The sequence below is a fragment of the Streptomyces sp. TSRI0107 genome (assembly GCF_001905845.1).
Lineage (GTDB): Bacteria > Actinomycetota > Actinomycetes > Streptomycetales > Streptomycetaceae > Streptomyces.
This window is the reverse complement of sequence record NZ_LIVZ01000008.1, coordinates 114576-171861: the sequence shown is the minus strand read 5'-3', so window position 1 is coordinate 171861 and position 57286 is coordinate 114576. Positions and strand designations below refer to the sequence as shown.

The 57286-nt window shown below is 72.4% G+C and carries 47 protein-coding genes and 1 pseudogene (2 of these 48 only partly in view); 20 read left to right on the top strand and 28 right to left on the bottom strand.

Annotated features, from left to right (window positions below):
- The 9 genes from AMK31_RS23335 to pssA all read left to right on the top strand — a co-directional run.
- On the top strand, nucleotides 1–1294 hold the 3' portion of the coding sequence (locus AMK31_RS23335; RefSeq protein ID WP_073942566.1) for a 3-hydroxyacyl-CoA dehydrogenase family protein. The gene continues 515 nt to the left of window position 1, outside the view; the window shows 1294 of its 1809 coding nt (coding positions 516–1809); its start codon lies off the left edge, out of view; the stop codon is at nucleotides 1292–1294.
- A gap of 160 nt (nucleotides 1295–1454) precedes the next feature.
- Entirely contained in the window at nucleotides 1455–2264 is an 810-nt protein-coding gene (locus tag AMK31_RS23330) for a TetR family transcriptional regulator (RefSeq protein WP_198948556.1), read from the top strand.
- Between the two features lie 432 nt (nucleotides 2265–2696).
- Nucleotides 2697–4034: a crotonyl-CoA carboxylase/reductase gene (gene ccrA, locus AMK31_RS23325; RefSeq protein ID WP_198948562.1), complete on the top strand. Its 1338-nt coding sequence runs from the start codon at nucleotides 2697–2699 to the stop codon at nucleotides 4032–4034.
- Between the two features lie 18 nt (nucleotides 4035–4052).
- Nucleotides 4053–6080 (top strand): protein meaA, encoded by a 2028-nt coding sequence (locus tag AMK31_RS23320; protein ID WP_073942563.1) that lies wholly within the window; start codon nucleotides 4053–4055, stop codon nucleotides 6078–6080.
- Nucleotides 6077–7036, top strand: a complete 960-nt coding sequence (locus AMK31_RS23315; RefSeq protein ID WP_073942562.1) for an HpcH/HpaI aldolase/citrate lyase family protein — start codon at nucleotides 6077–6079, stop codon at nucleotides 7034–7036. The genes AMK31_RS23320 and AMK31_RS23315 overlap by 4 nt, the downstream gene beginning before the upstream one ends.
- Nucleotides 7037–7041: 5 nt before the next feature.
- A complete protein-coding gene (locus AMK31_RS23310; RefSeq protein WP_019757884.1) occupies nucleotides 7042–7554 on the top strand; it encodes a MaoC family dehydratase in 513 nt (170 codons plus the stop codon).
- 2 nt (nucleotides 7555–7556) lie between these two features.
- Nucleotides 7557–8762: an acyl-CoA dehydrogenase family protein gene (locus tag AMK31_RS23305; protein ID WP_073942561.1), complete on the top strand. Its 1206-nt coding sequence runs from the start codon at nucleotides 7557–7559 to the stop codon at nucleotides 8760–8762.
- A 171-nt stretch (nucleotides 8763–8933) separates the two neighbouring features.
- The gene (locus tag AMK31_RS23300) at nucleotides 8934–9590 is read left to right on the top strand and encodes a phosphatidylserine decarboxylase (protein WP_073942560.1); all 657 of its coding nucleotides are present in this window, start codon (nucleotides 8934–8936) and stop codon (nucleotides 9588–9590) included.
- Nucleotides 9577–10428, top strand: coding sequence for a CDP-diacylglycerol--serine O-phosphatidyltransferase (gene pssA, locus AMK31_RS23295; RefSeq protein ID WP_073942559.1), 852 nt, complete (start codon nucleotides 9577–9579; stop codon nucleotides 10426–10428). Before AMK31_RS23300 ends, pssA begins: the two co-directional genes overlap by 14 nt.
- 429 nt (nucleotides 10429–10857) lie before the next feature.
- Here pssA and AMK31_RS23290 read toward each other — a convergent pair whose 3' ends face one another.
- Nucleotides 10858–12000, bottom strand: coding sequence for a glycerate kinase (locus AMK31_RS23290; RefSeq protein ID WP_073942741.1), 1143 nt, complete (start codon nucleotides 11998–12000; stop codon nucleotides 10858–10860).
- Nucleotides 12001–12175: 175 nt separating this feature from the next.
- Between AMK31_RS23290 and AMK31_RS23285 the strand changes: the two genes are divergently transcribed.
- A complete protein-coding gene (locus AMK31_RS23285; protein ID WP_073942558.1) occupies nucleotides 12176–13279 on the top strand; it encodes an ADP-ribosylglycohydrolase family protein in 1104 nt (367 codons plus the stop codon).
- Between the two features lie 283 nt (nucleotides 13280–13562).
- Entirely contained in the window at nucleotides 13563–14057 is a 495-nt protein-coding gene (locus AMK31_RS23275) for an NUDIX domain-containing protein (protein ID WP_073942556.1), read from the top strand.
- Nucleotides 14058–14094: 37 nt separating this feature from the next.
- On the opposite strand, the pseudogene AMK31_RS23270 reads toward AMK31_RS23275, so the two are convergent.
- A pseudogene (locus AMK31_RS23270) lies at nucleotides 14095–14291 on the bottom strand (type II toxin-antitoxin system VapB family antitoxin).
- 76 nt (nucleotides 14292–14367) lie between these two features.
- On the opposite strand from AMK31_RS23270, the gene AMK31_RS23265 reads away from it, so the two are divergent.
- Nucleotides 14368–15114 (top strand): SIR2 family NAD-dependent protein deacylase, encoded by a 747-nt coding sequence (locus AMK31_RS23265; protein WP_073942555.1) that lies wholly within the window; start codon nucleotides 14368–14370, stop codon nucleotides 15112–15114.
- On the top strand, nucleotides 15111–15428 hold the full coding sequence (locus AMK31_RS23260; protein ID WP_241842705.1) for a hypothetical protein: 318 nt from the start codon (nucleotides 15111–15113) through the stop codon (nucleotides 15426–15428). Before AMK31_RS23265 ends, AMK31_RS23260 begins: the two co-directional genes overlap by 4 nt.
- Before the next feature lie 39 nt (nucleotides 15429–15467).
- Here the strand turns inward: AMK31_RS23260 and AMK31_RS23255 are convergent, their stop codons facing one another.
- From AMK31_RS23255 to AMK31_RS23245, 3 genes are read right to left on the bottom strand one after another with little or no spacing between them, the layout of a single operon-like run.
- Nucleotides 15468–15974 carry a methylated-DNA--[protein]-cysteine S-methyltransferase gene (locus AMK31_RS23255; RefSeq protein WP_073942554.1) on the bottom strand — a complete coding sequence of 169 codons (507 nt, stop codon included), beginning with the start codon at nucleotides 15972–15974 and terminating at the stop codon, nucleotides 15468–15470.
- Between the two features lie 9 nt (nucleotides 15975–15983).
- Nucleotides 15984–17516, bottom strand: a complete 1533-nt coding sequence (locus AMK31_RS23250; protein WP_274535972.1) for a DNA-3-methyladenine glycosylase 2 family protein — start codon at nucleotides 17514–17516, stop codon at nucleotides 15984–15986.
- Nucleotides 17517–17565: 49 nt separating this feature from the next.
- On the bottom strand, nucleotides 17566–19665 hold the full coding sequence (locus AMK31_RS23245; protein WP_198948561.1) for a heavy metal translocating P-type ATPase: 2100 nt from the start codon (nucleotides 19663–19665) through the stop codon (nucleotides 17566–17568).
- Between the two features lie 57 nt (nucleotides 19666–19722).
- Between AMK31_RS23245 and AMK31_RS23240 the strand changes: the two genes are divergently transcribed.
- Complete coding sequence (locus tag AMK31_RS23240; protein WP_073942737.1) at nucleotides 19723–20085, top strand: ArsR/SmtB family transcription factor; 363 nt, start codon at nucleotides 19723–19725, stop codon at nucleotides 20083–20085.
- Here AMK31_RS23240 and AMK31_RS23235 read toward each other — a convergent pair.
- From AMK31_RS23235 to AMK31_RS23220, 4 genes are all read right to left on the bottom strand, one after another.
- Nucleotides 20066–20551: a DUF7144 family membrane protein gene (locus AMK31_RS23235; RefSeq protein WP_198948555.1), complete on the bottom strand. Its 486-nt coding sequence runs from the start codon at nucleotides 20549–20551 to the stop codon at nucleotides 20066–20068. The genes AMK31_RS23240 and AMK31_RS23235 overlap by 20 nt on opposite strands.
- Before the next feature lie 104 nt (nucleotides 20552–20655).
- A complete protein-coding gene (lpdA, locus tag AMK31_RS23230) occupies nucleotides 20656–22068 on the bottom strand; it encodes a dihydrolipoyl dehydrogenase (RefSeq protein ID WP_073942553.1) in 1413 nt (470 codons plus the stop codon).
- Nucleotides 22069–22154: 86 nt separating this feature from the next.
- Nucleotides 22155–22580 (bottom strand): CBS domain-containing protein, encoded by a 426-nt coding sequence (locus tag AMK31_RS23225; protein ID WP_073942552.1) that lies wholly within the window; start codon nucleotides 22578–22580, stop codon nucleotides 22155–22157.
- Nucleotides 22581–22590: 10 nt separating this feature from the next.
- On the bottom strand, nucleotides 22591–23238 hold the full coding sequence (locus AMK31_RS23220) for a phosphoribosyltransferase (protein WP_073942551.1): 648 nt from the start codon (nucleotides 23236–23238) through the stop codon (nucleotides 22591–22593).
- Between the two features lie 102 nt (nucleotides 23239–23340).
- Here AMK31_RS23220 and AMK31_RS23215 point away from each other — a divergent pair, with 102 nt between their 5' ends.
- Nucleotides 23341–24468: a CapA family protein gene (locus tag AMK31_RS23215; protein ID WP_073942550.1), complete on the top strand. Its 1128-nt coding sequence runs from the start codon at nucleotides 23341–23343 to the stop codon at nucleotides 24466–24468.
- Nucleotides 24469–24648: 180 nt separating this feature from the next.
- Here AMK31_RS23215 and AMK31_RS23210 read toward each other — a convergent pair whose 3' ends face one another.
- Entirely contained in the window at nucleotides 24649–28560 is a 3912-nt protein-coding gene (locus AMK31_RS23210) for a glycoside hydrolase family 2 TIM barrel-domain containing protein (RefSeq protein WP_073942549.1), read from the bottom strand.
- Between the two features lie 256 nt (nucleotides 28561–28816).
- On the opposite strand from AMK31_RS23210, the gene AMK31_RS23205 reads away from it, so the two are divergent.
- Both AMK31_RS23205 and AMK31_RS23200 read left to right on the top strand, forming a co-directional pair.
- On the top strand, nucleotides 28817–29563 hold the full coding sequence (locus AMK31_RS23205) for a DUF4142 domain-containing protein (protein ID WP_073942548.1): 747 nt from the start codon (nucleotides 28817–28819) through the stop codon (nucleotides 29561–29563).
- 127 nt (nucleotides 29564–29690) lie between these two features.
- A complete protein-coding gene (locus tag AMK31_RS23200) occupies nucleotides 29691–30386 on the top strand; it encodes a type 1 glutamine amidotransferase domain-containing protein (protein ID WP_073942547.1) in 696 nt (231 codons plus the stop codon).
- A 26-nt stretch (nucleotides 30387–30412) separates the two neighbouring features.
- Here AMK31_RS23200 and AMK31_RS23195 read toward each other — a convergent pair whose 3' ends face one another.
- A complete protein-coding gene (locus AMK31_RS23195; protein WP_073942546.1) occupies nucleotides 30413–30808 on the bottom strand; it encodes a nuclear transport factor 2 family protein in 396 nt (131 codons plus the stop codon).
- 174 nt (nucleotides 30809–30982) lie between these two features.
- On the opposite strand from AMK31_RS23195, the gene AMK31_RS23190 reads away from it, so the two are divergent.
- Nucleotides 30983–31942: a LysR family transcriptional regulator gene (locus AMK31_RS23190; protein ID WP_079186916.1), complete on the top strand. Its 960-nt coding sequence runs from the start codon at nucleotides 30983–30985 to the stop codon at nucleotides 31940–31942.
- A 25-nt stretch (nucleotides 31943–31967) separates the two neighbouring features.
- Here the strand turns inward: AMK31_RS23190 and AMK31_RS23185 are convergent, their stop codons facing one another.
- A complete protein-coding gene (locus AMK31_RS23185; protein WP_073942544.1) occupies nucleotides 31968–33365 on the bottom strand; it encodes an SMI1/KNR4 family protein in 1398 nt (465 codons plus the stop codon).
- 101 nt (nucleotides 33366–33466) lie between these two features.
- Here AMK31_RS23185 and AMK31_RS23180 point away from each other — a divergent pair, with 101 nt between their 5' ends.
- The gene (locus tag AMK31_RS23180) at nucleotides 33467–34255 is read left to right on the top strand and encodes a hypothetical protein (RefSeq protein ID WP_241842704.1); all 789 of its coding nucleotides are present in this window, start codon (nucleotides 33467–33469) and stop codon (nucleotides 34253–34255) included.
- A gap of 51 nt (nucleotides 34256–34306) precedes the next feature.
- On the opposite strand, the gene AMK31_RS23175 is transcribed toward AMK31_RS23180, so the two are convergent.
- The 8 genes from AMK31_RS23175 to AMK31_RS23140 form a co-directional block, all read right to left on the bottom strand.
- Nucleotides 34307–34816 (bottom strand): O-acetyl-ADP-ribose deacetylase, encoded by a 510-nt coding sequence (locus AMK31_RS23175; protein ID WP_073942542.1) that lies wholly within the window; start codon nucleotides 34814–34816, stop codon nucleotides 34307–34309.
- Entirely contained in the window at nucleotides 34813–36225 is a 1413-nt protein-coding gene (locus AMK31_RS23170; RefSeq protein ID WP_073942541.1) for a phytoene desaturase family protein, read from the bottom strand. Before AMK31_RS23170 ends, AMK31_RS23175 begins: the two co-directional genes overlap by 4 nt.
- Nucleotides 36226–36379: 154 nt before the next feature.
- Complete coding sequence (locus AMK31_RS23165) at nucleotides 36380–37225, bottom strand: inositol monophosphatase family protein (protein ID WP_073942540.1); 846 nt, start codon at nucleotides 37223–37225, stop codon at nucleotides 36380–36382.
- A 100-nt stretch (nucleotides 37226–37325) separates the two neighbouring features.
- Complete coding sequence (locus AMK31_RS23160; RefSeq protein ID WP_073942539.1) at nucleotides 37326–39152, bottom strand: gamma-glutamyltransferase family protein; 1827 nt, start codon at nucleotides 39150–39152, stop codon at nucleotides 37326–37328.
- Between the two features lie 61 nt (nucleotides 39153–39213).
- Complete coding sequence (locus AMK31_RS23155) at nucleotides 39214–40305, bottom strand: fatty acid desaturase family protein (protein WP_073942538.1); 1092 nt, start codon at nucleotides 40303–40305, stop codon at nucleotides 39214–39216.
- A 161-nt stretch (nucleotides 40306–40466) separates the two neighbouring features.
- A complete protein-coding gene (locus tag AMK31_RS23150; protein WP_073942537.1) occupies nucleotides 40467–42650 on the bottom strand; it encodes a protein kinase domain-containing protein in 2184 nt (727 codons plus the stop codon).
- A 54-nt stretch (nucleotides 42651–42704) separates the two neighbouring features.
- Nucleotides 42705–44996 (bottom strand): outer membrane protein assembly factor BamB family protein, encoded by a 2292-nt coding sequence (locus AMK31_RS23145; protein ID WP_073942536.1) that lies wholly within the window; start codon nucleotides 44994–44996, stop codon nucleotides 42705–42707.
- 57 nt (nucleotides 44997–45053) lie between these two features.
- A complete protein-coding gene (locus AMK31_RS23140; RefSeq protein WP_073942535.1) occupies nucleotides 45054–47069 on the bottom strand; it encodes a serine/threonine-protein kinase in 2016 nt (671 codons plus the stop codon).
- Between the two features lie 236 nt (nucleotides 47070–47305).
- On the opposite strand from AMK31_RS23140, the gene AMK31_RS23135 reads away from it, so the two are divergent.
- Nucleotides 47306–47971, top strand: a complete 666-nt coding sequence (locus tag AMK31_RS23135) for a hypothetical protein (RefSeq protein WP_073942735.1) — start codon at nucleotides 47306–47308, stop codon at nucleotides 47969–47971.
- Between the two features lie 27 nt (nucleotides 47972–47998).
- Here AMK31_RS23135 and AMK31_RS23130 read toward each other — a convergent pair whose 3' ends face one another.
- The 8 genes from AMK31_RS23130 to AMK31_RS23095 form a co-directional block, all read right to left on the bottom strand.
- Entirely contained in the window at nucleotides 47999–49546 is a 1548-nt protein-coding gene (locus AMK31_RS23130; protein ID WP_073942534.1) for an NCS1 family nucleobase:cation symporter-1, read from the bottom strand.
- 126 nt (nucleotides 49547–49672) lie between these two features.
- Nucleotides 49673–50695 (bottom strand): TIGR03842 family LLM class F420-dependent oxidoreductase, encoded by a 1023-nt coding sequence (locus AMK31_RS23125; RefSeq protein WP_073942533.1) that lies wholly within the window; start codon nucleotides 50693–50695, stop codon nucleotides 49673–49675.
- An 11-nt stretch (nucleotides 50696–50706) separates the two neighbouring features.
- A complete protein-coding gene (gene hydA, locus AMK31_RS23120) occupies nucleotides 50707–52107 on the bottom strand; it encodes a dihydropyrimidinase (protein ID WP_073942532.1) in 1401 nt (466 codons plus the stop codon).
- 76 nt (nucleotides 52108–52183) lie between these two features.
- Nucleotides 52184–53026 (bottom strand): nitrilase-related carbon-nitrogen hydrolase, encoded by an 843-nt coding sequence (locus tag AMK31_RS23115; RefSeq protein ID WP_073942531.1) that lies wholly within the window; start codon nucleotides 53024–53026, stop codon nucleotides 52184–52186.
- A 164-nt stretch (nucleotides 53027–53190) separates the two neighbouring features.
- On the bottom strand, nucleotides 53191–54756 hold the full coding sequence (locus AMK31_RS23110; protein ID WP_073942530.1) for a PucR family transcriptional regulator: 1566 nt from the start codon (nucleotides 54754–54756) through the stop codon (nucleotides 53191–53193).
- A gap of 23 nt (nucleotides 54757–54779) precedes the next feature.
- Nucleotides 54780–56066, bottom strand: a complete 1287-nt coding sequence (locus AMK31_RS23105) for an aspartate aminotransferase family protein (RefSeq protein WP_073942529.1) — start codon at nucleotides 56064–56066, stop codon at nucleotides 54780–54782.
- Complete coding sequence (locus tag AMK31_RS23100; RefSeq protein WP_073942528.1) at nucleotides 56063–56905, bottom strand: nitrilase-related carbon-nitrogen hydrolase; 843 nt, start codon at nucleotides 56903–56905, stop codon at nucleotides 56063–56065. Before AMK31_RS23100 ends, AMK31_RS23105 begins: the two co-directional genes overlap by 4 nt.
- A 158-nt stretch (nucleotides 56906–57063) precedes the next feature.
- On the bottom strand, nucleotides 57064–57286 hold the 3' end of the coding sequence (locus tag AMK31_RS23095) for a hypothetical protein (RefSeq protein WP_073942527.1). It continues 1817 nt past the right edge of the window; the window shows 223 of its 2040 coding nt (coding positions 1818–2040); the start codon falls outside the window, past its right edge; its stop codon occupies nucleotides 57064–57066.

The following is a 57286-nucleotide window of genomic DNA, read 5'->3' as shown; positions in this document are numbered from 1 at the left end:
GACGGTCGTCACCGCGGTCACCCAGCTCGCGTACGAGCTCGGCAAGGAGCCCGTCGCGGTCGGCGACCGTCCCGGCTTCGTCGCCGACGGCCTGCTGTTCGGCTACCTGAACCAGGCCGCCGCGATGTACGAGGCGAAGTACGCCTCCCGCGAGGACATCGACGCCGCGATGCGGCTGGGCTGCGGCCTGCCCATGGGCCCGCTCGCGCTGCTCGACCTGATCGGCATCGACACCGCCCGCACGGTCCTGGACGCGATGTACACCGAGTCCGGCGACCGTCTGCACGCCCCTGCGCCGATCCTGAAGCAGCTCAGCGAGGCGGGCCTGACCGGCCGCAAGGCGGGCCGCGGCTTCTACACCTACGAGGCGCCGGGCAGCGCCGACGTCGTGCGGGACGCGCTGACCCCGCTCTCCGGCGACCTGCGGACCCCCGGCCGCCCGGTCCGCTCGGTCGGTGTGGCCGGCTCCGGCACGATGGCGTCCGGCATCGCCGAGGTGTTCGCCAAGGCCGGCTACGAGGTGGTCCTCGCCGCCCGCAGCGAGGAGAAGGCCGAGACCGCCAAGGCCCGCATCGGCAAGTCGCTGGCGCGGTCCGTCGACAAGGGCCGGATGACCGCGGAGGCGGCCGCCGAGACCCTGGGGCGGATCACCCCGGCGGGCTCCTACGACGCCTTCGCGGACGTCGACCTGGCCGTCGAGGCGGTCGCGGAGGACCTGGAGATCAAGCGGCAGCTGTTCGCCACGCTGGACAAGGTCTGCAAGCCGGGCGCGGTCCTCGCCACCACCACCTCCTCGCTGCCCGTCGTCGCCTGCGCCCGCGCCACCTCGCGCCCGCAGGACGTGATCGGCATGCACTTCTTCAACCCGGCGCCGGCGATGAAGCTGGTCGAGGTCGTCCGCACGGTGCTGACCTCCGACGACGTGCACGCGACGGTCCGCGAGGTCTGCGGGAAGATCCGCAAGCACGCCGTGGACTGCGGCGACCGCGCCGGGTTCATCGTGAACGCGCTGCTCTTCCCGTACCTGAACAACGCGATCAAGATGGTCCAGGACCACTACGCCTCGCTGGACGACATCGACGCCGCGATGAAGCTGGGCGGCGGCTACCCGATGGGCCCCTTCGAGCTGCTGGACGTCGTCGGACTGGACGTCTCGCTGGCCATCGAGCGGGTCCTGCACCGCGAGTTCCGCGACCCGGGGCTCGCGCCCGCACCGCTCCTCGAGCACCTGGTGGCCGCGGGCTGCCTCGGCCGCAAGACCGGCCGCGGCTTCCGCGAATATGCCCGGCGCTGAGCGGCCCGGCGACTGGTTCCGGGCGGGCACCGAGTGGGGCGGACTGCTCGAGCCGGGGCGGCTCGTCCACCCCGGCGCCTCCCGGACTCCCCCACCCTCCGAGGGCGGGGGAAACCCCGGACCTGCGCAAAAGGCCGCGCGGATGCAGTACGTTCGGGTCATGTCCCAGCCCGCCAAGTCCTCCCGTACACCAGCCACGCCCGACGCGCCGGAAAGTGCCGCAGGCGGTCGCGCCGCCGCCCAGCGGCTGAAAATGCGCCGAGAACTGGCGGCCGCGGCGATGGAGCTGTTCGCGACCAAGGGGTACGAGGCGACCACCGTCGACGAGATCGCGGCCGCGGCCGGGGTCGCCCGCCGCACCTTCTTCCGCCACTTCCGCTCCAAGGAAGAGGCGATCTTCCCGGACCACGACGACACCCTGATCCGCGCCGAGGCCGTGCTCAACGCGGCCCCCGCGCACGAGCATCCGCTCGACACGGTGTGCCGCGGCATCAAGGAAGTGATGAAGATGTACGCGGCCCGGCCGGAGATCTCGGTCGCCCGCTACAAGCTCACGCGCGAGGTGCCCACCCTGCGCGAGGCGGAGATCGCGTCGGTGGCCCGCTACGAACGCCTCTTCACCCGTTATCTCCTCGGCCACTTCGACGAGCACGCGCACGACGACGACGCCAACGACGACCCGCTGCTGGCGGAGGTCGCCGCGTCCGCCGTGGTCACCGCCCACAACCACGTGCTGCGGCGCTGGCTGCGGGCCGGCGGCCAGGGCGACGTGGAGTCCCAGCTCGACCACGCCTTCGCGATCGTCCGCAAGACCTTCGGCTCCGGGATCATGGCGGGCCGCACCACCGCCCCGAGGCCGCCCGCGGCGACGGCGTCCGCGCAGGGCGAGGTGCTGGTGACGGTGGCCCGCACGGACGCCCCGCTGGACGAGGTCATGCGCACCATCGAGGAGGCGCTGAAGGAGCGCTGACCGCCCCGCGCAGATGTGACAACGGCCACCCCGCGGCCACCCCACGGGGTGGCCGTTTTGGCATGTCAGAGGCCCTTTTCCACCGGCTTTCAAGCGGCATTCGATCGATCATCGCTCATTTGTAACGTAAAGATTTCATCTGGGCGCAAGTTCTGGCACCCAGTGCCTTGTCACGTGACACGGCGTGCCATACGTTGATGTTGTCCGGGCGGTCCGGAGCACACCGATCCACCGTGCGACGACTGTCCCCGCGAGCCCCGAGGCCCGCGCGCCCGGACGCCTGCGTCACAGGCACCCTCCCGCGCCACAAAGCGCTGCCGAAGCACCATCACCGCCGAACCGACGGCACCCACCCTCACCCCTCAGCAGCACCGACGTAACCCTCAGCGCCCCTCCCTCAGGGCGCTCATCGCCGGAGGCAACACCGTGACCGTGAAGGACATCCTGGACGCGATCCAGTCGCCCGAATCCACCTCGGCCGACTTCGCCGCTCTGCCGCTGCCCGAGTCGTACCGGGCCATCACCGTCCACAAGGACGAGACGGAGATGTTCGCGGGCCTCGCCACCCGCGACAAGGACCCCCGCAAGTCGCTGCACCTGGACGAGGTGCCGCTGCCCGAGCTGGGCCCGGGCGAGGCCCTGGTGGCCGTCATGGCCTCCTCGGTCAACTACAACTCCGTGTGGACCTCGATCTTCGAGCCGCTGTCCACCTTCGGGTTCCTGGAGCGCTACGGCCGCACCAACGAGCTGGCCAAGCGCCACGACCTGCCGTACCACATCATCGGCTCCGACCTCGCGGGCGTCGTGCTGCGCACCGGCCCGGGCGTCAACGCCTGGCAGCCGGGCGACGAGGTCGTCGCGCACTGCCTGTCCGTCGAGCTGGAGTCCAGCGACGGCCACAACGACACCATGCTCGACCCCGAGCAGCGCATCTGGGGCTTCGAGACCAACTTCGGCGGCCTCGCCGAGATCGCCCTGGTCAAGTCCAACCAGCTGATGCCGAAGCCCGGCCACCTCAGCTGGGAGGAGGCCGCGGCCCCCGGCCTGGTGAACTCCACCGCCTACCGCCAGCTGGTCTCCCGCAACGGCGCCGGAATGAAGCAGGGCGACAACGTCCTGATCTGGGGCGCGAGCGGCGGCCTCGGCTCGTACGCCACCCAGTTCGCCCTGGCCGGCGGCGCCAACCCGATCTGTGTCGTCTCCAGCGAGCAGAAGGCGGACATCTGCCGCTCGATGGGCGCCGAGGCGATCATCGACCGCAGCGCCGAGGGCTACAAGTTCTGGAAGGACGAGCGCACCCAGGACCCGAAGGAGTGGAAGCGCTTCGGCAAGCGCATCCGCGAACTCACCGGCGGCGAGGACATCGACATCGTCTTCGAGCACCCGGGCCGCGAGACCTTCGGCGCGTCCGTCTACGTCACCCGCAAGGGCGGCACCATCACCACCTGCGCCTCGACCTCGGGCTACATGCACGAGTACGACAACCGCTACCTGTGGATGTCGCTGAAGCGGATCATCGGCTCGCACTTCGCGAACTACCGCGAGGCCTGGGAGGCCAACCGCCTCATCGCCAAGGGCAAGATCCACCCGACGCTGTCGAAGGTGTACTCCCTGGAGGAGACCGGCCAGGCCGCCCACGACGTCCACCGCAACGCGCACCAGGGCAAGGTCGGCGTGCTGTGCCTGGCCCCCGAGGAGGGCCTGGGCGTGCGCGACCCGGAGATGCGCGCCAAGCACATCGACGCCATCAACCGCTTCCGCAACATCTGAGGACACCCGAGGTCATAGATGACTGAGCGTCAGAAGGACCGGCCGTGGCTCATGCGCACGTACGCCGGTCACTCCACGGCCGAGGCGTCCAACGAGCTGTACCGGCGCAACCTCGCCAAGGGCCAGACCGGCCTGTCGGTGGCGTTCGACCTGCCGACCCAGACCGGCTACGACTCCGACCACATCCTCGCCCGCGGCGAGGTCGGCCGGGTCGGGGTTCCGGTCGCGCACCTCGGTGACATGCGCCGGCTGTTCCAGGACATCCCCCTGGAGCAGATGAACACCTCGATGACCATCAACGCCACGGCCATGTGGCTGCTGGCGCTCTACCAGGTCGTCGCGGAGGAGCAGGGCGCGGACATCACCAAGCTCCAGGGCACGACCCAGAACGACATCGTCAAGGAGTACCTGTCCCGGGGGACGCACGTCTTCCCGCCGGGGCCCTCGCTCCGCCTGACGACGGACATGATCGCGTACACGGTGTCCCACATGCCGAAGTGGAACCCGATCAACATCTGCAGCTACCACCTGCAGGAGGCGGGCGCCACACCGGTGCAGGAGATCGCGTACGCGATGTCCACCGCGATCGCCGTCCTGGACGCGGTGCGCGACTCCGGCCAGGTGCCGCAGGAGCGCATGGGCGACGTCGTCGCGCGCATCTCCTTCTTCGTCAACGCGGGTGTCCGCTTCATCGAGGAGATGTGCAAGATGCGGGCGTTCGGCCGCATCTGGGACAAGATCACACGTGAGCGGTACGGCATCGAGAACCCCAAGCAGCGCCGCTTCCGCTACGGCGTCCAGGTCAACTCCCTCGGCCTGACCGAGGCGCAGCCGGAGAACAACGTCCAGCGCATCGTGCTGGAGATGCTGGCGGTGACGCTGTCCAAGGACGCCCGCGCCCGCGCCGTCCAGCTCCCCGCCTGGAACGAGGCGCTGGGCCTGCCCCGCCCCTGGGACCAGCAGTGGTCGCTGCGCATCCAGCAGGTGCTCGCCTACGAGAGCGACCTGCTGGAGTACGAGGACATCTTCGAGGGCTCGAAGGTGATCGAGGCGAAGGTGGAGGAGCTGGTCGCCGCCTCCCTCGCGGAGATCGACCGCATCCAGGAGATGGGCGGCGCGATGGCCGCCGTCGAGTCCGGCTACCTCAAGTCGCAGCTCGTCTCCTCGCACGCCGAGCGGCGCGCGCGGATCGAGTCCGGCCAGGAGAAGATCGTCGGCGTCAACGCCTTCGAGTCGACCGAGCCGAACCCGCTGACCGCCGACCTCGACACGGCGATCCAGACGGTCGACCCGGCCGTCGAGGCCCGCGTCATCGCGTCCCTGCAGCACTGGCGGGACACGCGGTACCAGCCGCCGTTCAACCACCCGCGCCCCTGCAAGGCGCTGGAGCGGCTGAAGGAGGCCGCGAAGGGCACCGACAACCTCATGGAGGCCACCCTGGAGTGCGCCCGCGCCGGCGTCACGACCGGCGAGTGGGCCGGGGCCCTGCGCGAGGTGTTCGGCGAGTTCCGGGCGCCCACGGGCGTGTCGTCGGCGCCGGTGGCCATCCCCGCCGAGGAGGGCTCCAAGCTGGCCGAGGTGCGCCGCAACGTGGAGCTGACCGCCCAGGAGATGGGCGTCGGCAAGCTGCGCTTCCTGGTCGGCAAGCCGGGCCTGGACGGCCACTCCAACGGCGCCGAGCAGATCGCGGTGCGGGCCCGTGACGCGGGCTTCGAGGTGGTCTACCAGGGCATCCGGCTCACGCCGGAGCAGATCGTGGACGCCGCCCTCGCCGAGGACGTGCACGCGGTCGGCCTGTCGATCCTCTCCGGGTCCCACGCGCAGCTGGTGCCGGACGTGCTGGACCGGCTCCGTGTGGCCGGTGCCACAGATATACCCGTGATCGCAGGTGGCATCATCCCGAACGGTGACGCCGAACAGCTGCGTGCCGCCGGAGTCGCCGCGGTCTTCACCCCGAAGGACTTCGACATCACCGGGATCATCGGCCGCATCGTCGACGAGATCCGGAAAGCGAACAAGCTCGACCCCCTGGAGGTCCCCGCATGACCGTCAACCGTCTGCGTCCCCGCCGTTCCTGCCTGGCGGTGCCGGGAAGCAACCCGCGCTTCCTGGAGAAGGCGCAGGGCCTCCCGGCGGACCAGGTCTTCCTCGACCTGGAGGACGCGTGCGCGCCGCTCGCCAAGCCCGAGGCGCGGCACACCATCGTGAAGTTCCTGAACGAGGGCGACTGGACCGGCAAGACACGCGTGGTGCGCGTCAACGACTGGACGACCGAGTGGACGTACCGTGACGTCGTCACGGTCGTCGAGGGCGCCGGCCAGAACCTCGACTGCATCATGCTGCCGAAGGTCCAGGACGCCCAGCAGATCGTCGCGCTGGACCTGCTGCTGACGCAGATCGAGAAGACGATGGGCTTCGAGGTCGGCAAGATCGGCATCGAGGCGCAGATCGAGAACGCGCAGGGCCTGAACAACGTCAACGAGATCGCGCAGGCCTCGCAGCGCGTCGAGACGATCATCTTCGGCCCGGCCGACTTCATGGCGTCGATCAACATGAAGTCGCTGGTCGTGGGCGAGCAGCCGCCCGGCTACCCGGCGGACGCCTACCACTACATCCTGATGAAGATCCTGATGGCCGCCCGCGCCAACAACCTCCAGGCGATCGACGGCCCCTACCTGCAGATCCGCAACGTCGAGGGCTACCGCGAGGTCGCGCAGCGCGCCGCCGCGCTCGGCTTCGACGGCAAGTGGGTGCTGCACCCGGGCCAGGTCGAGGCGTCCAACGAGATCTTCTCGCCGTCGCAGGAGGACTTCGACCACGCCGAGCTGATCCTGGACGCGTACGACTACTACACGTCCGAGGCGGGCGGCAAGAAGGGCTCCGCGATGCTCGGCGACGAGATGATCGACGAGGCCAGCCGCAAGATGGCCCTGGTCATCTCCGGCAAGGGACGCGCCGCCGGCATGCAGCGCACCAGCAAGTTCGAGATCCCGGAGGCGTGACGGCGATGCAGTTCGGACGCACCTACGAGGAGTTCGAGGTCGGGGCGACGTACAAGCACTGGCCGGGCAAGACGGTCACCGAGTACGACGACCACCTGTTCTGTCTCCTCACCATGAACCACCACCCGCTCCACATGGACACGAACTATGCGGAGAAGACGACGGACTTCGGCAAGAACGTCGTCGTCGGGAACTACATCTACTCGCTGCTGCTCGGCATGAGCGTGCCGGACATCTCCGGCAAGGCGATCGCCAACCTGGAGATCGAGTCGCTCAAGCACGTGGCGCCGACCTTCCACGGCGACACGATCTACGGCGAGACGACCGTGCTCGACAAGTGGCCGTCGAAGTCGAAGAACGACCGTGGCATCGTCTACGTCGAGACCAAGGGCTACAAGCAGGACGGCACCCTGGTCTGCGTCTTCCGCCGCAAGGTGATGGTGCCCACCGAGACGTACATCAAGGAGCGCGGCGGCGAGCAGCCGGGCCGCCCGGAGCTGAAGCAGCAGGAGAAGTAGAGATGGCCCGTCTCGCCCAGACCGCCGGTCTGACCGACGTCCAGCAGGAGATCCTCGCCACCGTCCGCGACTTCGTGGACAAGGAGATCATCCCGGTCGCGACCGAGCTGGAGCACCGCGACGAGTACCCGCAGCAGATCGTGGACGGCCTGAAGGAACTGGGCCTCTTCGGCCTGATGATCCCCGAGGAGTACGGCGGTCTGGGCGAGTCCCTCCTGACGTACGCCCTCTGCGTCGAGGAGATCGCCCGCGGCTGGATGTCGGTCTCCGGCATCATCAACACGCACTTCATCGTGGCGTACATGCTCAAGCAGCACGGCACGCAGGAGCAGAAGGACCACTTCCTGCCGAGGATGGCGGCCGGCGACATCCGCGGCGCCTTCTCGATGTCCGAGCCCGCCCTGGGCTCCGATGTGTCGGCCATCACGTCCAAGGCGGTCAAGGACGGCGACGAGTACGTCCTCAACGGCCAGAAGATGTGGCTGACGAACGGCGGCACGTCGTCCCTGGTGGCCGTGCTGGTGCGAAGTGACGAAGGACACCCCGAGGGCACCGCGCCGCACAAGTCCATGACCACCTTCCTGGTCGAGAAGGAGCCCGGCTTCGGCGAGGTCCGCCCCGGCCTCACCATCCCGGGCAAGATCGACAAGATGGGCTACAAGGGGGTCGACACCACCGAGCTCATCATGGACGGCCTGCGGATTCCCGCCGACCGGGTGCTCGGCGGGGTCACCGGACGAGGTTTTTACCAGATGATGGACGGCGTCGAGGTCGGCCGCGTCAATGTCGCGGCCCGTGGTTGCGGCGTCGCGCAGCGTGCGTTCGAACTCGGTGTCCGGTACGCCCAGCAGCGTCACACTTTCGGCAAGCCGATCGCCCAGCACCAGGCCATCCAGTTCAAGCTGGCGGAGATGGCTACCAAGGTGGAGGCCGCTCATGCCATGATGGTGAACGCAGCGCGCAAAAAGGACTCCGGGGAGCGAAACGACCTCGAAGCAGGCATGGCGAAGTACCTCGCCTCCGAGTACTGCAAGGAGGTCGTGGAAGATGCCTTCCGGATCCACGGCGGCTACGGCTTCTCCAAGGAGTACGAGATCGAGCGCCTCTACCGCGAGGCACCGATGCTGCTCATCGGTGAAGGTACCGCCGAGATCCAGAAAATGATCATCGGACGCAGGCTGCTCGAAGAGTATCGGTTCCAGGGCTGATTGTCCGGAGACGGGGTGTTTTCTTCGAGAAGAAGATCACACCCCGTAGGCACTCTTCGGCCGCCGACTCGGCTTCCTGACTTACCCAGTTGTGGCGGTTAGCCGCTACGATCGCCGGAAAGCCGCCGTCCCCCGTCAGAAGCGCGGCATCATCCGCTACGAAGGTCATCCATGCCCCACAGCCAAACCTCTGCACCTCGCGACAGCCGGGCCGGCGTACGCCTCGCGCGCGGAGCATCGCCGTGGCTTCTCCCGACCGTCGCCACCGCAGCACTCAGCCTGGCCAAGGCCCGCCGCTCCGGCGTGGCCAAGGCCGTCGCCGTTCCCGCCACCGCGCTCGCGGCGGGGATGCTGTGGTTCTTCCGCGACCCCGAGCGCGAGATCACCCAGGGCCGGGTCATCTCGCCCGCCGACGGTGTGGTGCAGAGCATCATGCCGTGGAAGGACGGGCGCACCCGCGTCGCGATCTTCATGAGCCCGCTCAACGTCCACGTCAACCGCGCGCCGCTGGCCGGCACGGTGACGTCCGTGGAGCACGTCCCCGGTGGCTTCGTTCCCGCTTTCAACAAGGAGAGCGAGAACAACGAGCGGGTCGTGTGGCACTTCGACACCGAGCTGGGCGACATCGAGATGATCCAGATCGCCGGCGCGGTGGCCCGCCGTATCGTCCCCTACATCCCGCAGGGCACCAAGGTCGAGCAGGGCGAGCGGATCGGCCTGATCCGCTTCGGCTCCCGCGTCGACCTGTACCTGCCCGAGGGCGTCGAGGTCGCGGTGGAGGTCGGCCAGAAGACAGTGGCTGGGGTGACTCGCATTGACCGTGACTGATCCGGAGGCGCAGCCGGGCTGGGTCCCGGAGGCGGTCGAGGACGACGAGGAGGAGATGCCGCTCTCGCTCCGCCTGTCGATAGCGGACACGCTCACCCTCGGCAACGCCACCTGCGGCTTCATGGCGGTGTACTTCACCACCACCGGCATCCTGATCCCGCACCTCACCGGCAGCGAGGAGACCGGCATGGCCCGCCACAGCGCGGCCACGGCGGTCATCCTGATGCTGTGCGCGGCGGTCTTCGACCTGTTCGACGGCCTGGTGGCGCGCAAGCTGCGGTCGTCGCCGATGGGCGCGGAGCTGGACAACCTCTCCGACCTGATCAGCTTCGGCCTGGCCCCGGCGTACTTCGTCCTGGTCTACGGCATGGTCGCGAACGACGCGCACCAGCGGGTGGCGGCGGTCGGCGCGATCGTCGTGCTGCTGGCGGTGGTGCTCAGGCTCGCGAGATTCTCCTGCGTGACGATGAAGGACGGCATGTTCCAGGGCATGCCGAGCCCCTTCGGCGCGCTCACGGTGGTCTCCATCGTGCTGCTGGAGCTGCCCTTCGAGGCGACGCTGCTGGCGGTCCTCGGCACGGCGTGGCTGATGGTCAGCCGGGTCGAGTACCCGAAGCCGCGCGGCCCGCTGGCGGTGGCGATGCTGGCCTGGATCGTCTCCGCGATGGGTCTGCTCGCCGCCTGGGCCTTCGACGCCCCCGGCGGCCAGCTGCTGCTCCAGGCCGGCTGCGCGCTGCAGCTGGTCCTCGGCGCGGTGATCCCGCTGTTCGCCACGGCCCGCCGGGTGAACAACATCCGCGACAACCGGCGGGAGGCGCGGGCGGCGCAGCTGCCGTAGCGCTCCGCTGAGTGGGCCCCGGACCAGGTTCTGGTTCGGGGCCCTTTGTCGTGCCGTACCCGGCATCGGTGCGGGCCTCGCCGGGGGCTCCGCCCCCAGACCCCCGTTCGGCCCCGGACGGGCCTCGTCCTCAAGCGCCGGACGGACTGGATCTTCCCAAACCCGGCGCCGTGGCCGTCCCCGGCGTGTATGCGGGTGCCGGACCGGGGGTCGCCGACCCCGGGCCCCCGCTTCGGCCCCGGACGGGCCTCGTCCTCAAGCGCCGGACGGACTGGATCTTCCCAAACCCGGCGCCGTGGCCGTCCCCGGCGTGTATGCGGGTGCCGGACCGGGGGTCGCCGACCCCGGGCCCCCGCTTCGGCTCCGGACGGGCCTCGTCCTCAAGCGCCGGACGGGCTGGGATTCCCGACCGGCGCCGAGGAGGGCGGGTCAGCTCAGGAAGTCGCGGGCGATGTGCTCCGCCACCCGCTCCAGGATCGGGCCGGCGTCGACGATGCACTTCGCGACGTCCGGCTCCTCGTCCGTCAGCGGGTAGGCGCGGCGGATGCCGGCGGTGCCCAGCGTCTCGGGCGGCAGCGCGAGACGTCCGCACACCGCGACGACCTCCTTGCCCGCCATCCGCGCGGCGGCGGCGACACCCGCCGGCGCCTTGCCGTGCAGGGTCTGCTCGTCGAGCGAGCCCTCACCGGTGATCACCAGGTCGGCCCGCTCCAGCGCCGGGGCGAAGCCGAGCACGTCCAGCATGACCTCGATGCCGGGCCGGAACCGGGCGCCGACGAGCAGCACGCCGTAGCCGATGCCCCCGGCCGCGCCCGCGCCCGGCGAGGCGGCGTACTCGGCGGCCCGCGGGCCGACACCGGGCGTCCGTGCCAGCACCTCCGCGAAGTGCGCGAGCGCCGCGTCCAGTGCCGCCACGTCGTCCGGGGAGGCACCCTTCTGCGGGCCGTACACCGCGGGGGCGCCCTTCGGCCCGGTCAGCGGGTTGTCGACGTCGCTGGCGAGCACCAGCTCGACCTCCGCGAGCCGCGGGTCAAGCCCGGACAGATCGGCCGTGGCGAGCCCGGCCAGTCCCCCGCCGCCCGGCGCCACCGGCTCACCGTCGGCGTCCAGGAAGCGCGCGCCGAGCGCCGCCAGCATGCCCGCGCCGCCGTCCGTGGTCGCGCTCCCGCCGACGCCGAACACGATCGTGCGGGCCCCGGCGTCCAGCGCGGCCCGCAGCAGCTCGCCGGAGCCGCGGGTGCAGGCGGTGAGCGGCGCGAAGACGCCGGCGGGCAGCCGCTGCAGTCCGCTGGCCTCGGCCATCTCCACGACCGCGGTGTCGCCGCGCAGGGCGTACGCGGCCGTCACCTCGTCGCCGAGCGGGCCCGCGACCCGGACCTCCCGGCGTTCGAACCCGGCGGCGACCGCCGCGGCCACGGTGCCGTCGCCGCCGTCGGCCACGGGCAGCGCCTCGACCCGGACGTCCGGGACGATACGGCGCAGTCCCGCGGTCACCCGCTCGGCGACCTCCACGGCCGTGAGCGAACCCTTGAACTTGTCCGCGGCGATGAGCACCCTGCGGGCGCCGTCCAGTGCAGCGTCAGCCACCTTGCTTTTCCCCTTGCTCTCCGAGCCTTGCCCACGTCAAGGCAGTCGCGCCGCTGCGACCTTAACCTCAGGACGCCTCCGCCGTCATGCCCCTGCCCGCACCGTGGAACGCCCCGCGCGGGGCCGGTGCACGAAAGCGGAAACGGGTAACCCGGTACCCATGACCCCTGTGGGCACCGAAGCGCCGGCCTCCGCGACCGCCGCCGGGCCGGACCTCGCCGACCGCGTCCTCGGCGGCTGGCTGGGCCGGATCGCGGGCAACATGCTCGGCAAACCGGTCGAGCAGGGCGAGGTGTGGACGCGTGAGCGCATCGACCGCTATCTGCGCCTGACCGACGCCCTGCCGCTGACCGACTACCTCCCGGAGCCGCCCGCCGACCGGGACGGCCTCCCCGAACTGCGGCCGGAGTGGCGGCAGTGCGTGCGCGGCCGCGTCCACGGCAGCTGCCGCGACGACGACGTCGACTACGCGATCCTCGGCCTGCACCTGCTGGAGGCCCACGGCTTCGGCTTCAGCACCGAGCAGGTCGGCGACCTGTGGCTGCTGCGGCTGCCGTATCTGCAGACGTTCACGGCGGAACGCGCGGCGTACCGCAATCTCGCGAACGGGCTGCGACCGCCGCTGACCGCGACGTACGACAACCCCTACCAGGAGTGGATCGGCGCCCTGATCCGTGCCGACATCCACGGCTGGACGTGCCCCGGCGATCCCGTCCGGGCCGCCTCGCTGGCCCGCCGGGACGCGGTGCTCTCCCACAGCGGCAACGGCGTGTACGGCGCGATGTGGGCGGCGGCGCTGGTCTCCGGCGCGTTCACCGCGCCCACCGTCCGGCACGCCCTCGACACGGCGCTGTCCGTCGTCCCGGCGAGCAGCCGCCTGGCCCGCGCGGTCCGCCGGGTGATCTCGCTCCACGACGCCGGGATGACCTGGGAGGGCACCCTGGCGACGGTGTCGGAGGAGACCGCCCGGCTGCACTGGATCCATGTCGTGCCGAACGCCGCCGTGCTCACCGCGGGCCTGCTGTACGGCGACGGCGACTTCACCCGCACCATCGCCCTCACCGTCCGCGGCGGCCTCGACACCGACTCCAACGGGGCCACCGCGGGCTCGGTGGCCGGGGTGCTCAACGGCGCCCGGGCCGTGCCGCCGCAGTGGACCGAGCCGCTGCGGGACACGGTGCGCAGCGCGGTCTTCGGCTTCGACGGGGTGCGCGTCAGCGAACTGGCGGAGCGGACGGTGCGGTTGGCCGAGGCCCCGCACTGACGCCGCGCGGGGGTGGTGGAGCAGTCGGCCCGGCGCAGTGGTGCGCGGCGCCTGTCCGGGCCGCCTAGGCTCTGTCGTTTGGATCAGCCCGGCTGTGAGGGACGGTGCGTCCTGGCCGAGTCGAGCGGGGTCTGGTGCGTGCAGCTGCAAGGCGGAGGAGAGAGTCGACGCGGCGCGTCGGCGACTGACGACAACGCGGCAGATGTGCGTGCCAGACCCCGCGACGCCGGGATGATCCAAACGACAGGGCCTAGCAGCCGGTCACCCTGGTTACCCTTCCAGGATGACGAACTCCGATGACTTCGCCGCCTACATCGCCGGTCTGCCCCGCGTGCTCGCCGGGGCCGCCGCGCTCTTCCGGGACTCCGAGGGGCGGGTGCTGCTCGTCGAGCCCAACTACCGGGAGGGCTGGGCGCTGCCCGGCGGCACCGTCGAGTCCGACGACGGCGAGACCCCGCGCCAGGGCGCCCGCCGGGAGACCGCCGAGGAGATCGGCCTGGACCGCCCGCTCGGCCGGCTGCTCGCGGTGGACTGGGTGCACGGCACGGCCCGGCCGCCGCTGGTGGCGTACCTGTACGACGGCGGGGTGCTCGGCGAGGACGACCTCAAGGCGATCCGGCTCCAGGAGGAGGAGCTGCTGTCCTGGCGGCTCGTCCCGCGCGAGGAGCTCACCGACCACCTGCCGGACGCCCTGGGCCGCCGGGTGCTGGCCGCCCTGGACGTGCTGGCGGACGGCTCGGGCACGGCGGAGCTGGAGAACGGCCGGCGCGTGGAGTGAGCCCGGCGGCGCCGGAATGGGGTGCCGTTCGGTGCTCTCAGCCCTCTTCGCGGGGCTTGATGTCGACCTCGCGCAACGCCTCGTCGCGGGTGACGGTCCTGGCCTCGGTGCGGTGCCCGCGCTCGATGTAGTCGCGCAGGACCAGCTCCACGACATCCTGGGGCTGCCGACACCGGCGAGCACCATTGCTTCCACGACGAGTTCGGCGTCGAGCGAGACGGTGACCTGGGCCATGCGCGGACCTTAACACCCCCGCCCCGCGCTCGGATATCCGTTCGCGACCACGCTCCGGCCGCCCTACGCTCACAGCATGAGCAAGCCCCTCGTCGCCCTCCTGACCGGCGCCGGCATCTCCACCGACTCCGGCATTCCCGACTACCGCGGCCCCAACGGGCTGTGGCGGCAGGACCCGGAGGCCGAGAAGCTGGTGACGTACGAGTACTACATGGGCGACCCGGAGATCCGCCGCCGCTCCTGGCAGATGCGGCGCCGCAACGAGGCGCTGCGGCCCGAGCCGAACGCCGCGCACCGCGCGGTGGCCGAGCTGGAACGGTCCGGGGTGCCGGTGCGGGTGATCACCCAGAACGTGGACGGGCTGCACCAGCTCGCCGGGATGCCCGACCGCAAGGTGCTCGAACTGCACGGCACCGCGCGGAGTTACGTCTGTACGAAGTGTCATGCCCGCGGTGCCATGACGGACGCGCTGGTCCGGCTGGACGCCGGTGAGGCGGACCCGCCCTGCCTGGAATGCGGCGGCATCCTCAAGTCGGCGACGGTGATGTTCGGCGAACGGCTCGACCCGGTGGTCCTCGCCGACGCGGTCGCCATCACCAAGGCCTGCCAGGTGTTCATCGCCGTCGGCAGCAGCCTCCAGGTGCAGCCCGCCGCGGGCCTGGCCGGCATCGCCGCGGACCACGGCGCCCGCCTGATCATCGTCAACGCCGAACCGACGCCGTACGACGAGCTGGCCGACGAGGTGATCCGCGAACCCATCGGCACCGCCCTGCCGGAGCTGCTGCGCGGACTCGCCGGTGAGGAGCGGGAACCCCAGCCGTGACCGATCTCCCTCACCTCCCGGACGACGACCGCGGCGGGCTCCGCATGGTCCTTGCCGTTCCGCTGGTCCTGCTCACCCTGATCGCCGGGTTCTTCTGCTGGTGCGCGCTGACCGTGCGGCCGAACGGCCCCTGGGACGACGGCGCGTACGCCGCGATCGTGCTGTCGTGCCTGCTCAGCGTGTCGGCCGCCGCCGCGGCGGCGGCGCTGTGGCTGCTTCCGTGGGTGCGGCGGGTCGCGGGATGGGCGTGGTTGACGCCGGCGTTGGTGGTGGGTGGTGTGGCGGCGGTGCGCTGGGCGGTGCTGGACGGTTGACGCACCGCCGCCGGTGCGGTGGAGCGGACGCCGGTGCCGTCAGAAGAGCGCCGTTCCGCGTTCGAAGTCCAGCAGGCGGCGTTTGCGGTCCAGGCCGCCGCCGTAGCCGGTGAGGCTGCCGTCGGCGCCTACGACGCGGTGGCAGGGGACGATGATGCCGACGGGGTTCCTGCCGTTGGCGAGGCCGACCGCGCGGGAGGCCTTCGGGTTGCCGAGGGCGTCGGCGAGCTGGCCGTACGTGCGGGTCTCGCCGTAGGGGATGGTGCGCAGGTGTTCCCAGACGGTGCGCTGGAACGGGGTGCCGTGCAGGCGCAGCGGGAGGGTGAACTCGGTCCGCTCGCCCGCGAAGTAGGCCTCCAGCTGCTCCTCCGCCTCGGCGAAGGGTCCGGTGGAGAGCCCGCTGGACGGCCCGGTTGCGGGCTCGCCGAAGGTGTCCTCGGGTGGTCGGTGGCGCTGGTTCTCCATGTAGACGCCGCAGAGGACGCCGTCGTCGGCGACGAGGGTCAAAGGCCCGTAGGGGCTGTCGATGACGGTGTGCTGTCTCATGGAACGTCCCTAGACCGGAAGGAAGTTGATGGGGTGGCTGTCCGTCGCCCACAGGTACTGGACCGCGTAGGCCCGCCAGGGGCGCCAGGCCGCCGCGCGGGCGGTGAGCGCCGCCGGGGTGCCGGGCAGGCCCAGCTCGGCGGCGGCGCGGCGGATGCCGAGGTCGGTGGGGAGGAAGGCGTCGGGGTCGCCGAGGGCGCGCATCGCGATGACGTCGACCGTCCACGGGCCGAAGCCGGGCAGCGCGAGGAGACGGGCGCGGGCTTCCGTCCAGTCGCTCTCCACTCCCAGGTGGAGCTTTCCCGACGCCAGTTCACCGACGAGGGTGGTGAACGTGGTGCGGCGGGTGCGGGGCATCGCCAGCGACTCGGGGTCGACGGCCGCGAGTGCGTCCGGCGACGGGAACAGATGGGTGAGGCCGCCCTCGGGGTCGTCCACGGTCTCGCCGTGCGCGGTGACCAGGCGGGCCGCGTGGGTGCGGGCGGCGGCCGTGGACACCTGCTGGCCGAGCACGGCCCGTACGGCGAACTCGGCCTCGTCGACCGTACGCGGGACGCGCCGCCCCGGTGCCTTGTCGACCAGCGGGGCGAGGGCCGGGTCCGTGCGCAGCTGGTCGTCGATGGCGACCGGGTCGGCGTCCAGGTCGAGCAGGCGGCGGCAGCGGCTGATCGCGACCGGCAGGTCCCGCAGGTCGCTGAGGGTGAGACGGCAGGCGATGTGATCCGGCTTGGGGGTCAGCGCGGCGATGCCGTGGCCGTACGGGAGGCGCAGGGTGCGGCGGTAGGCGCCGTCCCGCCACTCCTCGACGCCGGGGACGGCGGTCGCGGCCAGGTGGCCGAAGAGGTTGTCCGGGTTGAGGGGGGCGCGGAAGGGGAGGCGGAGGGAGAGTGCTCCGGGGGCACCGGTGGGAGTCCCGGTGGTTCCGGGCGTCCCGGGGGTTCCGGGAGCGGTCCCGGCGGGGCTCTTCCCGGCGGTGCGGGTGCGCAGTTCGCTCGGGGTGAGGGCGAAGACCTCGCGGACGGTGTCGTTGAAGGTGCGGATGGAGGCGAAGCCGGCGGCGAACGCGATGTCCGCCATCGGCAGCTCCGTCGTCTCGACGAGCAGGCGGGCCGTCTGGGCGCGCTGGGCGCGGGCGAGGGCGAGCGGGCCGGCGCCCAGCTCGGCGAGCAGCTGGCGTTCGATCTGCCGGGTGCTGTAGCCGAGCCGGGCGGCGAGGCCGGGGACGCCGTCGCGGTCCACGACCCCGTCGGCGATCAGCCGCATGGCGCGGGCGACGAGGTCGGCGCGCTGGTTCCACTCAGGGGAGCCGGGACTGGTGTCCGGGCGGCAGCGTTTGCAGGCCCGGAAACCGGCCTGCTGGCAGGCGGCCGCGCTCGGGTGGAACACCATGTTCTGCGGCTTGGGCGGCACGACCGGGCAACTGGGCCGGCAGTAGATCCCGGTGGTCAGGACGGCGGTGAAGAACCAGCCGTCGAAACGGGCGTCCTTGGACTGAACGGCGCGGACACAGCGCTCGGTGTCGGTGTGCATCCCCATCTGCATGCGTCCAGCATCCGGCACCGGACGCATGCGGGCTGGCGAGAATCCGACATCAACCTCGGCTGTCCTGGGCCGTCCCGGATCGCCACGCGGACTCGCGCAGCAGCCGCAGTCCGTTGAGGCCGACCAGCACGGTCGAACCCTCGTGACCGGCGACGCCGAGCGGCAGCGGGAGGTGGCCGACCAGGTCCCAGACGACGAGGACGGTGATGAACGTGCCGGCGATGACCAGGTTCTGCTTGACCAGGCGACGGGCGGTGCGGGAGAGACGGACGACCGCGGGGACGGCGGCCAGCTCGTCGCGGACGACGACCGCGTCAGCGGTCTCCAGGGCGAGATCGGAGCCCGCGCGGCCCATGGCGACGCCTGAGTGGGCGGCGGCGAGGGCGGGTGCGTCGTTGACACCGTCGCCGACGAACAGCACCTTGCGGCCGGTCTGCTGGATTTCGTATACCGCCTTCACCTTGTCCTCGGGCAGCAGCTCCGCGCGGACGTCGCTGAGCCCGGTGGCCTCGGCGACGCGGGCGGCGGCGTCCGCGTTGTCCCCGGTCAGCAGGACGGGGGCGGTGCCGGTGAGGGCGGTGAGGGCGGCGGTGGTGGCCGGCGCGTCGGGGCGCAGGCGGTCGGTGAGGGCGAGGGTGCCGAGGGGGATGCCGTCGCGGGTGATGGTTACGACGGTGGCGCCGCGGGGGTGTTCACCGGATGCGGCGTCCTGACTACTGGATACACCATCCTGACTACCGGATACGACAGCCCGAGTAGTGCCGGATGCAGCATCCTGGCTACCGGATACAGCATCCCGACTGCTGCATACAGAATCCCGGTCGCCGTGTACGAAATCCCGGTCGCCGTGTACGAAATCTCGCACACGACCGACCGTCACCCGTCGACCGTCCACCGTCGCCGCAACCCCCTCCCCCGGCCTAGCCAGGAAGTCCTCCGCCACCGCCACCGGCAGCTCCCGAGCCCGCGCCGCCGCCACGATCGCCCGCGCCAGCGGATGCTCGCTGGGGTTCTCGGCCGCCGCGGCGAGGGCGAGCAGCCGGTCCTCGTCGAGCCCGGAGTCCGGCAGTGGCCGTACGGCGGTGACCTCCGGGGTGCCTTCGGTGAGGGTGCCGGTCTTGTCGAGGGCGGCGGTGTCGATCTCACCGAGGCGTTCCATCGCGACCGCCGACTTGACGAGGACGCCGTGGCGGCCGGCGTTGGCGATGGCGGACAGCAGCGGCGGCATGGTGGCGAGGACGACCGCGCACGGCGAGGCGACGATCATGAAGGTCATCGCGCGGAGCAGGGCGTCGGTGAGGGCCTCGCCGAGCAGCAGCGGGATACCGAAGACGGCGAGCGTGGCGGCGACCACGCCGACCGCGTAGCGCTGTTCGATCTTCTCGATGAACAGCTGGGTGGGCGCCTTGGTCCGGGAGGCCTCCTCTACGAGGGTGACGATCCGGGCGATGACGGAGTCGGCGGGGTCGCGTTCGACGCGGACGCGCAGCGAGCCGGTGCCGTTGAGGGTGCCGGCGTAGACCTCGTCGCCGGGGCGCTTGACGACCGGGAGGGGTTCGCCGGTGATGGTGGCCTGGTCGGCCTCGCTGACGCCGTCCAGGACCGTGCCGTCGGCGCCGATGCGCTCTCCGGGGCGGATCAGCAGTACGTCGCCGACGGCGAGGTCGGCGGTCGGGACGGTGTCCTCGGTGCCGTCGTCGCGGATCCGGGTCGCGGTGGTGGGGGCGAGGTCGAGCAGGCCGCGTACGGAGTCGGCGGTGCGGGCGGTGGCCAGGGCCTCCAGGGCGCCGGACGTGGCGAAGATGACGATGAGCAGGGCGCCGTCGAGGACCTGGCCGATGGCGGCCGCGCCCAGCGCGGCGACGATCATCAGCAGGTCGACGTCGAGGGTCTTCTCACGCAGGGCGCGCAGCCCTTCGAGGGCGGGCTCCCAGCCGCCGGCGACGTAGGCGACGGTATACGGGATCCCGTAGACCCAGCCGGGCGCGCCGCCCAGGTCCAGGGCGAGTCCCAGGAGGAAGGCGATCAGCGCCGCGAGCGCCCAGCGGGCCTCGGGGAGGGCGAGGACGCGGGTGCGGCGGCGGGGTGCCCGCGGGGTGCGGGCAGGGGTCGGTTGGGGAGCAAGAGTCGCTGACACGCGGCACACCATACAGGAACACATGAAGACTCGTTCATGCGTTCATATGCGGTCGGTAAGATGTCCGCCATGGGTCATGGAGCCGTCACCACCGCGCAGAACGCCCCCGAGCGCGTCCGTATCGACGCGGACAACGTCGCGAAGGTGGCCACCACGCTCCAGGCCCTGTCCACCCCCTCCCGGCTGCTGATCCTCGCCCGGTTGCGCGAAGGGCCACTGCCGGCGACCGAGTTGGCCGCCGAGGTCGGCATGGAGCAGTCGGCGTGCTCGCACCAGCTGCGGCTGCTGCGCAATCTGGGCCTGGTCGTGGGCGAGCGCCGGGGCCGGTCGGTGGTGTACGCGCTGCACGACCACCATGTCGCCGAGCTCCTCGACCAGGCCGTGTACCACGTGGAGCATCTGCGGCTGGGGATCAGCGACGCCGCGGAGTAGGCGCCGCCGTCCGGGACGCCAGTGCCCAGAGGACGAACACGTCGATCACCATCAGGACGAGCGACCACAGGGGCGCGTACGGCAGGAAGAGGAACTGCGCCACCAGGCCGACCGCCGTGAGGACGATGCCGGCGAGGCGGGCCCAGGCCGCGCCCATGAGCACCCCGCAGCCGGTGGCGGCGACGAGGGCGCCCAGGATCAGATGGATCCAGCCCCAGCCGGTGAGGTCGAGTCCGTAGAGGTAGGCGCCGATCCGGCCGTAGACGTCGTCCTGGGCGATCGCGGCGATGCCCTGGAGCGCGGCGAGAACTCCGGTGCACCCCAGCAGCACCCCGGCGAGGACGGCGCCGCCGGAGGCCCAGCCGTCGTCGTCCTCGTGCGGGGCCGGGCTCCCGGCAGGGCGCCGACGCCGTTCGGCGGTCCAGGCGGTGCCGATCTCGCCCTGCGGCGGGTTCTCCTGACTCATGCGGGCTTCCTTTCGGTGTCCCCCGGATACGCGACGCCCCCCGGTGAGATGCGGCAGGGCGTGGGCGAGGACCGTGTCCGCCCGCGACGAGGACCCGGCCGGCGTCAGAAGTTGATCATGTGTCCGGCGAGCCCGTGCACGGCCTCCTTCACGGCCTCGCCCAGCGTCGGGTGGGCGTGGACGTTGCGGGCCACCTCGTGGACGGTGAGGTCCCACTGCTGGGCCAGGGTCAGCTCGGGCAGCAGTTCGGTGACGTCCGGGCCGATGAGGTGGCCGCCGATCAGCTCGCCGTACTTCGCGTCGCTGATGAGTTTCACGAAGCCGGTGCTGTCGCCGAGGCCGTGGGCCTTGCCGTTGGCGGTGAAGGGGAACTTCGCGACCTCGACGTCGTGGCCGAGGTCGCGGGCCTGAGCCTCGGTGTAGCCGAAGCTGGCGATCTGCGGCTGGCAGTAGGTGGCACGCGGGATCATCGCGTAGTCGAGTTCCATGGTCTCGGCGCCTGCGATGGTCTCCGCGGCGACCACGCCCATCGCCTCGGCGGCGTGCGCGAGCATCAGCTTCGCGGTGACGTCGCCGATGGCGTAGATGTGCGGGACGGAGGTGCGGCAGCGGGCGTCGACGCCGATGGCGCCGCGCTCGGTGACCTCGACGCCGGTGTTCTCCAGGCCGTAGCCCTCGATGTTCGGGGCGAAGCCGATGGCCTGGAGGACCTTGTCGGCCTCCAGCACCTGCTGGGAGCCGTCCTTGGCGGTGACGGTGACGCGGACCCGCGGGCCGGACTCGTCGATGGCGTCGACGCGGGTGGAGGTGAGCACGTCGATGCCGAGGCGGCGGTACTGCTTGGCGAGTTCGGCGGAGACGTCGGCGTCCTCGGTGGGCGCGACGCGGTCCAGGAACTCGACGACGGTGACCTGCACGCCGTAGTTGTGCAGGACGTAGGCGAACTCGATGCCGATGGCCCCGGCGCCCGCGACGATGATCGACCCGGGCAGGTCCTCGGCGAGGATCTGCTCCTCGTACGTCACCACGCGGGCGCTGCGTTTGGTGCCGGGCAGCAGTTTCGGCGTGGCGCCGGTGGCGATGACGCAGTCGTCGAAGCCGATGGTGCGGGTGGTGCCCTCGTAGTCGGTGACCTGGAGGGTGTTCGCGTCGAGGAAGGTGCCGCGGCCGTCGAACTCGGTGATCTTGTTCTTCTTCATCAGGTAGTGGACGCCCTTGACGCGGCCGTCGGCGACCTTGCGGCTGCGGCGGTAGGCCTCGCCGTAGTCGAAGGTGATCGGCGCGTCCGACCGGATGCCGAAGGTCTTCGCCTCGCGGGTGACGATGTGCGCGAGTTCGGCGTTGCGCAGCAGGGCCTTGGTGGGGATGCAGCCGACGTTCAGGCAGACGCCGCCCCAGTACTTCTCCTCGACGACGGCGACGCGTCGGCCCAGCTGGGCGGCGCGGATGGCGGCGACGTACCCGCCGGGGCCGGCGCCGAGTACGACGACGTCGAAGCGTTCGTCCTGCTCGACCATGCGCAAGGTCCCTTTCGGTGCGGTGCGAGCGGTTCCAGTCGGATTGTTCCGTCCCGCACCGCTGCCCGCCACCGGCCGCCGCGCGGTCAGCGGCTCGGGTCGGCCCGGCTGATGTCGGCGAGCGCGGAGTGCGGGTCCTCGGTGGTGGCGAGATCGCCGAGGCTGATCATGCCGATGGGGCAGCCGCCGTGTTCGACGACGGGCAGCCGGCGTACCGCGTACCGGCGCATCAGCTCGACGGCGTGGTCGGTGGTGTCCTCGGGGGCGAGGGTCACCACGGGCGGCCGGGTGCACAGCGAGCCGACGGTGGTGACCTTGGGGTCGCGGCCCTCGGCGACGGCCCGGACGGTGATGTCCCGGTCGGTGAGGACGCCGAACAGGTCGCAGTCGTACGCCACGAGGACGTCGCCGATGTTCTGCTCGCGCATCACCACGGCGGCCTCGGTGAGCGTCGTCATCGGTTCGACGGCTGCCGCGCCGGGCGACATCACGTCACGTACGTACCTGGTCATGGGGTGCCTCCTAGCCGCCGTGCAGTGCTTTCAGGACGTCGTCGTCGGTGAGCTGGTCGAAGTCCTCGTACCAGAGGCCGACCGCGTGGAAGGGGCTGGGCCTCAGCAGGCACACCACGTCGTCGGCGTCGCCGCGCAGCAGTTCGGCCGCCTCCGCGGAGCACACCGGCGCGGCCACGACGATCCGCTCCGGCTGCGCTCCGCGCACGGCGTGCACGGCGGCCCGGGCGGTGGCGCCGGTGGCGAGTCCGTCGTCGACGAGGATGGCGGTGCAGCCGGCCAGTTCGGGGGCGGGCCGGCCCTGCCGGTAGCGTTCCTCGCGGCGGCGCAGCTCGGCGCGTTCCCGGGCGACCACGGGGGCGAGGTCCTCCTCGGTGAGCCCGGTCTGGTCCAGGGACCGCTGGTCGAACAGCGGGGGTTCGTCGCCGGCGATGGCGCCGACCCCGAACTCCTCGTGGAAGGGCGCCCCGATCTTGCGTACGACCAGCACGTCGAGCGGTGCGCCGAGGGCCCGGGCGACCTCCTGGGCCACCGTGACGCCGCCGCGGGGCAGGGCGAGGACGACAGGATGCGGGAGGAGTCCCTTCTCCTGAAGGATGCGCAGGTGTTCGGCCAGTTCCTGGCCGGCGTGTGTGCGGTTGTGGAAACGCGTGGTCATGTGCCCCGCCCCCGTCCGGTCGCCCTCTCGTTACGTCCTCTCGGCCCCGGGTTTCCCCGCGGACGCGAGCCACACGTGGCGGGGCGGCCCTACGGTGGAGTCATGGGCGGCGGTGTCGTGACGCTGTTCCTGTGCGGGGATGTGATGCTCGGGCGGGGCGTCGACCAGATCCTGCCGCACCCGGGGGATCCGGGGCTGCGGGAGGAGTACGTACGCGATGCCCGCGGCTATGTGGCGCTGGCGGAGGCGGTGAACGGGCCGGTGCCGGCGCCGGTGGATCCGGGGTGGCCGTGGGGGGAGGCGCTGCGGGTGCTCGCGGAGGCCGCGCCGGACGTGCGGATCGTGAACCTGGAGACGGCGGTGACGGCGGACGGCACGTTCGCGCCGGGCAAGGCGGTGCACTACCGGATGCATCCGGCGAACCTGCCGGCGCTGACGGTGGCCCGTCCGGACGTGTGCGTGCTGGCCAACAACCACGTCCTGGACTTCGGCCGGCGCGGGCTGGCGGAGACGCTGGAGGTGCTGGCCGGCGCGGGGCTGCGGACGGCGGGCGCGGGCCGGGACGCGGCGTCGGCGTACGCGCCCGCGGTGGTGCCGGTGGGGTCCGGCGGCGTGCGGGTGCTGGTGTTCGGGCTCGCCATGACGTCCAGCGGGGTGCCGCCGAGCTGGGCGGCGACGGAGCGGCAGTCGGGGGTGGCCTTCGCCCCTTCCCCGTCGCCGGCGGTGGCCGAGGCGGTGCTGCGCCGGGTGGGGCGGGTCCGGCGGCCCGGTGACGTGGTGGTCGTCTCGGTGCACTGGGGTTCGAACTGGGGCCATCTCATCCCGCGGGACCAGGTCCGTTTCGCGCACGACCTGGTCGACGGCGGGGTCGACGTGGTGCACGGTCACTCCTCGCACCATCCCCGCCGGATCGAGGTGTACCGGAAGCGGCTGGTGCTGTACGGCTGCGGGGACTTCGTCGACGACTACGAGGGCATCTCCGGCTACGAGGAGTACCGCGACGATCTGCGGCTGGTGTTCCTGGCCGCGGTGGAGGCGGGGACGGGGCGGCTGCGCGGGCTGCGGCTGGTGCCGCTGCGGGCGCGGCGGATGCGGCTGGAGCACCCGGACGGGCGTGACCGCGCCTGGCTGCGGGCGACGCTCGACGCCTTCGCGGTGGGCACCGCGGTGGTGCCCGGCCCCGACGGCACCTTCGAGGCGGTGCCGTCGGGGGAGGAACCGGATCGGTGAGGACCCGGATCCGGCGGCCTAGGGGGTGTCTCGTCGATCAGGCCGGATCAGGGAGCGGCGTCTGGTGCCGTGCATCGCAAGGCGGAGGAGGGAGCCGATGCGGCGCATCGGGGACCGACGACAACGCGGCGAGGCGCGGTGCCAGGCGCCGCGAGCCCGGCATGATCGACGAGACGCCCCCTAGGCCTCCGTGGCGGTGGGCCTGCGGGAGGCCGCCATGGCCTGGTCGAGGCCGGTGAGGGGGCGCAGCCGGTAGGTGTAGGCGTAGTCGCGGTCGGCGAACAGCTTGTACTCGTCGTGGGTGTGGGCGCCCCAGCTGTTGTCGCCGCCGACGCCCATCTGGCGGTGGTTCACCCGCAGGACGACCTCCTCGCGCGGGGTGAGCTGGTAGTCGTGGCGCACGCCCAGCGACAGGTCCTCGGGGGTGAAGTGGGAGGCGTTGACCTCGAGGAGGGAGTCCCCGGTGACCAGCAGTCCGGTGCCGTCGCGGTCGGTGAGCGCGATCCAGCGGACGTCGGTCTTGTTGCCGTTCTCCTGCGGGCGGATGTACGGCGTCCACTGTCCGGAGACGGTCCCGGAGTACACGCCGACGTCGGTGCCGTTGTTGCGGTCCCAGTGGTTCTCCTCGGGGCCGCGCCCGTAGTAGCGCAGCCGTTCCAGCCGCGCGGGCAGGAACAGCAGGCTGCCGACCTCGGGGAGGTACGGCAGGTTCGCGGCGCCCGGGTGCAGGGTGTGGTCGACCTTGATCTCGCCGTTGCCGAAGACGGTGTAGGTGGTGCCGTACGCCGATTCGACGGTGGTCGGCAGGGTGCCGGTGACGGTGATCTCGACGGCCCGGTCGCGCAGGGCGCGCACCCGGACGCCGGTCACCGTGCGGCGGGCCCCGGCGTCGCGCCAGGTCTGGTTGCGGGTGTGCTGGCCGTTGCCCTTGTCGTTGTCGGTGGGGGCGCGCCAGAAGTTGGGTGCGGGGCCGGAGACGATCAGGGGCCGGCCGTGCGCCTCGTACGAGGTGATGAGGCCGCTGCGTTTGTCGACGGTGACGGTGAAGTCGTCGCTGGTGACGGTGATCCGCTCGCCGGTCTCGGTGTGGCGGAGCGCGGGCACGCGGTCGAGCGGTACCGGTGTGACCGCCGGGGCGCCCGCGTCGAGGGGGATCTGCGTGCGGGCCACCTCGAAGCCGGAGTCGGCCCAGGGGGTGGGCTCCCGGGTGGTGAAGGACAGTTCCAGGAAGTACTCGGTGCCGGGCGGCGGGTCGTCGGGCAGCCGTACGGGGAGGGTGACGCTCTTGGAGGACAGGGGCGGTACGTCGAGCTGGGCGCGGGTCAGGCGGCCGCGCTGGACCGTGCTGCCGTCGGCGACCAGGGCCCAGTGCCCGTCGTAGGCGCGCAGGCCGGTGAACAGGTTCTCGTTGGTGAGGGTGACGGCGCCGGGGCCGCCGTCGGCGGGGGTGACGTCGATGGTCTGGTGGATCCGTCTGACCTCGGCGGCCTTGCCGGTGTGGCCGCGGTCGGCGGTGACGATGCCGTCGGCGACGAAGGCGCCGTCGTTGGGGTTGTCGCCCCAGTCGCCGCCGAAGGCGTAGAAGGTCTTCTCGCGGGGTTTCCTCTCGGTGTGACCGACGGTGGCGGCGTCGAACCAGAACCGCACGCCGTCGTCGCCGGGGCCGCGGCCGTCGGCGGCGAGTTCGGCGGCGGTGAGGGCGCGGGCGTAGACGCGGGCGCGGCGGACGGTGCCGCTGAACTCGCGGGTCCAGTTGTCGGCGTCGGTGGCGAGGGCGAGGGGCGCGGTGTTGACGCCGGGCCGCCGGGTGGTGGTGCGGGTGGCTCTGACCTGGCCGTCCACGAAGAGGGTGAGGGTGCCGGCGTCGGCGTCGTAGACGCCCGCGACGTGGTGTTCGGTGCCGGTCCAGTCGGCGGGCAGCGGCCAGGTCGCGGTGATCCACTGGCCGTCGCCGTGGATGAAGAACTCCAGGTTCCGGTTGGTCTGCTTCAGGGCGTACTGGGTGTCGCCCTTGGCGATGATCGGCTGGTGGTAGCCCGTCACCTTGGGGGTGATCCATGCCTCCAGGGTCAGGGAGCCGGTGAGGTCCAGGCGGGGGTCGCGGGCGAAGACGGTGCCGCCGGACAGGCCTCGCGCCCGGTCGAAGGTGCCGCCGGGGGCGAGGATCTCGCCTTTCAGGCGGGCGGGGCCGGTCTCGGTGAGCAGGATGCGCGGCGGGGTGGGCCAGGTGAGGGACTGGTCGACGAAGTCCCAGATCCAGCCGCCCTGGAGGACGTCGTGGCGGCGGACGAGGTCCCAGTACTTCTTGAAGTTGCCGGTGGAGTTCCCCATCGAGTGGGAGTACTCGATCATGACGTAGGGCCGGGTGTCGGCGGTGTCCTTCGCGCGGGTCTCGACGCGCTGGGGGGTGTCGTACATCTCGGAGCGGATGTCGCTGACGCCCGGGCGGTCGTCGCCCTCGTACTGGATGACGCGGGTGGGGTCGTAGGAGCGGATCCAGTCGTGCATGGCGGTGAAGGTGCTGCCGCCGCCGGCCTCGTTGCCGAGCGACCAGATGACGACCGAGGCGTGGTTCTTGTCGCGGTGGACCATGTTCTGGGCGCGGGCGACGCACGCCTTGGTCCATTCGGGGTGGTCGCCGGGGTACTCGCCGCGGATGCCGTGGGTCTCCAGATTGGTCTCGTCGACGAGGTACAGGCCGTACTCGTCGGCGAGTTCGTACCAGAGCGGGTTGTTGGGGTAGTGCGAGGTGCGGACGCTGTTGATGTTGAGGCGTTTGATCAGCTCGATGTCCCGGACCATGTCCGCGCGGGTGAGCGCGGTGCCGCGGTCGGGGTGCATCTCGTGCCGGTTGGTGCCGCGGAAGGTGACGGGCTTGCCGTTGATGCGCATCAGGCCGTCCTTGAGCGCGAACTCGCGCAGGCCGACGCGGTGCGACAGGGTCTCGACGACCTTGCCGGCCGGGTCGCGGAGGCGGAGGACGGCGGTGTAGAGGTACGGCTGCTCGGCCGACCAGAGCCGGGGCTCGGGGATCCGCTGCGTGGCGTCCACGGTGGCTTCCTCGCCGGCGGGGACGTCGACGGACCGTTGGAGCGGGCGGCGCCAGACGGGTCGACCGTCGGCGTCGTACAGCATGATGTCGACGGTATACAGTCCACCGGATACCTCATCCGATGAGCGGACGTGTGCCGTCACCTTCAGCTCGGCAGCCGTGTAGTCGTCGGCGAGCGGGGTGTCCAGCTTGAAGTCCCGCAGGTGCACGGCCGGCGTGGAGTACAGGTAGACCGAGCGGAAGATGCCGCTCAGCCGGATCATGTCCTGGTCCTCCAGCCAGTCGCCGTCGGAGTAGCGGTAGACCTCCACCGCGATCTGGTTGGTGCCCTCACGCAGGTACGGGGTGATGTCGTACTCGGACGGCGTGTAGGAGTCCTCGTCGTAGCCGGCCAGCCTGCCGTTGATCCACACGTAGTGGGCGGACTTCACCCCCTCGAAGTGCAGCACGGTGCGACGGCCGGACCAGGACCGCGGGACGGTGAAGGTGCGGCGGTACTGGCCGACGGGGTTGTGGCGGGTCGGCGCGGCGGGCGGCTGGGGCTCCTCGCCCAGGCCGTTGGGTCCCCAGTAGGGGTAGGTGATGTTGAGGTAGATCGGGCGGTCGTAGCCGTGCAGCTGCCAGACGGACGGGACGGGGATCGCGTCCCAGTCGCGGTCGTCGAGGTCCGTGCGGTGGAAGTCGGGATCGCGGTCGTCGGGGCGTTCGGCGTAGGCGAACTTCCAGGTGCCGTCGAGGCCGATCCGCCACGGCGAGCGGGTGCGGTCGGCGGCCAGCGCCTGGTCGACGTCCGCGTACGGCATCAGCGTGGTGTGCGGCGGTTCGGTGCCGACGCTGAAGACGTCGATACGGCCGTTCCACTCCGGGGTCCCGTCCGGCGCGGCGGCGGGTCCGGCGGCGCGGGCCGTGCCGGGCGGTGCGGACAGGGCGAGTGCGCCGAGGACGGCGGCTCCGCCCTCGAGCAGCCGGCGGCGGCTGACGACCGGGCGTCCGGCGGACGGTTCGGGGTGTGAGACATGAGGCACGTGCGGGTGCGGCATGACCGTGACCTTCCTCGGGTGAACCCCTCAACTCATGGGCCCCTGGGGACTTCTGAGGCTCGGTCACACTAGAACTCCAACACAATCGAAGCAATGACGCCGTCGTTGTCTGTGCGGTTCTGTTGGGCCAGTCGGCCGAAACAGGTGGTGTGGCGCAGCCCACACCGCCCGGGTGAGGAATTTCCCGGCGCGCTGATCGATCCGCCCGGCGTTTGCGTACCTCCTGGCGTACAACGTGCTCGCGTCTGGAGGCAGCATGCGGATGTCCCGCACCACGGCAGGAAGTGTCTTCGTCTTCGGCGCGCTGGGTCTGACCCTGGCCGCCCTCGCGTATCCCGCCATGCTCGGCGTGGAGAACACGGCGACGACGGGGGACCGCATCATCGCCAACACCCGGTACGGGCCGCTGACCGAGGCCGACCGCGACTTCGTGGTCAAGGTCCGGGCGGCCGGGCTGTGGGAGTACCCGCTGGGCGAGATGGCGATGAAGCGCGGTACGACGGCGGAGATGAAGGAGGCCGGCAAGCATCTGGTCGTCGGTCACTCCAGGCTCGACGCGACCTGCCGGCGGATCGCGCCGGAGCTGGGCATCACGCTGCCCAACCAGGCCAGTCCCCAGCAGCAGCAGTTCGTGGCGACCTCGGCGTCGGAGACCGGCCGGCAGTTCGACTCGACGGCGGTCACCATCATGCGGGTGACGCACGGTCAGATCTTCCCGGTCATCGCCAAGGTCCGCGCCAACACCCGCAACAGCCTGATCAGGGAACTCGCCGACCAGGCCAACGACACGGTGCTCGACCACATCACCGTGCTGGAGAAGACCGGCCTGGTCAATCACGAACAGGTGAACTTCCAGCAGACCTCCCCGCCGAACCTGCCCAAGGACCAGCTCACCCCGCCGCCGCCGCAGCCGGGTGCGCCGGTGCTCGTGCTGGAGCCGCGGGAGGACCTGAACATCAACACGTCGGCGCCGTCGCCGACGCCCGCGCCGACCTCCCGCTGAGCAGCCGTCCGGGTTATTCCTGCGGATCCATCGGCTTGCCTATGCGGGACATTGGATTCGTCATTGGAAAGGCCCTCCCGGGCAGGCCTAACGTCGACGGCATCGAACCACCCTTGGGAGATGCACCATGTCGAAGATCCTGTTCGTGATGACCGGCGCCGACCACTGGACGCTGAACGACGGCACCCGGCACCCCACCGGCTTCTGGGCCGAGGAGGCCGTCGCGCCGTACGAGGCGTTCAAGGCCGCCGGTCACGAGATCGTCGTCGCCACGCCGGGCGGTGTCGTGCCGCCCGTGGACAAGGGCAGCCTGGCTCCCGAGTACAACGGCGGCCCCGAGGGCGCCGACCGGGTCGCGCGGGCGCTGGCCGGGATGACCGAGCTGGAGCGGCCGATCCGGCTGGAGGACGTCGTCCTCGACGACTACGCGGCCGTGTTCTACCCCGGCGGGCACGGCCCCATGGAGGACCTGGCGGTGGACGCCGCCTCGGGCGGGCTGCTGATCGACGCCCTCGACTCCGGCAAGCCGCTCGGCGTGGTCTGCCACGGCCCGGCCGCGCTGCTGGCCGCCGTGCGCGAGGACGGCGCGAACGCGTTCGCCGGGTACCGGGTGGCCGCGTTCACGGACGCCGAGGAGACCCAGGGCGGCCTGGCGGACAAGGCGAAGTGGCTGCTCCAGTCCCGTCTGGTGGAGGCCGGGGTGGACGTGCGGGCCGGTGAGCCGTGGGCGCCGAACGTGGTCGTCGACCGCAACCTCGTGACCGGGCAGAACCCGGCCTCGTCCGGCCCGCTCGCCGCCGAGCTGCTGAAGAAGCTGGCCTGAGCGACGAAAGGACGGCGGTCGGCGGCTCAGGCGCCGGCCGCCGCCTCGCTCGCTATCCGGTCGAACTGCGCGCCCATGGCCTCGGCGAGGGCCTGGGCGGCGGACAGGGGGCGGACCATGACGGTGAAGTCGTCGATCCTGCCGTCCTCGTCGAAGTGCAGGAAGTCGCAGCCCTGGATCCGCTTGCCGTTCACGGTGGCGGTGAAGACGAGGGCGTGGTCGCGGCCGTCGGGGTTGGCGATCTCACGGACGTAGGTGAAGTCCTCGAAGACCCGCATCACGCCGCGCAGGATGGCCGCGGTGATGGCCTTGCCTTCGTACGGCTTGAAGGCCACGGGGCTGGTGAAGACCACGTTCTCCGCCAGCAGCGCCTCCAGCGCGGGCACGTCGTGGTTCTCGACGGCTTTCCGGAACGGGTGCATGGGAGCCCTCCCTGTCTGCGGCCTGAGCCGCGATGCATGCTCGGTGACGCTACGCACACGCGACGCACACATACTCAATAAATTGAATAGGTGTAGGGGAGGGTATGGCTGCGGTACCGCCGCGCGCAATGGGCTTCCCGCCCCCTCTCATAGGAGGCGACTAGGCTCTTGACCGTGACGCATAGGCAAACCGATGGCTCAGGCGGCTCCGCCGAAGAGCGGTCGCCCGTCGCGCACGCGGTGGCCGACCTGAACCTGCTGCGCACCTTCCTGGCGGTCTACCGTTCCGGTTCGTTCACCGCCGCCGCAGGGCTGCTCGGTGTGTCGCAGCCGACCGTGACCACCCAGATCCGGGCGCTGGAACGGCAGTCGGGGCGGGAACTGTTCGCGCGGCTGCCGCGCGGCGTCGCCCCGACCGCCGTCGCGCACGACCTCGCCGCGCGGGTGGCGGCACCGCTCGACGCGCTCGCCGCCGCGGCCGGGCAGGACACCGCAGCGGACGAGCGGGCCGCGCCGGTGCACCTGGCCGGGCCCGCCGAGCTGATGTGCGTCCGGGTGCTGCCGGCCCTCGCCCCGCTGACCGCCGAGGGGCTGCGGCTGCGGGTCACGCTCGGGCTGACCGATCCGCTCCTGGAGGAACTGCGCGCCGGCCGCCACGACCTGGCGATCGCCACCTACCGGCCGCGCGGGCGGGCCCTGACCGCCATGCCGCTGATGGACGAGGAGTTCGTCCTGGTCGCCGCGCCCGTCTGGGCGGACCGGCTGGCCGGGCGCCTGACCGCCGACGCCCCCGACGCGCTGCACGCCGTGCCGCTCGTCACCTACGCGGAGGACGTGCCGATCGCCCGCCGGTACTGGCGGCACGTCTTCGGCACCCGGCTGTCCTGCCCGGCCGCCGTCACCGTCCCGGACCTGCGCGGGGTGCTCGCGGCGGTCGTCGCGGGAGCCGGGTTCACCGTGCTGCCGCGCTACCTGTGCCTGGCAGAGCTGGCCTCCGGCGCCCTGGTGCCGCTCCTCGAACCGGAGGACCCGCCCATCAACACCGGCTACCTCGTCCAGCGACCCGGCCGGCCGGACAACCCGGACGTCGTCCGGGTCCGGGACCTTCTGCTGGAGGCGGGCCGCACCTGGTGAGCGCCGCGGGCGCGGCCCGGCGGGGCTACGCCACCGGGTCGAGGCGGCCTTCGAGGACGGTGCGGGAGATCAGGGGGCGGTCCCAGAGGCCGAGGATCTCGTTGGCGAGCTTCACGATCGGCAGCGGGTCCGGGTTGCCGTGCACCACGATGCCCACGGCGGACAGGCCGCGCGGGACGGCGTCCGCGTCGAGGAGGACCCGCCACTCCCCCGGTCCCAGCTCCAGGTACTCCAGGCCGGTCAGCCGGGCGATCTCCAGCGGGTCGGCGAGCGTGCCGGGGTAGGCGGTGAGGGTGCGCAGCCGGGGCAGTCCGACGACCGGGGCGAGGCTCACCGGCTCGCCTTCCCACACGCCCACGCACAGCACCTCCAGCGCCGGGTGGGCGGCGGCGGCCACGCTGGGCAGGCTGCGGATGTTGACGTGCGCGACGGGCGACGGCTCGTCCTCTCGGCCCTCGCCCGCGCGGCCGTCGCGCGGTTCCTCCGCCTCCCGTTCGAGGATCATGTCGGTGACGGAGTGCGCGAGCAGCTCGGCGCCGAGGTTGTCCTCGTGGCCGATCATGACGACCTGGCCGAGCCGGCCGCGCGGACCGGGGGTCAGGTCGACGGCGATCCGGTCGCCGCCGCCGTTGTCGCCGAAGACGATCCAGCCGGGCGAGCCGGCCAGGCGCTGCACCGCGGCGTCCGGCGGGGTGACGGCCGCCTCGGTGGCCGCGAACCGCCAGGGGCAGGGCCGGGAGGCGACATCGGATATGTAGAGCTCGTCCAGAGCGAACAGTTCACAGCCGACCGCCTCGGCGTGACGGGCCGGCGCCCCGTGGTCGTCCGCCCAGTCCTCCCACCTGGCGCGGGTCACCCGGTACAGCGCCTTCAGCTCCTCGGGCAGGGCGACGCCGAGACGGGCCTCCGCCTGCGCGATCTCCGCCTCGGTGGCGCCGATCGCGTCGGACAGCCGCTCGCGGAGCGTGCGCTCCAGCAGCTCCGGGTCCGCCGTGGGGGCGGGCACCGCGCCGGGCACGGGGTCCGGGAGGCGGCGCCAGGGCGCGGGCACGGCGTCCTCGACCAGGACGAGCGACCCGGGGTGGGCGCTGCCCACGCCGGGCTCCACGGCGGGGCTGGAGCCGAGCAGGTGGACGACCGCCCTGCCGTCCGGCAGGAACTCCGCCGAGAAGGAGACGGTGTCGGCCCCACTGCCCGCGAGCGCGCGCTGCACCCGCCGAACCGCGTCGAACTCCGCCTGCATGTCCTCGACCTGCGCGGCCTGTCCGGGACGTGGCCTCGGCCGCCGGAGGGGCAGGCTCCATCCGTGCCGGTCGATCCGGCCCGCCACGCGGCCGTCCGCCGTGGCGGGCCCCGACGCGCTGCCGGGGCTCAGCAGCCTGAGCACCGGTCCCCAGGTCGCGAAGTCGTGGATCGAGGGCAACACGGGCCTCCAGGGAGCGTGCTGAGCGAGGGTTCACACGATTTGGATCGCATGTTCGAGCCGTCGAAGCATAGCCCCGGCCTCCGAAGTAGCCTTCGCGGGTGACGCGCAACCGGACGGACACCCCTCACCATGCCCCGCTCCCCCGCCCCGAGGAGCTGTTGACCGGCACCGACTGGGCTTCGCTGGAGACCCCGTGCGGGAGGGGGGAAACCCTGCCGGGGGCGCTGGCGCGGCTTCTCGACACCGACCCCGCCGTCCGGGCGGCCGCCGTCGGTGACGCGCTCAGGGTCGTGACCCACCAGAACACCGTCTACGAAGCCACCGTGCCCGTAGCCCTCTATGTCGCGGCGATCCTGAACCACCCGGCCACCGCCGCGGGTGAGTCCGGCCGGGACGGCGAGCGGACATCGCGCTACCCGACCCGCGCCGCGCTGCTGGACTGGCTCGGCGACACCGCCCTCGACGCGGACGACGAGGTGGTCGCCATCGCCGAGGGCATGTGGGGCGGCGGGTTTCTCGACGAGTGCCCGGAGACACGCGCGTTCCGGGACCTGCGGCCGGCGTTCTACTCGGCGGTCCGGCCCCTCCTCGGCGATGACGACGCCGACGTGCGCGACGCGGCCTTCGTCGCCGCCGTCCCGCTGGTGGAGCACCCCGCCCTCGCCTCGCACCGGTGGGAACTGGCCGAGCACGCCCGCCGTCTGCTGACCACCAGCACGGACCGGTCCCGGCGGGACCGTGCGCTGAGCGCGCTCAAAACATGGGGCCACGACATCAGCGCTCTGGAGAACGCGGACGACGTCGCGGCTCGCGAACTCCGCGCCCGCCGGGCCGCCGAACGGCAGGGTTGGGGAACGGGTGGCTACTCCGAGGACCCGCCGTTCTGACCCGCCGGTCGGGCGGTCCTGCGGTCAGCCGGAACGGCGGTCAGCCTGCAGTCAGCCGACCTGCCTGGCGAACGCCTGGTACGCCCGGTCGTCGAAGAGGACGAAGCGCACCTCCTCGACCGCTGTCGGTGTGTTCCGCACCGTCTCCACCGCGATGCGCGCCGCGTCGTCGATCGGCCACCGGTACACCCCGGTGGAGATCGCCGGGAACGCGACCGTACGGGCGCCCAGCTCGTCGGCGACGCGCAGCGACTCCCGGTGGCAGGAGGCGAGCAGGCCGGAGCGGTCCTCCGTGGCCGACCAGACCGGGCCGACGGTGTGGATGACCCAGCGCGCGTCCAGTGCGCCCGCCGTGGTGGCGACCGCCTGGCCGGTGGGGAGGCCCTTGCCGTACCGGGAGGCGCGGAGCCTGCGGCACTCCTCCAGGATCGCCGGGCCGCCCCGGCGGTGGATGGCCCCGTCGACGCCTCCGCCGCCCAGCAGGGAGGAGTTGGCCGCGTTGACGATGGCGTCGGCGCTCTCGCGGGTGATGTCGCCCTGGACGAGTACGAGGGTGGTCATGGCGTCTGCCTCAGCCTTCTCCAGACGGCCTTCGCCGCGTTGTGGCCCGACATGCCGTGCACACCGGGGCCCGGCGGGGTGGCCGACGAGCAGATGAAGACCGCGGGGTGCGGGGTGTGGTAAGGGGACAGGGACAGTCTGGGGCGCATCATGACCTGGAGTCCGGAGAACGCGCCGGAGCCGATGTCGCCGCCGACGTAGTTGGCGTTGCGGGCGGCGAGTTCGGGCGGGCCGGCCGTCGCGCGGGCGAGGACGCGGTCGCGGAATCCGGGGGCGAAGCGCTCCAGTTGGCGTTCCATGGCGTCGGTGAGGTCGCCGGTCCAGCCGTGCGGGACGTGTCCGTACGCCCAGAAGACCTGCTTGCCGGCCGGGGCGCGGGTGGGGTCGACGACACTCGGCTGCACGGTGATCATGAACGGCTTGTCGGGGGCCCGGCCCTCGCGGGAGGCGGCGCGCAGGGCGGCGCCGATCTCCGCGCTGTCCCCGCCGATCTGGACGGTGCCGGCGGTGCGGGCCTCCGGGGCTGTCCAGGGGACGGGGCCGTCCAGCGCGTAGTCGATCTTGAAGACGCCCGGGCCGTACCGGTAGCCGTCGTAGTGGCGGCCGAGGCCCGCGATCCGGGCGAGGGCGGTGGGCGAGGTGTCGAAGACGTAGGCGCGGGCGGGCGGCAGGTCGTCGAGGCGCTTGACCTCGTAGTCGGTGTGGATGGTGCCGCCGAGGTCGCGCAGGTACGCGGCGAGCGCGTCCGACACGGCCTGGGAGCCGCCCTGGGCGACCGGCCAGCCGCGGGCGTGCGCGGCGAGCGCGAAGACCAGGCCGATGGCGCCCGTGGCGATGCCGCTGAGCGGGGCCATGACATGGGCGACGAGTCCGGCGAAGAGGGTTCTGGCGCGCTCGTCGCGGAAGCGGCGGGTCAGCCACGTCGACGGCGGCAGGCCGACGAGGCCGAAGCGGGTCAGGGTCACCGGGTCGCGCGGGAGGGCGCTGAGCGGCAGCGACATGAAGTCGCGGACGAGTGTGTCCCAGCGCGGCAGGAACGGCTCGACGAGCCTGCGGTACGTGCCCGCGTCGCGCGGTCCGAGGGACGCGGCGGTCTCCGACACGGAGCGGGAGAGCACGGCGGCGGTGCCGTCGGGGAACGGGTGGGCCATGGGCAGCTCCGGCTGGAGCCAGTTCAGGCCGTAGCGCGCCAGCGGCAGGGCGCGGAAGGCGGGCGAGTTGACGCCGAGGGGGTGGGCGGCGGAGCACGGGTCGTGGCGGAAGCCGGGCAGCGTCAGCTCTTCGGTGCGGGCGCCCCCGCCGACCGTGTCGCGGGCCTCGAAGAGGGCGACCGAGAAGCCGCGACGGGCCAGTTCCACGGCGGCCGTCAGTCCGTTCGGCCCCGCACCCACCACGACCACATCGAACATCGACGGCACCTTCGGACCCCTTCGTCAGCCGATGGGCACCGGGACGGTTCGTCAGCCGATGTCCACTCGAACAGCAGGATATGCCGGGGCACCGACAGGCACCGGCGACGGGTGCCGCCCCGCACCGCTCCGGCCCGTGGGGCGGCCGGTCCGGTCAGTGCCCGGTGGCCAGCAGGGCGGCGATCCTGCGGGCGGTCGCCGCGTCGCGGGCCGCGGTGAACGGCAGGGAGTTGCCGCCGGTGATGCGGAACGGCTCGCCGGTGAGGGTCAGATGGGCGCCGCCGGCCTCCTCGACGAGCAGCAGCCCCGCGGCGTGGTCCCAGGCCGCCTCCCAGGAGAAGGCGGTTGCGTCGGACTCGCCGCGGGCGACGGCCAGATACTCCAGTCCGGCGGAGCCGCAGGCGCGCGGCGCGACGCCCTCGGTGCGCAGGCCGAGCAGGGCGCGCTTCTGGTCGTCCGTGGTGTAGTCCGGGTGGGAGGTGGCGACGCGCAGGTCACGGCCGGGCTCCGGCGGGCCGGCGTACAGCCGCTCGCCGTTCAGGAAGGCGCCCTGGCCCCTTACGGCGGTGGCGAGTTGGTCGCGGGCCGGGGCGTACGTCCAGGACGCGAGGAGTTCGCCGTGCCGGGCGAGCGCGACGAGGGTGCAGAAGCCGTCGTCGCCGTGCACGAACTGGCGGGTGCCGTCGACGGGGTCGATGATCCAGACGGGCGCGTCGCCCTGTATCGCATCGTACGTCGCGGGGTTGGCGTGCACGGCCTCCTCGCCCACCACCACGGAGCCGGGCAGCAGCGCGCCCAGCGCTTCGGTGAGGTACAGCTCGGCCTTGCGGTCGGCGTCCGTCACCAGGTCGTGCGGGCCGCTCTTCTCGTCGACCTCGTGCGCGGCCAGCCGCCGGAAGCGCGGCATGATCTCCGCGGCGGCCGCCTTGCGGACCGCGTCCTCCACGTCGGCCGCGTGCCGGGCGAGAAACTCGTCGATGGTTTCGGTCTCTTCGATCATGACTCCATGAGACCACGCGCCACTGACAATCCTCACCCGGCCGGTGTACTCGGGGTGGAATCGGGATGAATCCCCCGCACCGGCGGCGCCCGTCGGCAGATCAGCGGCCCACCGCGTACCCCTGCATACCGCGTGGGTTCGCCGCCGCCGACAGCACTCCGGTCTCCGGGTCGCGGGCGACCGCGCACAGCCGGCCCTCCGACCACGGCTCACCCACGGTGACGTCGTGACCACGCCGCCGCAGCTCCTCGACGACGGCCGGGTCCATGCGGGACTCGACGGTGACGCTGCCGGGGCGCATGCCGCGCGGGTGGAAGGAGCCGGGGAAGCCGTCGTTGTGCCAGTTGGGGGCGTCGATGGCGCCCTGGAGGTCGAGGCCGCCGCGCACCGTCCCGCGCAGGGCGACGGCGAGGAGGAAGTGCAGCTGCCACTGGTCCTGCTGGTCGCCGCCGGGCGTGCCGAAGGCCATGACCGGGACGCCGTCGCGCAGGGCGAGGGACGGGGTGAGGGTGGTGCGGGGGCGGCGGCCGGGGGTGAGCGTGTTGGGCAGGCCCTCCTCGAGCCAGGTCATCTGCAGCCGGGTGCCGAGCGGGAAGCCCAGCTCGGGGACGACCGGGTTGGACTGCAGCCAGCCGCCGCTGGGCGTGGCGGCGACCATGTTGCCCCAGCGGTCGACGACGTCCAGGTGGCAGGTGTCCCCGCGCGTGCCGCCGTCGGCGCCGACGGCCGGTTCCCCCGGCACCGGCGACGCTGGGCCCTTCGCGACGGTCGGTTCGCCCGCTCCCGCGGCACCGCCGACGCGTTCCGCGGCGGCCTCCACGCGCGCGTGGGCGCTGATCCGCGGCACGCGTCCCCCGGGGCTGCCGGGGCGCAGGTCGTACGACGCCCGCGGCCCGACCAGGGTCCGCCGCTCGGCGTTGTAGGCGTCGGACAGCAGGTCGTCGAGCGGCACGTCGGCGGCGTCGCCGTACCAGGCCTCCCGGTCGGCCATGGCGAGCTTGCAGCCCTCGACGAGCAGGTGGACGTAGTCGGCGGACCCGTAGGGGGGCAGTTCGGGCGGGAGCAGGGCGAGCTGCTGGAGGAGGACGGGGCCCTGACTCCAGGGGCCGGCCTTGCACAGGGTCCAGCCGTTCCAGTCGTACGTCACCGGCGCCTCGTAGGAGGCCGACCAGGCGGCGAGGTCGTCGGGAGTGAGGGTGCCGGTGTGCCGGTCGCCGCTGGTGTCGAGGGTGGGGCGGCGCGCCTGGCGTACCAGGGCCTCGGCGACGAATCCGGTGCGCCACACCTGCCGCGCGGCCTCGATCTGCGCCTCCCGGTCTCCCGCGCGGGCGATCTCGGCCAGGAGCCGCTTCCAGGTCGCGGCGAGGGCGGGATTGCGGAAGAGGTGCCCCGGCCGGGGCGGCTTCCCGCCGGGCAGGTACACCTCCGCCGACGAGGTCCACTCGGTTTCGAACAGTTCCCGTACGGTCTCGACGGTCGCGCCGACGTTGTCGACGGGCGCGTGCCCGTGCTCGGCGTAGCCGATGGCGTACTTGAGGACGTCGGCGAGCGGCTTGGTGCCGTGGTCGCGCAGCAGCAGCATCCACGCGTCGAAAGCGCCGGGCACGGCGGCGGCGAGGGGTCCGGTGCCGGGGACGAGGTCCAGGCCGAGCGCCCGGTAGTGGGCGACCGTGGCGCCGGCCGGGGCGACGCCCTGCCCGCACAGCACGCGCACCTCGCCGCCGGCCGGGGCGAGCAGGATCGGTACTTCCCCGGCCGGCCCGTTCAGGTGCGGTTCGACGACGTGCAGCACGAACGCGCCCGCCACGGCGGCGTCGTAGGCGTTCCCGCCGTCCTCCAGGACGGCCATCGCCGACTGGGAGGCCAGCCAGTGGGTGGAGGACACCATGCCGAAGGTGCCCTGGAGGGTGGGGCGGGTGGTGAACATCCGGTCTCTCACCTCTCTGGTCACGCGCGTCGGCCGGTCCGATCAGCGCACACCGGGCAGGCTATCGACGGCCCGGCCGCCTGTTCCCCTCATCCCTCTCCCGGATGGGTTCGCCGACCCGGTGCAGATGGCGGAGCACCTCGCGGTACGAGTGCAGCAGGCCGGTCTCGCAGTAGGGGATGTCCTTCTCCGCGCAGAACTCCTTGGTGATCTCGGCGGCACGGGTGAGGGCGGGGGTGGGCATGCTCGGGAACAGGTGGTGTTCAACCTGGTAGTTGAGGCCGCCCATGGCCGCGTCCACGAGGCGGCCGCCGCGCACGTTGCGGGAGGTGAGCACCTGGCGGCGGAGGAAGTCGAGGTTCATCTCGGGTGTCACCATCAGCATGCCCTTGTGGTTGGGGGCGAAGACGCAGCCCAGGTAGACGCCGAGCAGCGCCTGGTTCACCGCGATGAACGCGATGGCCTTGCCGGGCGGCAGCGCGGTGAACACGGCCCCGAGGTAGCCGGCGAAGTGGGCGACCAGCAGCGCCCCTTCGAGGATCGGGCGTTTCATCGTCGGCGCGGCCAGGGCGCGGAAGCTGTTGTACTTGAGGTTGACGCCCTCCAGGAGCAGCAGCGGGAAGAACAGGTACGCCTGGCGGCGTCCGACGAACCGGGCCAGCCCGCCGGCCTGTCCGGCCTGCCGCTCGGACCACACCAGGATGTCCGGGGACACGTCCGGGTCGCGTTCCTCGTGGTTGGGGTTGGCGTGGTGGCGGGTGTGCTTGTTCATCCACCAGCCGTAGCTCATGCCCATCAGCAGGTTGCCGGCGATCCGGCCGCCGATCTCGCTGGGCGCCCGCCGGCTGAACACCTGGCGGTGGGCGAGGTCGTGGCAGACCAGCGCGATCTGCGCGAGCACGACCGACAGCACGGCCGCGACGCCGAGCTGGAGCCAGCTGTCGCCGAGTGCGAACAGCGCGTACCAGGTGCCCGCGAACGCCGCCAGCACCAGCGTGAAGCGCACCGTGTAGTAGAGCGGCCGGCGGTCGAGCAGCCCTTCCCCGGCCATACGGCGGCTGAGTTCGGCGAAGTCGCTGCCGGTGGCCCCGGGGCGCCGAGCGGGCCGGGGCGTGACGGAGGGAGGCGGGCTGCCCGCCAGATCGGTGTTCATGCGTTCGAGTCTGCGGACGGGCGGGGTCCGGCAGAATCGGTCTGGCCCCCGTCTTCGAGGGGGTGCAAACCCCACCTAGGCCCTGTCGTTCGGATCATCCCGGCGTCGCAGGATCTGGCACGCACCGTCCCTCACAGCCGGGCTGATCCAAACGACAGAGCCTAGTCCAGGGGGACGGCCGTCAGGCGCTGCGTCTCGTGGACGTAGAGGAAGCCGTCGGCGTGGACGAGGTCGGCTCCCCCTTCCGACTTCACGGCCTGCGCGGAAAGGCTCCAGGCCTCCTCGCGCCGGGCGACGTCGACGGCGACGACGGCCACCCCCTCCTCCACTGTGCCGACGTAGAGCAGGCCCTTGAACGCGTCCGGCTGGGCGATGGTGCTGAGGTAGAGGTCGGAGCGCAGCGTCCACAGTTTTCCGCCGGTGAGCGGGTCGTGGGCGGTGAGGTCCTCGTCGACCGCGTACAGGACGCCGTCCGCGATCACCGGATCGGCGAAGCCGGTCGCCAGCGGCGACGCGGATTCGAGTTCCCAGGTGACGTCGCCCGTGGCGAGGTCCACCGCCCAGATGCTCGAAGCCGCGGTGTAGGCGTGGGTCCGCGATGCCACCGGGCGGCCGAGCGTGTCCAGGGGGTCGCCGCCGTCCAGCAGCCGCCGGGTCCACAACGGCTCGCCGCCGCGGCGGTCGAACGCGAACATGAGTTCAGGGTCGGTGCAGACCAGCCGCTCGCCCGTCACTGTCGCGGAGACGAACGGACCGCTTCCCGTCTCGTCGCGGTGGGCCTCGATCGGCCGGCTCCAGCGGATACGCCGCGCCGCCACGTCGTAGGCCAGGACCCGGGACACGCTCAGGGCTGAACCGAAGTCGTCGTAGACGTGGACGTAGACGGTGTCGCCGTCGGTGGCGATCACGTTGAACAGCGCGTCGTCCAGTTCACGGGGGTCACCGGCCGGGCCGGCGACCTTGCCGGTCCTCAGGTCGACGCGGCCGAACGAGCGGTCGCCGGTCTCCCGGTCGGTGACCATCCCGTACGCCCGTCCGTCGAAGGCCGCGACGCGCACGTTCGACGCGTTGTCACGCCACAGCTGCGAGCCGTCCTTGGCGGAGAGTGCGACGCCGGACGTGAAGGCGACTCCGTCGGCCGATATCGGGTCGTCGTAGGCGTCGCGCAGGGGCACGGACCAGCTGGGGCGGGGGGCCGTGCCGGGCGGCCGGCCTCCGGAGCCCTTGGAGGAGGCCGGTCCGCTCCCCTTCGCGGGCGTTCCGCCGCCGGAGCCGTCGGAGCCGCCGAACCCGCCCGCGGCGAGGAGCGTGCCCGCGGTGCCGGTGGCCAGGACGCCGCCGACGGCCGCCACGAGGACCGCCCGGCGGGAGAGCCGGCCGGGGCGTGGGGCGGGAGCAGCGCTGTCCGGCTCCCCTCGCGCGGGGGTCCCGGCGTCCGCGACGCCTCCGGCGGTGGGCAGTTCGCCGATTCTGCGGGTGATGTCGGCGAGCACCGGGCCGGGCAGGGTGTCGGCGAACGCCGCCGCGTCGAACGGCCCCCACGCCGCCGCGATCCGCCCCGGATCGGGCCGGTGTCCCGGCGTCTTGTGCAGGCAGGCGGTGAGGACGTCCCGCAACCCGGCGGGCAGGTCCGCGAGTTCGGGTTCGGCGTCGCGGACCAGCACCATCGGGTCCTGGCCGTCCCGGCCGTCGAAGGGCCCGTGTCCGGTGGCGGCGAACACCAGGACGGAGCCGAGTGCGAACACGTCGCCCTCCGGGCCGTGTTCCTCGCCGCGCACCTGCTCGGGCGACATGTACGCCGGGGTCCCGATCACCTGGCCGGTGGAGGTGAGCCGCCGCGCGCCGAGAGCCCGGGCGATCCCGAAGTCGATGAGCCGGGGGCCCGCCGGGGTGAGGAGGACGTTGGAGGGCTTCAGGTCGCGGTGCGCCAGCCCGGACCGGTGCAGGGCCCGGAGGGCTTCGGCGAGGGCGGCGCCCAGGCCCCGAACGGTCTCTTGCGGCAGGGGGCCGCCGAGCAGGACCGCGTCCCGCAGCGAGGGGCCGATGAGGTACGCCGTGGCCAGCCACGGCCGTGCCGCGTCGGGGTCGGCGTCGACGACCTCCGCGGTGTGCAGCGGGCCGAGGCTGCGGGCGGCCTCCGCCTCGAGCCGGAAACGGTCCCGGAATCCGGGTTCGTCCGCGAGCTCCGGGTGGATCGTCTTCAGCGCGACCAGCCGCCCGCCGGCGGACCGTGCCAGGTAGACGGTGCCCATCCCGCCGCTGCCGAGCCGGCCGGCCAGCGTGAAGCCCGCGACGCGTGCGGGGTCGTCCGGCAGCAGCGGGAGGATCGGGGAGTTGACCGGCATCGCAGCGCGCTCCTTGAGGTGAATGGGCCGGCGGGCCGGCCGTCGGATCGGCCGTCAGATCGTGGGTACGGCGATGACCGCCGACGGCTGGCCCACGAGAACGGCGCCCGGGACCACGACCAGTTGGAAGGGGTCGTGCGGTTCCAGACCCACCGGCGACAGCTGCCACACGAGTTCGCCGGACCCGGTGTCGAACGCGGTGACGTGCTCGGGCGTCGGCACGAGGAGCAGCCGGCCGGAGTCGCTGACCACCATGCCGCCGCCGCGGGCGTTCGCTGTGCCCCTCGGCATGTACTGCTGCCAGCGGCGCCGGCCGGTGCGGGCCTCGTGGGCGCTCACCTCGGTACCGCCCTGGACGTAGACGGTGCCCCGGTCGAGGGTGAGGGGCGCGGCGTCGCCCAGGGTCGACTCCTCCCACAGCCGGCGGCCGGTGGTCAGGTCCCTGGCGTGGAGACTGCCCAGGCCGACCGCGAACAGCTTGCCCGAGCCGTCCGTGAGCGTCGGGCTGTCGGGCTCGACGTCGTCGAAGGACCGCGTCCACAGGTGTTTCCCCGTGGCCCGGTCGAAACCGGCGAACCGCTTGGTGGCCGTCTCCAGCTCCTCGTCGGAGGAGAGCCCCGTGCCGTCCTTGCCTTCCAGTACGAGGGTGGCGCCGGACCCGCCGAGCAGGGCTGCGGTGCCGCCGAAGCCGTCGGGCACCGGGGTCCGCCAGCGCTGCTCGCGCCGCACGAAGTCGAAGGCGGCGAGGTGGAGTTCGTCGCGCTCGAAGTCGGCGCGCCTGCCGAGGAGCACCCAGGCGGTGTCGCGGCGCACCCCGAGCACTTTCGTCACCTCCAGGCCGTCGTCCGCGAGACCTCTCTCGTAGGCGCTGTCGACCCATTCCCGCCGGCCGTCCCTCAGGTCGCAGACGGTGAGCCCGTCGAACGTGTACAGCAGCGCCCGCCGCCCGGAGGCATGCCATACCGAGGCGGAGCCTTTCAGCTCCTGGACCTGCCACACCGCCTTCCCGGACGTCAGGTCCAGCCCGCGCGCCGTCTCGCCCTGCGCGACGACGGCACGGCCCGCCGCCGTCACCGGGAACAGTCTCGTCCTGCCGGTCGGGTCGTCGTAGCGCCACAGCGCGGTCGGCGGCAGTCCGGTGACGGCACGGCCGCGTGCGGGCCGCTTCGGCCCCGAGGCGCCGGCCGGGTCGGGGGTGTCGTCGCGCGCCGCCGTCCACGCGAACACCGCGCCACCGCCGAGCACCGCGCCCGCGGCCCCGCCGAGCATCCGGCCCAGCAGCTCGCGCCGGGTGGGGGACGGCGGTTCGGACGGGGTCCGCCGCGTCGTCGCCGCGGGCCGCAGCGGGAGCGTCGACGTCGGCCGCGCCGCGGTCGAGGGCTTCGCTGCCCCCCGCGTGGGCGGCTCGGTGGTGGCGGCCCGCGTGGGCGGCTCGCTGGTGGCGGCCCGTGTCGGTGCGTCCGTCTCCACCCGCGTCGGTGCGGGCTCGTCCGGTGCGCCCTCCAGCGCGAAGACCTCCTGTGCCCGTGCGGCCAGTGCGGCGACGACCCGGCCCGGCAGCCCCTCCTCGCCCGCGGCAGGCCCGGCGAGCGCCGGGGTCCGCGCGAGCTCCGGTGCCGTCGGCCGCTCGGCCGGTACGGCGGACAGGGCGCGGGAGACGACCTCGGCCAGGTCGTCGGGCAGGCCGGCCAGGTCGGGGGCGGTCCGGGCGGCGCGGTAGGCGAGCTCCGGCGGCGCGCCGTCCCCGAACGGCAGCCGGCCTAGGGCGGTGTGCGCGAGCAGCACGCCGAGCGCGAAGACGTCCGCGGCCGGCGAGGGCTGCCCGCCGCCCAGTACCTCGGGGGCGAGATAGGGGGCGGGCGCGGTGGTGAGGCGGGTGCCGGGGGGCGGCCCCTGGTGGACACGGCAGGCGTCCAGGGCCGGGAGCAGCGGGCCTCGCGCGGTCAGCCACACGCCCTCGGGCGCGACGGCGCCGTACACGACGCCCGCCGCGTGCAGTCCGGCGAGTGCCCCGGCGACGGCGCCGCCCATGGCGCGCACGCCGGCCACCGGCAGCGGACCGTCCACCTCGTCCAGGCCCACCGCGGGCGCCAACGCCACGGCGATCCAGGCCGGTTCGGTGTCGAGGCCGGCGCCGAGCCGGGTGGGGACCCCGGCGACCGGTGTGCCGCGCAGCGCGGCTGCCGCCGCGCGGGCCGCCTCGGGGAGGACGACGACGAGCACGGTGGTGCCGTCCCGGTCCCGTCCGACGAAGCGAGGCGTGCCCGCGGTGCCGTTACGCGGCCATCGGGCCAGGAGCCGGTACGGCCCGAGGGCGCGCGGGTCTTCGTCTCTGAGGGGCTGCACGGCGGTGTTCTCCTCACACTCTCGGACTCGGTCGCTGCGCGTGGTCGTGCCGTCGCGTCACAGGCCGGGCAGGGCGTGCACCGCCGTGCCGCGCTGCCACACGACACAGTTCCCGGTGGCGGCCGTGCCGCGCCAGGGGGCGTCGCCGGAGCCGGCGGCGGTGAAGCGGTACTGCTCGGCCGCACGCTGCCTGTGAACGACGAGAATTCCCCGCTCCGGGTTGCGCAGCGCGGCGTACACACCGGAGCCGGCCACCACGGGGGCCGCGTCGGCGGCCAGCGAGTCGTCCGCGAGGACCGTCCACGAGGCGGTGCCCCGGGCGGCGTCGACCGCACGCAGCTGCGAGCCGTCCACGACGTACACCCGGCCGTCGTCGAGCGCGGGGGTGCCGAATCCGTCGTCCTCCTCCGCGGTGACCGACCACAGCAGGCTGCCGTCGCCCGGGTCGAGACCGGTCAGCCGCTCACCGCCCAGCACCACGAGGTTCTCGGCGAGGGCGGGGGCCACCCCGGCCCGGGCTCCGGTGTCCCGGCGCCAGACCACGGCGCCGTCGGCGGCCGACAGCGCGGTGACCGAGCCGTTCCCGGCCAGCAGGAGCAGGTCCCCGCCGGCTGTCGCGGTGAGGTCCGCGCCGTCCGCCTCAAAGGGCACGGCGACCCGCCACCGGCGCCCGCCGTCGGCCAGGCGCAGGGCGTGGATCCGCCGGTCGGAGCCGGTGCCGTAGACCACGCCGCCGTCCGAGGCGAGCAGCCGGGACAGCCGTACGCCTTCCACGCGCAGCCGCACCTGTCCCGAGGCGGCGTCCACGACGGTCGGCACGCCGTCCTCCAGGAGGACCGGAGCGGCACCGCCGAGCACCGCATCGACGCGTGTACGCCGTCGCCAGCGTTCCTCCCCGGACACCGGGTCGTGGGCCACGACACCGCCGTCGGCGTGTGCCGTCAGCACGACCGGACCGGCGGCCACCGGTCCGAACGCCGGCTTCGCCGCGCCTTGCCGGTACGACCACAGCGGCGGCGGGACCTCGCCCGGTGCCCCCGTCCAGCGGGGCGCCGCCGCCGGCTCGTCCCGCGTTCCGCCTCGGGAGCCGTACCAGAACGCCGCCGCGCCGCCGAGCAGGACCGTGCCACCGGCTCCGGCGAACAGCTGACGACGCGTCACACCGACGCGTAATGGCGCCAGTTCGTCTGCGGCGCGTTCGAGGCGTGCCGCGTCGCCGGCGACGGGAGCGGGGAGCCAGGACGCGGTACGGCGCCGTGCCGCGCCCTGGGGGTCCAGTTCCTCGGCCAGCTCGGCGGGTGCGGGACGGCGTCGCGGGTCGCGGTCCAGGCAGCGGCGCAGCACCGGCAGGAGGGCGGCGGGCAGTCCGGTCAGGTCGGGTTCCTCGTAGGCGATGAGGAAGCTCGCCATGGCCGGGTGGTCGCCGTGGAAGAGATGGCGCCCGGTGGCGGCGTACGCGAGTACCGCGCCGAGCGTGAACACGTCGCTGGGCGGGCCCAGTTCGCCGCCCAGCACCTGCTCGGGAGACATGTAGCCGACGGATCCCGGCCGCTGCCCGGTGACCGTGAGGGTCGTGTCGCCGCGGACGCGGGCTATGCCGAAGTCGACGACCCGTGGCCGGTCGGCGGGCAGCAGCACGTTGGACGGCTTGAGGTCACGGTGCACCACCCCGGCATCGCCCAGCGCGGCCAGCGCGCGGGCCAGCGCCCCGCCGAGGGCGCGGACCGCGGGCACCGGCAGCGCGCCGTGCCGCTCGACCGCCGTCGCGAGCGTCGGTCCGGGGACGAACTCCGTGGCGAGCCACGGGATCGCGCCGTCCAGGTCGGAGTCCAGTGTGCGGGTGAGGTAGGGGCTGCGCACCGTGGCGGCGGCGGTCACCTCGCGCTGGAAGCGGGCGCGCATCCCGGGCTCCCGCAGCAGTTCGGGCAGCACGGTCTTCACCGCGGCCCGCCGTCGTCGGCCCAGGCCGAGATAGACGGTGCCCATGCCGCCCGCGCCGAGCACTCCCACCAGCCGGTACGGGCCCAGCGTCCGCGGCGCGCCGGGAGCCGGGGCGGTGATCGCGGGTGTCATGGCCGCGATGGTAGGTGAGCGCACGGCGCTGTGCGGGCGATGCGCGGGACGTGCGCGGGCGGTGGGCGGCCCGCCGCGGGGACATAGGGGCATATACAGCCCACCGACGGATGGCCCCAGTTACCGCGCGGGTACGGAGCGAGTTGGCACTTCCGCCCCACAAGGAGACGTGTGACACTGTCGTCCCGTCCGCAGTGCGGACTCCTTTCCGCACCGACCCCCACGAGAAGTGCGCCGTGCGTTCTCTTCCCCTGCCGCTCGCCCTCATCGCGCGACTGACCCCGGTCGCCGTGCTCGCCTGTGCCGGCTGGGCCCTCACGTCCGGGCCCGGGACGGCCTCCCCCGCCGAGGCCAAGGCACCGCGCGAGACCGGCTCCCGGTCCGCGTCCGCGCCGTCGACGACGGCGGTGCCCAAGACGTACACCGCCGCCCCGGCGCCGTGCGACAGCGTGGCCGGGAAGACGGTCGCGTCGCTGGTGCCCGGCGCCAAGCCGGCGGGGAAGGAGATCCCGTCCACGGACACCTCGGTGCGCCGCACCTGCTCCTGGAACGCCCTGAAGGGCTACGACTACCGGTGGCTCGACGTCTCCTTCGAGATAAGCGACTCGGACGAACAGGCGCAGAAGCAGTACGAGGACCGGATGGCGGAGCGTGGCGGCGGCGGACCCGTGCCGGGCCTCGGCGACGCGGCGTACTCCGTCGTGAACCTCACCACGGAGGACAAGCAGGAGACCCGTGAGGGCGTGGTGCTGGTCCGCGCGGCCAACGCGCTGGTGACGGTGACGTACAACGGCTCCGACTTCGAGAACCGGACGGCACCCGCCACCGACGTGATCAACAAGGGTGCCATCAAGGCCGCGAAGGACGCGGTGGCCGCGCTGGAGGACGGCGGCGCGGGCTGACCGGCCGCCGCCCCGCCGCCCCCGGCGTCAGCGGGCGGCCCGCTCCCGGCGCGGCGCCATCAGCGCCACGTACAGCAGCAGCGAGGCCGCGAGGCCGACCGCCCAGCCGTAGTCGGCGAGCGGCTTGAGGAACGGGATCAGACCGTCCGCCGGGAACGGGCCGGACTTCGTCCCGTCCGCGCCCACCGTCGAGTACGAACCGCCGACCGCCAGCACCCCGCCGACCGCGAAGGCCGCCAGGGCACGCCAGTTCCAGCCGCCGGAGTACCAGTAGCGCCCGCCGGGCGTGTAGAGGTCCGCGAGGTGGAGCACGGTGCGGCGGACGATCCAGTAGTCGGCGATGAGGATGCCCGCGACCGTGCCGAGCAGCCCGCCGACCACGCCGAGCCAGGTGAAGATGTAGAACTCGGGCGTGGAGATCAGCTTCCACGGGAAGATCAGCACGCCGACGACGCCGGTGATCAGCGCGCCGGTGCGGAAGGTGATGAACTTCGGCGCCAGGTTGGCGAGGTCGTACGCCGGGGACACGACGTTCGCCGCGATGTTCACCGACACGGTGGCGATCAGCACGGTGACGAGCGCGAAGAGCAGGCCGAAGGTGTTGTCCGCCCGTGCGGCGAGGGTGACCGGGTCCCAGATCGCCTCCCCGTAGACCGCCTGGGAGCCGGAGGTGACCAGCACGGCGAGGATCGCGAACAGCGTCATCGTCGTGGGCAGGCCGAGTGACTGGCCCCAGGTCTGTGCCTTCTGGCTGGCGCCGAAGCGGGTGAAGTCGGGGATGTTGAGGGACAAAGTGGCCCAGAAACCTATCATCCCCATGAGGGACGGGAAGAAGACCGGCCAGAAGTCGGCGCCCCAGCCCAGCTCCGACGGCTGCGACAGCAGCTCGCCGAATCCGTCCGCCTTCACCGCGATCCAGATCAGCAGCACGAACGCGCCGACGATGACGAAGGGCGCGGCCCAGTTCTCGAAGTGCCGCAGGAAGTCCATGCCGCGGTGGATGATCGCGATCTGCAGCGCCCAGAAGAGCAGGAAGCACAGCCACAGCGGCCACGGGTGGCCCGCGATCCGCCCCGCGTTCTCCCACTCGCCGCCGGTGAGCTTGGAGCCGAGCGCGAAGACGCCGCTGCCGCCGATCCAGGTCTGGATGCCGAACCAGCCGCAGGCCACGGCGGCCCGGATGAGCGCGGGGACGTTGGCGCCGCGCAGCCCGAAGGAGGCGCGGGCGAGCACCGGGAAGGGGATGCCGTACTTGGGTCCGGCGTGGCCGGTGGCCAGCATCGGCAGCAGCACGACGACGTTGGCGAGGGCGATGGTGAACACCGCCTGCTTCCAGTCCATGCCGAGGGCGACCAGGCCGGAGGCCAGGGTCCAGCTGGGGATGCAGTGCGCCATGGAGATCCACAGCGCGGCGAAGTTGTACGTCGTCCAGGTGCGCTGCGCGACCGGGACGGGACGCAGGTCGTCGTTGGCGAAGGGGCTGTCGGCGGGAAAGGCCTCGGGGGCCAGTTCTATCCGGCCTCCGGCGTCGGAGGGCTGGGCGGCGGGCGACCCCGTGGGAACGGTTTCGGTCATGGGCAGGCCAATCGAACGGAGGGGAACGGGAAAGGCCGTGCGGAGGCCTTGGGCCCCTCCCCGGGACGGCGGGGAAGGGGGACAAGGTGTGGGGGGTCGGATCCTCGGAGAACTGCCGGTGTGCGGTCAGGCGTTGACCGCGGGGATGATCCGCGTGCCGTACGCGTCGATCACCGCTTCCTGCGCGTCGTGCATGTCGTAGACGGCGAACTGGTCGACGCCCAGGTCGCGCAGCTTCCTCAGCTTCTCGATGTGCGCGGCCGGTGTTCCGATCAGGCAGAACCGGTCCACGATCTCGTCGGGCACGAACTGCGTGTCCGGGTTGCCGCTGCGCCCGTGGTGCGAGTAGTCGTAGCCCTGCCGGGCCTTGATGTAGTCGGTGAGTTCGCCGGGGACCATCGAGGAGTGCTCGCCGTACCTGGAGACCAGGTCCGCGACGTGGTTGCCCACCATCCCGCCGAACCAGCGGCACTGGTCCCGGGCGTGGGCCAGCGCCTCGGGCGAGTCGTCCTCGGTGACGTACGCCGGGGCGGCGACGCAGACCGTCACCTCGGACGGGTCACGGCCGGCGGCGGCCGCGGCGTCCTTGACGGCCTTCACCATGTACTCGGTGAGGTAGAGGTCGGCGAGCTGGAGGATGAAGCCGTCCGCCTCCTCACCGGTCATCTTCAGAGCCTTCGGCCCGTACGCCGCCATCCAGACCGGGAGTTCGGCGCCCGGCTTGATCCACGGGAACCTGACGACCGTCCCGCCGCCGAGGTCGGCCTCCTCGCCGCGGCCGAGGGCCCGGATGACCTTCATGGCATCGCTGATCCGGGCCAGGGTGTTGGGCTTGCGGCCGGCCACGCGCATCGCGGAGTCGCCGCGGCCGATGCCGCACACCGTGCGGTTGCCGAACATGTCGTTGAGAGTGGCGAAGGTGGAGGCGGTGACCTCCCAGGTGCGGGTGCCCGGGTTGGTGACCATCGGGCCGATCCTCAGTTTCTGCGTGTTGGCGAGGATCTGGCTGTAGATCACGAACGGTTCCTGCCACAGCACGGCGGAGTCGAAGGTCCAGCCGTAGCGGAAGCCGTTGCGTTCGGCGCGTTTCATCAGGCTGATGACGCGTGAGGCGGGCGGGTCGGTCTGCAGGACGAGTCCGAAGTCCATGAGCGCCACTCCTAGGTGAGGTACTGACAGGTGGAGCGGGGAAGGTAGGCGCCGTGCCCGGCGTGTCCGGTGTACTCCCGCTCGGTGACGACGGGGACCCCGCGCGACAGCACGGTCTCGACCCGGCCGGTGACGCGTTTGCCCTCGTACGCCGAGTAGTCGACGTTCATGTGGTGCGTCTCGGCGGACAGGACCTGCTCGGCGTGCGGGTCGTAGATGACGACGTCGGCGTCCGCGCCCGGGGCGAGGGTGCCCTTCTTCGGGTACAGGCCGAACATCCGGGCCGGGGTGGCGCAGGCGATCTCGATCCAGCGGCGGCGTGAGATGTGCCCGTCGACGACGGCCTGGTGGAGCAGGTCCATCCGGTTCTCCACGCCCGGCAGCCCGTTGGGGATCTTGGAGAAGTCGCCGCGGCCCAGCTCCTTCTGGCCGGTGAAGCAGAACGGGCAGTGGTCGGTGGAGACGACCTGGAGGTCGTTGGTGCGCAGGCCCCGCCACAGCCTGGCCTGGTGCTCCCTGGGGCGCAGGGGCGTGGAGCACACGTACTTGGCGCCCTCGAAGTCCGGTTCGGCGAGGTTGTCCGTCGACAGGAACAGATACTGCGGGCAGGTCTCGCCGAAGACGTTCAGCCCCTCGTCGCGGGCCCTGGTCAGCTCGGCGACCGCCTCCGCCGCCGAGACGTGCACGACGTACAGGGGCGCCCCGGCGACCTGCGCGAGCCGGATCGCCCGGTGGGTGGCCTCGGCCTCCAGCAGGGCCTTGCGGACCTCGCCGTGGTAGCGGGGGTCGGTCTCGCCGCGGGCGAGGGCCTGCGCCACGAGCACGTCGATGGCGATGCCGTTCTCCGCGTGCATCATGATCAGGCCGCCGTTCTCGGCGGAGCGCTGCATGGCGCGCAGGATCTGGCCGTCGTCGGAGTAGAAGACTCCCGGGTAGGCCATGAACTGCTTGAACGACGTGACGCCCTCCTCGACGAGGAGGTCCATCTCCTTCAGCGTCTCGTCGTTGACGTCGGAGACGATCATGTGGAAGCCGTAGTCGATCGCGCAGTTGCCCTCCGCCTTGGCGTGCCAGGCGTCGAGGCCTTCGCGCAGCGCCTGTCCGACGCTCTGCACGGCGAAGTCGACGATCGTGGTGGTGCCGCCCCAGGCGGCGGCCCGGGTGCCGGTCTCGAAGGTGTCGGAGGCGAAGGTGCCGCCGAAGGGCAGCTCCATGTGGGTGTGGGCGTCGACGCCGCCCGGGATGACGTACTTACCGGTGGCGTCGATGATCCGCTCGGCCGTCCACGCCTCGGCGGCGGGGGTGCCGGAGGCGGCCAGGGCGGCGATGCGGCCGTCCTCGATCAGGACGTCGGCGTGGATCTCGTCGGAGGCGGTGATGACGAGGCCGCCGCGGATTGCCGTACGGCTCATGTGGTCGCTCCTCGCGGTGTCGTGCCGGTTGTATGTGGCTGGTCGCGCAGTTCCCCGCGCCCCTGGGGCGCTGCCCCTAGGGCGTCGTCAGCGGGCCGTAGGCTCCCGGGGCCCGGTCCCGGTAGAACTGCCAGCGGTCGCGGACTTCCCTCAGCTTGGCCAGGTCCAGGTCCCTCACGACCAGTTCGGTCTCCTTGTCGCTCGCCACCTCGCCGACGAACTGGGCCTCCGGGTCCACGAAGTACGAGGTGCCGTAGAAGTCGTTGTCGCCGTACTCCTCGACACCCACCCGGTTGATCGCGCCGACGAAGTACTCGTTGGCGACGGCCGCCGCCGGCTGTTCCAGCTGCCAGAGGTAGCCGGACAGGCCGCGCGAGGTCGCCGACGGGTTGAAGACGATCTCGGCGCCCGCGAGGCCGAGCGCCCGCCAGCCCTCGGGGAAGTGGCGGTCGTAGCAGATGTAGACGCCGATCCTGCCGACGGCGGTGTCGAAGACGGGCCAGCCGGAGTTGCCGGGCCGGAAGTAGAACTTCTCCCAGAAGCCCCTGACCTGCGGGATGTGGGTCTTGCGGTACTTGCCGAGGTACGAGCCGTCCGCGTCGATCACGGCGGCGGTGTTGTAGAGGACGCCGGGCTGCTCCTCCTCGTACATCGGCAGCACGAGGACGATGCCCAGCTCTTTCGCGAGGGCCTGGAAGCGCCGCACGACCGGCCCCTCGGGGATCCGCTCGGCGTACTCGTAGAAGGCGGGGTCCTGGACCTGGCAGAAGTACGGCCCGTAGAACAGCTCCTGGAAGCACAGGACTCGGGCGCCCTGCGCGGCGGCGTCGCGGGCCGCCTGTTCGTGCACCCGGATCATCGACTCCTTGTCGCCGGTCCAGGCGGTCTGGAAGACGGCGGCGCGGATCACTCGGCTCATCGGGACCTCCGGTCGCTGAAGTAGCTCGGTGTGCCGTGAGCGTAGGAAGCCCGGCCGCCCGCTTTGAGGTGCACCGTGTCACGTCTGCGGGCGGGCGGCGTGCCACCGTGTCACGTTGCGACGAGCCCATGTTTCACCGCCGTTTTCCCAGGTGGTTCCATGTTTCACCGCTGTTGCGCGTCATGCCCGAGGAGCGCGATGTGCACCGAGGCGGCCTGCTCGAAGTCGTCGAGGTCGACACCGAGGCGGGCCTGTATCGCCTCCAGGCGGCGGTAGAGCGCGGGCCGGGAGACATGGTGGAGCTGGGCGGTACGGGACTTGTTGCGGCCGGTGGCCAGATACGTCCGCAGCACCGCCAGCAGACCGTCGTCGCCGAGGCCGAGCAGCCCGTCCAGCTCCCGCTCGGCGAACGACTGCACCTGCGGGTCGTCCCGCAGCAGCCGGATCAGGCCGCGCAGGTGTACGTCCTTCAGGCGGACGACCGCCGGGAGGTCGAGGGCGGCCGAGGACCCGGCCACGGCGTCCGCGACATGCCGGGCCTCGCGCAGCCCGGCGGGGACGTCGTCCCAGTCGGTGCGCGCGTCGGCGGCGGCCACCACGGCGGGCCGCCCGCCTCGGCCCAGCCGGGCGGCGAAGTGCCCGGTGAGCGCTTCGGCGTCCTGGTCGCGGGCCAGGCTGAGCAGTACGGCGGCGGCCCCGTCGGCCAGCTCGGCGGCCAGCCCCGGCAGGCCCAGCAGGCGCAGTACCCGGTCGAGGCGGGCCGGGTCGCCGTCCCGGACGACCAGCGGGACGAAGGTGCGCCGGTTGACGGGCAGCCCGGCGGCGCGGGCGCGGGGCAGCAGCTGCCGGGCCGGTACGGTCCCGCCGACCAGGTCGGTGAGCAGGCTCTGCGCGGACTGCTCCTCCCAGCTCTGGGAGGCCCCGCCGAGCATCCGGTGCAGGACCAGGGCCTCGGCGGCCCGGTCGGCGAGCAGCCGGCCGGCGGCGGTGTCGCCGCGGTGGCCGCACAGCACGAGCTGTCCCCACCGCTCGCCCCGTCCGCCCAGCTCGGCGCGGATCCAGCCGTCGCCCTCCCGGCCTCCGGCCTGCCGGGCGATGCGCTCCCAGTCGCGCAGCACGTCGTCGACCGCGGGGCGTTCGCCCGCCGTGGCCAGCACCCGGTGGGCGAGGTTGGTGACGACGACGGGGCAGCCGCTGTGCCGGGCGATCTCGTCGAGGAGCCGTTGCAGCGGGGCGCCCGCGGTGATCAGCCCGGTGAGGGTGGTCCGCACCGCCTCGGAGAGGCTGACGGCGGCGAAGTTGCGGCGCACCAGCCGGGACTGCACCTCCTCCGTCAGCTGGGCGAACGGGAACGGCCGGTGCAGGACGACCAGGGGCAGCCCGCACCGTTCGGCGGCCCGCCGCATCACGTCCGGCGGGGCGGGGAAGGCGCGGCCCAGTCCGAGGACGACGGCCGCGGCCTCCGCGCGGTGCAGGGAGCGGATGTACTCGGCCTGCTTCTCCTCGTCGCCGACGAGCAGCACGCCGGTGGTGAGCACCATCTCGCCGCCGCTGAGCATCACCCCGACGTCGTCGGCCTCGGCGACGTGCACCCAGCGCACCGGCCGGTCGAGCCGGTCGGCGCCCGCCACGACCTCGGGTTCGCCGGCCAGCACCCGTTCCAGGGTGAGCACCTGGCGGACCGACAGCGCGGGCTCCAGGGATTCCCAGGGCTGCAGGGTTGTGGCCATGGCGACGTTCCCCCACTCGGTGACTACTGGACGCTTCTCAGAGCCTGTTCGAGGATCGCGGCGCCCTCCTCGGCCTCCGCGACCGTGAGGGACAGCGGCGGGGCGATCCGGATCGCGCTGGTGTTGTGCCCGCCGCCCTTGCCGATGAGCAGCCCGCCCTCGCGGGCCGCCTCCAGCACGGCGGACGCGGCCTGCGGGGCGGCCTCGCCGGTGCCGGGCTTCGCCAGCTCGACGCCGATCATCAGCCCCCGCCCGCGCACCTCCCGGACCAGCGGAAGCTGCGCGGCGACGGCCCGCAGCCGTTCGATGAGCAGCCCGCCGACCCGCCGGGCGTTGCCCTGGAGGTCGTGTTCCAGCAGGTAGGTGAGGTTGGCGAGGCCCGCGGCCATGGTGATCTGGGTGCCGCCGAACGTGGAGATGCTGTTGGCGTCCAGGCAGTTCATGATCTCGGAGCGGGCGATGACCCCGCCGATGGACATGCCGTTGCCGATGCCCTTGGCGAAGGTCACGATGTCCGGCGGGCCGCTGCGGGCGTGCGCCTGCCAGCCCCAGAAGTGCTCGCCGGTGCGGCCCCACCCGGTCTGCACCTCGTCGGCGATCCACAGCACGCCGCGCTCGTGCAGCACCTCGCGGAAGGCCGCGTACAGGCCGTCCGGCGGGGAGGTGAAGCCGCCGACGCCCTGGATGGGCTCGGCGATCAGCGCGGCGGGCGGGCGGGTGTGGCCGAGCAGGTCCTTCAGGTCCTCGACGCAGGCCTCGATGAACGCGCGGTCGTCGAGCGCGGCGTACGGGCCGCGGGTGCGGACGCCGCCGTGCACGTACAGGGTCTGCAGCGGGGACAGGGAGGTCGGGGACCAGCCGCGGTTGCCGGTGACGCCGACGGCGGAGAAGGAGCGGCCGTGGTAGCTGTTGCGCATGGCGAGGACGGTGTTGCTGCGCCGGTAGGTGGTGGCCAGCAGCAGCGCCGTGTCGTTGGCCTCGGTGCCGGAGGTGGTGAAGAAGACGCGGGCGTCGGGGATGCCGCTCACCTGGGCGACGCGCTCGGCGAGTTCGACCATCGGGCGGTTCAGGTAGAGGGTGGAGGAGTGCAGGATCCGCCCGGCCTGCTCGCTCACCGCCTTGGTCACCTCGGGCAGGGCGTGGGCGGTCATCGTGGTGAGGATGCCGCCGAAGAAGTCGAGGTACCTGCGGCCGGCCGCGTCCCAGACGTACCGGCCCTCGCCGTGGGTGATCTCGATCGGGTCCTCGTAGTAGAGGGAGAGCCATTCCGGCATGACGGCCCGGTGCCGTCCCAGCAGGTCCTTGGTCACGGCCGCACCAGCCCTTCGTACGCGTCGGGGCGGCGGTCGCGGTAGAACGCCCACTGCTGCCGCACCTGCTCGATCAGGTCGAAGTCGAGATCGCGGACCACCAGCTCCTCCGCGCTGTCGCTGGCGGTCTCGCCCACGAACTGCCCGCGCGGGTCCACGAAGTAGCTCGTGCCGTAGAAGTCGTTGTCGCCGTACTCCTCCTGGCCGACGCGGTTGATCGCGGCGACGAAGTACTCGTTGGCGACGGCCGCGGCGGGCTGCTCCAGCCGCCACAGGTGGGAGGAGAGCCCGCGGTGGGTGGCCGACGGGTTGTAGACCAGCTGGGCGCCGTTGAGGCCGAGTTGGCGCCAGCCCTCCGGGAAGTGGCGGTCGTAGCAGATGTAGACGCCGACCTTGCCGACGGCGGTGTCGAAGACGGGCCAGCCGAGGTTGCCCGGTTTGAAGTAGTACTTCTCCCAGAAGCCCTTGACCTGGGGGATGTGGTGCTTGCGGTACTTGCCGAGGTAGGAGCCGTCGGCGTCGATCACGGCGGCGGTGTTGTAGTAGAAGCCCGACTGCTCGACCTCGAACACCGGCACCACGATCACCATGCCGGTCTCGCGGGCCAGCTCCCGCATCCGGCGCACGGTCGGCCCGTCGGGGACCGGCTCGGCCCAGCGGTAGTGCTCGGGTTCCTGGACCTGGCAGAAGTACGGGCTGTTGAAGACCTCCTGGAAGCCGATGACCTTCGCTCCCCGGCGGGCTGCCTCGCGGGCGTGCTCCTCGTGTTTCGCCACCATGGACTCCGTGTCGCCGGTCCAGGTCGCCTGGACCAGGGCGGCGCGTACGACGTTGGCCATGAGCTGCTCCTTCGACGGGACGTCAGAGCCTCTACGCCCGTAGAAACAGGCCGTAGAGGGACGAACGTATGCCTAGGGGAAGGCCTTGCCAAGACCATCGTCGGCAACCCGCCAAGTCGGCCCTCTTTCACACTCCTGTGGGTGATCGGCGCGGCCCGTCAGGCGGTCACCCCGGCCACGCGCAGCGCGTGCACGAGATCGCGGTGCCGGTCGGCGGAGACCCGTCCGGCGGCCTCCAGCAGCAGCGGGACGAGGGTCTGCGGACCGGGGGCGGCGCTGCGGGCGGCCTCCTCGGGAGTGCGGACCCCGACATACGCGTCGAGCAGGGCGTGCGCCTCGCGGCGGCGCCCCTCACCGACCAGCCCCAGCACGGCCTGCCCG

Bases quoted from the DNA above. Each gene is read 5' to 3' on its own strand.
- AMK31_RS23110 (WP_073942530.1), bottom strand. From the start codon at position 54,756: ATGGCCACAACCCTGCAGCCCTGGGAATCCCTGGAGCCCGCGCTGTCG.
- AMK31_RS23330 (WP_198948556.1), top strand. From the start codon at position 1,455: ATGTCCCAGCCCGCCAAGTCCTCCCGTACACCAGCCACGCCCGACGCG.
- AMK31_RS23140 (WP_073942535.1), bottom strand. From the start codon at position 47,069: ATGACACCCGCGATCACCGCCCCGGCTCCCGGCGCGCCGCGGACGCTG.
- AMK31_RS23100 (WP_073942528.1), bottom strand. From the start codon at position 56,905: ATGGCCAACGTCGTACGCGCCGCCCTGGTCCAGGCGACCTGGACCGGC.
- AMK31_RS23225 (WP_073942552.1), bottom strand. From the start codon at position 22,580: ATGACCAGGTACGTACGTGACGTGATGTCGCCCGGCGCGGCAGCCGTC.
- AMK31_RS23205 (WP_073942548.1), top strand. From the start codon at position 28,817: ATGCGGATGTCCCGCACCACGGCAGGAAGTGTCTTCGTCTTCGGCGCG.
- AMK31_RS23150 (WP_073942537.1), bottom strand. From the start codon at position 42,650: ATGCCGGTCAACTCCCCGATCCTCCCGCTGCTGCCGGACGACCCCGCA.
- AMK31_RS23310 (WP_019757884.1), top strand. From the start codon at position 7,042: ATGCAGTTCGGACGCACCTACGAGGAGTTCGAGGTCGGGGCGACGTAC.
- AMK31_RS23265 (WP_073942555.1), top strand. From the start codon at position 14,368: ATGAGCAAGCCCCTCGTCGCCCTCCTGACCGGCGCCGGCATCTCCACC.
- AMK31_RS23315 (WP_073942562.1), top strand. From the start codon at position 6,077: ATGACCGTCAACCGTCTGCGTCCCCGCCGTTCCTGCCTGGCGGTGCCG.
- AMK31_RS23160 (WP_073942539.1), bottom strand. From the start codon at position 39,152: ATGTTCACCACCCGCCCCACCCTCCAGGGCACCTTCGGCATGGTGTCC.
- AMK31_RS23165 (WP_073942540.1), bottom strand. From the start codon at position 37,225: ATGATCGAAGAGACCGAAACCATCGACGAGTTTCTCGCCCGGCACGCG.
- AMK31_RS23210 (WP_073942549.1), bottom strand. From the start codon at position 28,560: ATGCCGCACCCGCACGTGCCTCATGTCTCACACCCCGAACCGTCCGCC.
- AMK31_RS23130 (WP_073942534.1), bottom strand. From the start codon at position 49,546: ATGACCGAAACCGTTCCCACGGGGTCGCCCGCCGCCCAGCCCTCCGAC.
- AMK31_RS23255 (WP_073942554.1), bottom strand. From the start codon at position 15,974: ATGAGACAGCACACCGTCATCGACAGCCCCTACGGGCCTTTGACCCTC.
- AMK31_RS23285 (WP_073942558.1), top strand. From the start codon at position 12,176: ATGACCCCTGTGGGCACCGAAGCGCCGGCCTCCGCGACCGCCGCCGGG.
- AMK31_RS23215 (WP_073942550.1), top strand. From the start codon at position 23,341: ATGGGCGGCGGTGTCGTGACGCTGTTCCTGTGCGGGGATGTGATGCTC.
- AMK31_RS23240 (WP_073942737.1), top strand. From the start codon at position 19,723: ATGGGTCATGGAGCCGTCACCACCGCGCAGAACGCCCCCGAGCGCGTC.
- AMK31_RS23220 (WP_073942551.1), bottom strand. From the start codon at position 23,238: ATGACCACGCGTTTCCACAACCGCACACACGCCGGCCAGGAACTGGCC.
- AMK31_RS23250 (WP_274535972.1), bottom strand. From the start codon at position 17,516: ATGCAGATGGGGATGCACACCGACACCGAGCGCTGTGTCCGCGCCGTT.
- AMK31_RS23235 (WP_198948555.1), bottom strand. From the start codon at position 20,551: ATGAGTCAGGAGAACCCGCCGCAGGGCGAGATCGGCACCGCCTGGACC.
- lpdA (WP_073942553.1), bottom strand. From the start codon at position 22,068: ATGGTCGAGCAGGACGAACGCTTCGACGTCGTCGTACTCGGCGCCGGC.
- AMK31_RS23115 (WP_073942531.1), bottom strand. From the start codon at position 53,026: ATGAGCCGAGTGATCCGCGCCGCCGTCTTCCAGACCGCCTGGACCGGC.
- AMK31_RS23170 (WP_073942541.1), bottom strand. From the start codon at position 36,225: ATGTTCGATGTGGTCGTGGTGGGTGCGGGGCCGAACGGACTGACGGCC.
- AMK31_RS23175 (WP_073942542.1), bottom strand. From the start codon at position 34,816: ATGACCACCCTCGTACTCGTCCAGGGCGACATCACCCGCGAGAGCGCC.
- AMK31_RS23195 (WP_073942546.1), bottom strand. From the start codon at position 30,808: ATGCACCCGTTCCGGAAAGCCGTCGAGAACCACGACGTGCCCGCGCTG.
- AMK31_RS23155 (WP_073942538.1), bottom strand. From the start codon at position 40,305: ATGAACACCGATCTGGCGGGCAGCCCGCCTCCCTCCGTCACGCCCCGG.
- AMK31_RS23275 (WP_073942556.1), top strand. From the start codon at position 13,563: ATGACGAACTCCGATGACTTCGCCGCCTACATCGCCGGTCTGCCCCGC.
- AMK31_RS23300 (WP_073942560.1), top strand. From the start codon at position 8,934: ATGCCCCACAGCCAAACCTCTGCACCTCGCGACAGCCGGGCCGGCGTA.
- AMK31_RS23200 (WP_073942547.1), top strand. From the start codon at position 29,691: ATGTCGAAGATCCTGTTCGTGATGACCGGCGCCGACCACTGGACGCTG.
- AMK31_RS23305 (WP_073942561.1), top strand. From the start codon at position 7,557: ATGGCCCGTCTCGCCCAGACCGCCGGTCTGACCGACGTCCAGCAGGAG.
- AMK31_RS23125 (WP_073942533.1), bottom strand. From the start codon at position 50,695: ATGGACTTCGGACTCGTCCTGCAGACCGACCCGCCCGCCTCACGCGTC.
- AMK31_RS23245 (WP_198948561.1), bottom strand. From the start codon at position 19,665: ATGGTGTGCCGCGTGTCAGCGACTCTTGCTCCCCAACCGACCCCTGCC.
- AMK31_RS23320 (WP_073942563.1), top strand. From the start codon at position 4,053: ATGACTGAGCGTCAGAAGGACCGGCCGTGGCTCATGCGCACGTACGCC.
- hydA (WP_073942532.1), bottom strand. From the start codon at position 52,107: ATGAGCCGTACGGCAATCCGCGGCGGCCTCGTCATCACCGCCTCCGAC.